The organism is Lelliottia jeotgali (assembly GCF_016771845.1).
Classification (GTDB): domain Bacteria; phylum Pseudomonadota; class Gammaproteobacteria; order Enterobacterales; family Enterobacteriaceae; genus Enterobacter; species Enterobacter jeotgali.
Genome location: NZ_JAENMQ010000012.1, coordinates 113,692 through 156,759, shown reverse-complemented (window position 1 = coordinate 156,759; position 43,068 = coordinate 113,692). Strand labels below are relative to the sequence as shown.

General features: G+C 55.3%; 37 protein-coding genes (1 of these 37 only partly in view). 26 read left to right on the top strand and 11 right to left on the bottom strand.

What is annotated here, in order from left to right; all coding sequences use genetic code 11:
• Positions 1 to 238: 238 nt before the first annotated feature.
• The 4 genes from metA to aceK all read left to right on the top strand — a co-directional run bounded on the left by metA (position 239) and on the right by aceK (position 6,217).
• Entirely contained in the window at positions 239 to 1,168 is a 930-nt protein-coding gene (gene metA, locus JBO43_RS19235) for a homoserine O-acetyltransferase MetA (protein WP_095280301.1), read from the top strand.
• A 271-nt stretch (positions 1,169 to 1,439) separates the two neighbouring features.
• On the top strand, positions 1,440 to 3,041 hold the full coding sequence (gene aceB / locus JBO43_RS19230) for a malate synthase A (RefSeq protein ID WP_103947518.1): 1,602 nt from the start codon (positions 1,440 to 1,442) through the stop codon (positions 3,039 to 3,041).
• Positions 3,042 to 3,073: 32 nt separating this feature from the next.
• Positions 3,074 to 4,378 (top strand): isocitrate lyase, encoded by a 1,305-nt coding sequence (gene aceA, locus JBO43_RS19225; protein WP_202674854.1) that lies wholly within the window; start codon positions 3,074 to 3,076, stop codon positions 4,376 to 4,378.
• A 105-nt stretch (positions 4,379 to 4,483) separates the two neighbouring features.
• A complete protein-coding gene (aceK, locus tag JBO43_RS19220; protein WP_202674853.1) occupies positions 4,484 to 6,217 on the top strand; it encodes a bifunctional isocitrate dehydrogenase kinase/phosphatase in 1,734 nt (577 codons plus the stop codon).
• A gap of 180 nt (positions 6,218 to 6,397) precedes the next feature.
• On the opposite strand, the gene iclR is transcribed toward aceK, so the two are convergent.
• A complete protein-coding gene (iclR, locus tag JBO43_RS19215; protein WP_133159658.1) occupies positions 6,398 to 7,222 on the bottom strand; it encodes a glyoxylate bypass operon transcriptional repressor IclR in 825 nt (274 codons plus the stop codon).
• Between the two features lie 193 nt (positions 7,223 to 7,415).
• Between iclR and metH the strand changes: the two genes are divergently transcribed.
• Positions 7,416 to 11,099, top strand: coding sequence for a methionine synthase (gene metH, locus JBO43_RS19210; protein WP_202674852.1), 3,684 nt, complete (start codon positions 7,416 to 7,418; stop codon positions 11,097 to 11,099).
• Positions 11,100 to 11,298: 199 nt separating this feature from the next.
• On the top strand, positions 11,299 to 12,930 hold the full coding sequence (locus JBO43_RS19205; RefSeq protein WP_095280307.1) for a Na/Pi cotransporter family protein: 1,632 nt from the start codon (positions 11,299 to 11,301) through the stop codon (positions 12,928 to 12,930).
• On the opposite strand, the gene JBO43_RS19200 is transcribed toward JBO43_RS19205, so the two are convergent.
• Together JBO43_RS19200 and JBO43_RS19195 are read right to left on the bottom strand one after the other, a co-directional pair.
• Positions 12,927 to 13,214, bottom strand: coding sequence for an addiction module antidote protein (locus JBO43_RS19200; protein WP_095280308.1), 288 nt, complete (start codon positions 13,212 to 13,214; stop codon positions 12,927 to 12,929). The two genes, JBO43_RS19205 and JBO43_RS19200, sit on opposite strands and share 4 nt — an antisense overlap.
• Positions 13,207 to 13,524 (bottom strand): type II toxin-antitoxin system RelE/ParE family toxin, encoded by a 318-nt coding sequence (locus JBO43_RS19195; RefSeq protein WP_095280309.1) that lies wholly within the window; start codon positions 13,522 to 13,524, stop codon positions 13,207 to 13,209. Before JBO43_RS19195 ends, JBO43_RS19200 begins: the two co-directional genes overlap by 8 nt.
• 198 nt (positions 13,525 to 13,722) lie before the next feature.
• Here JBO43_RS19195 and rluF point away from each other — a divergent pair, with 198 nt between their 5' ends.
• Positions 13,723 to 14,592, top strand: coding sequence for a 23S rRNA pseudouridine(2604) synthase RluF (gene rluF / locus JBO43_RS19190; protein WP_202674851.1), 870 nt, complete (start codon positions 13,723 to 13,725; stop codon positions 14,590 to 14,592).
• 1 nt (position 14,593) lies between these two features.
• Here rluF and JBO43_RS19185 read toward each other — a convergent pair whose 3' ends face one another.
• The 3 genes from JBO43_RS19185 to lysC form a co-directional block, all read right to left on the bottom strand.
• Positions 14,594 to 14,866, bottom strand: a complete 273-nt coding sequence (locus JBO43_RS19185; RefSeq protein WP_202674850.1) for a YjbD family protein — start codon at positions 14,864 to 14,866, stop codon at positions 14,594 to 14,596.
• Between the two features lie 63 nt (positions 14,867 to 14,929).
• The gene (gene panS / locus JBO43_RS19180; protein ID WP_103947512.1) at positions 14,930 to 15,874 is read right to left on the bottom strand and encodes a ketopantoate/pantoate/pantothenate transporter PanS; all 945 of its coding nucleotides are present in this window, start codon (positions 15,872 to 15,874) and stop codon (positions 14,930 to 14,932) included.
• Between the two features lie 95 nt (positions 15,875 to 15,969).
• Positions 15,970 to 17,319 (bottom strand): lysine-sensitive aspartokinase 3, encoded by a 1,350-nt coding sequence (gene lysC / locus JBO43_RS19175; protein WP_202674849.1) that lies wholly within the window; start codon positions 17,317 to 17,319, stop codon positions 15,970 to 15,972.
• Positions 17,320 to 17,691: 372 nt separating this feature from the next.
• Between lysC and pgi the strand changes: the two genes are divergently transcribed.
• The 6 genes from pgi to psiE all read left to right on the top strand — a co-directional run bounded on the left by pgi (position 17,692) and on the right by psiE (position 24,158).
• Entirely contained in the window at positions 17,692 to 19,341 is a 1,650-nt protein-coding gene (gene pgi, locus JBO43_RS19170; protein ID WP_202674848.1) for a glucose-6-phosphate isomerase, read from the top strand.
• Positions 19,342 to 19,707: 366 nt separating this feature from the next.
• Positions 19,708 to 19,950 carry an exopolysaccharide production protein YjbE gene (yjbE, locus tag JBO43_RS19165; RefSeq protein ID WP_095280315.1) on the top strand — a complete coding sequence of 81 codons (243 nt, stop codon included), beginning with the start codon at positions 19,708 to 19,710 and terminating at the stop codon, positions 19,948 to 19,950.
• 63 nt (positions 19,951 to 20,013) lie between these two features.
• Positions 20,014 to 20,652 carry a YjbF family lipoprotein gene (locus JBO43_RS19160; protein WP_103950030.1) on the top strand — a complete coding sequence of 213 codons (639 nt, stop codon included), beginning with the start codon at positions 20,014 to 20,016 and terminating at the stop codon, positions 20,650 to 20,652.
• Complete coding sequence (locus JBO43_RS19155; protein ID WP_202674847.1) at positions 20,649 to 21,386, top strand: capsule biosynthesis GfcC family protein; 738 nt, start codon at positions 20,649 to 20,651, stop codon at positions 21,384 to 21,386. Before JBO43_RS19160 ends, JBO43_RS19155 begins: the two co-directional genes overlap by 4 nt.
• On the top strand, positions 21,386 to 23,482 hold the full coding sequence (locus JBO43_RS19150; protein WP_103947508.1) for a YjbH domain-containing protein: 2,097 nt from the start codon (positions 21,386 to 21,388) through the stop codon (positions 23,480 to 23,482). The genes JBO43_RS19155 and JBO43_RS19150 overlap by 1 nt, the downstream gene beginning before the upstream one ends.
• Before the next feature lie 265 nt (positions 23,483 to 23,747).
• Positions 23,748 to 24,158: a phosphate-starvation-inducible protein PsiE gene (psiE, locus tag JBO43_RS19145; RefSeq protein WP_095280319.1), complete on the top strand. Its 411-nt coding sequence runs from the start codon at positions 23,748 to 23,750 to the stop codon at positions 24,156 to 24,158.
• A 97-nt stretch (positions 24,159 to 24,255) separates the two neighbouring features.
• On the opposite strand, the gene malG is transcribed toward psiE, so the two are convergent.
• The 3 genes from malG to malE form a co-directional block, all read right to left on the bottom strand.
• The gene (gene malG, locus JBO43_RS19140) at positions 24,256 to 25,146 is read right to left on the bottom strand and encodes a maltose ABC transporter permease MalG (RefSeq protein ID WP_095280320.1); all 891 of its coding nucleotides are present in this window, start codon (positions 25,144 to 25,146) and stop codon (positions 24,256 to 24,258) included.
• 14 nt (positions 25,147 to 25,160) lie between these two features.
• A complete protein-coding gene (gene malF / locus JBO43_RS19135) occupies positions 25,161 to 26,705 on the bottom strand; it encodes a maltose ABC transporter permease MalF (protein ID WP_202674846.1) in 1,545 nt (514 codons plus the stop codon).
• 121 nt (positions 26,706 to 26,826) lie between these two features.
• Positions 26,827 to 28,017, bottom strand: coding sequence for a maltose/maltodextrin ABC transporter substrate-binding protein MalE (gene malE / locus JBO43_RS19130; RefSeq protein ID WP_146052600.1), 1,191 nt, complete (start codon positions 28,015 to 28,017; stop codon positions 26,827 to 26,829).
• Positions 28,018 to 28,386: 369 nt separating this feature from the next.
• Here malE and malK point away from each other — a divergent pair, with 369 nt between their 5' ends.
• From malK to ubiA, 5 genes are all read left to right on the top strand, one after another.
• Positions 28,387 to 29,496, top strand: coding sequence for a maltose/maltodextrin ABC transporter ATP-binding protein MalK (gene malK / locus JBO43_RS19125; RefSeq protein ID WP_095280323.1), 1,110 nt, complete (start codon positions 28,387 to 28,389; stop codon positions 29,494 to 29,496).
• 97 nt (positions 29,497 to 29,593) lie between these two features.
• The gene (locus JBO43_RS19120; RefSeq protein ID WP_095284146.1) at positions 29,594 to 30,946 is read left to right on the top strand and encodes a maltoporin; all 1,353 of its coding nucleotides are present in this window, start codon (positions 29,594 to 29,596) and stop codon (positions 30,944 to 30,946) included.
• 114 nt (positions 30,947 to 31,060) lie between these two features.
• A complete protein-coding gene (gene malM / locus JBO43_RS19115) occupies positions 31,061 to 32,023 on the top strand; it encodes a maltose operon protein MalM (protein WP_095280324.1) in 963 nt (320 codons plus the stop codon).
• A gap of 181 nt (positions 32,024 to 32,204) precedes the next feature.
• The gene (gene ubiC, locus JBO43_RS19110) at positions 32,205 to 32,702 is read left to right on the top strand and encodes a chorismate lyase (RefSeq protein WP_095280325.1); all 498 of its coding nucleotides are present in this window, start codon (positions 32,205 to 32,207) and stop codon (positions 32,700 to 32,702) included.
• 12 nt (positions 32,703 to 32,714) lie between these two features.
• Positions 32,715 to 33,584 carry a 4-hydroxybenzoate octaprenyltransferase gene (ubiA, locus tag JBO43_RS19105; protein WP_103950034.1) on the top strand — a complete coding sequence of 290 codons (870 nt, stop codon included), beginning with the start codon at positions 32,715 to 32,717 and terminating at the stop codon, positions 33,582 to 33,584.
• A 113-nt stretch (positions 33,585 to 33,697) separates the two neighbouring features.
• On the opposite strand, the gene plsB is transcribed toward ubiA, so the two are convergent.
• The gene (gene plsB / locus JBO43_RS19100; RefSeq protein WP_103947505.1) at positions 33,698 to 36,118 is read right to left on the bottom strand and encodes a glycerol-3-phosphate 1-O-acyltransferase PlsB; all 2,421 of its coding nucleotides are present in this window, start codon (positions 36,116 to 36,118) and stop codon (positions 33,698 to 33,700) included.
• A gap of 154 nt (positions 36,119 to 36,272) precedes the next feature.
• On the opposite strand from plsB, the gene JBO43_RS19095 reads away from it, so the two are divergent.
• The 4 genes from JBO43_RS19095 (at position 36,273) to JBO43_RS19080 (ending at position 39,099) form a co-directional block, all read left to right on the top strand.
• Positions 36,273 to 36,641: a diacylglycerol kinase gene (locus JBO43_RS19095; protein WP_095280328.1), complete on the top strand. Its 369-nt coding sequence runs from the start codon at positions 36,273 to 36,275 to the stop codon at positions 36,639 to 36,641.
• Between the two features lie 109 nt (positions 36,642 to 36,750).
• Positions 36,751 to 37,359, top strand: a complete 609-nt coding sequence (gene lexA / locus JBO43_RS19090) for a transcriptional repressor LexA (protein WP_095280329.1) — start codon at positions 36,751 to 36,753, stop codon at positions 37,357 to 37,359.
• 66 nt (positions 37,360 to 37,425) lie between these two features.
• The gene (dinF, locus tag JBO43_RS19085) at positions 37,426 to 38,745 is read left to right on the top strand and encodes an MATE family efflux transporter DinF (protein WP_202674845.1); all 1,320 of its coding nucleotides are present in this window, start codon (positions 37,426 to 37,428) and stop codon (positions 38,743 to 38,745) included.
• 144 nt (positions 38,746 to 38,889) lie between these two features.
• Complete coding sequence (locus JBO43_RS19080; RefSeq protein ID WP_095280331.1) at positions 38,890 to 39,099, top strand: CsbD family protein; 210 nt, start codon at positions 38,890 to 38,892, stop codon at positions 39,097 to 39,099.
• A 66-nt stretch (positions 39,100 to 39,165) separates the two neighbouring features.
• Here the strand turns inward: JBO43_RS19080 and zur are convergent, their stop codons facing one another.
• Positions 39,166 to 39,681 carry a zinc uptake transcriptional repressor Zur gene (gene zur, locus JBO43_RS19075; RefSeq protein WP_095280332.1) on the bottom strand — a complete coding sequence of 172 codons (516 nt, stop codon included), beginning with the start codon at positions 39,679 to 39,681 and terminating at the stop codon, positions 39,166 to 39,168.
• A 115-nt stretch (positions 39,682 to 39,796) separates the two neighbouring features.
• Here zur and JBO43_RS19070 point away from each other — a divergent pair, with 115 nt between their 5' ends.
• The 4 genes from JBO43_RS19070 to pspG all read left to right on the top strand — a co-directional run.
• On the top strand, positions 39,797 to 40,285 hold the full coding sequence (locus JBO43_RS19070) for a cupin domain-containing protein (RefSeq protein WP_095280333.1): 489 nt from the start codon (positions 39,797 to 39,799) through the stop codon (positions 40,283 to 40,285).
• Positions 40,286 to 40,506: 221 nt separating this feature from the next.
• Positions 40,507 to 41,766, top strand: coding sequence for a conjugal transfer protein TraF (gene traF / locus JBO43_RS19065; protein ID WP_237730130.1), 1,260 nt, complete (start codon positions 40,507 to 40,509; stop codon positions 41,764 to 41,766).
• Between the two features lie 81 nt (positions 41,767 to 41,847).
• Positions 41,848 to 42,843, top strand: coding sequence for a tRNA dihydrouridine(20/20a) synthase DusA (gene dusA, locus JBO43_RS19060; protein ID WP_202674843.1), 996 nt, complete (start codon positions 41,848 to 41,850; stop codon positions 42,841 to 42,843).
• A 138-nt stretch (positions 42,844 to 42,981) separates the two neighbouring features.
• Positions 42,982 to 43,068 carry the 5' portion of an envelope stress response protein PspG gene (gene pspG, locus JBO43_RS19055; protein WP_095280336.1) on the top strand. Its footprint extends 156 nt past the window's final position, so only the first 87 of its 243 coding nucleotides appear in the window; its start codon is at positions 42,982 to 42,984; its stop codon lies off the right edge, out of view.

Genomic DNA, 43,068 nt, shown 5'->3' with positions numbered 1-43,068 from the left:
CCGTAGCGCCGATGGTAGTGTGGGGTCTCCCCATGTGAGAGTAGGGAACTGCCAGGCATCAATTAAGTGAAGAGGTCATCCGGAAGGATGGCCTTTTTGCGTTTTTGTCCTTTCTCAAAAATCCTCCGTGAAACTTTCTCACCTTCCTCTTCCAGACTCGACATTCGCGCGAATCCTGGTTATTGTCAGCTATCTGGATGTCTAAACGTTTATACGTATGCTGTGAGGATATAAGGTTATGCCGATTAGGGTGCAGGACGAGCTACCAGCCGTCAATTTCTTGCGTGAAGAAAACGTCTTCGTGATGAAGGCCTCGCGCGCGACAGGTCAGGAAATTCGCCCTCTGAAGGTTCTTATCCTCAATCTGATGCCTAAGAAGATCGAAACGGAAAATCAGTTTCTCCGTTTGCTCTCTAACTCGCCGCTACAAGTGGACATTCAGCTGCTGCGTATCGATGCCCGTGAATCGCGCAACACCCCGTCCGAACATTTGAATAATTTCTACTGTAACTTCGAAGATATCCGTAATGATAATTACGATGGCCTGATCGTCACAGGCGCGCCGCTTGGCCTGGTGGAATTCAACGATGTGGCCTATTGGCCGCAGATCAAACAGGTTCTCGAATGGGCCAAAGATCACGTCACCTCAACACTCTTTGTCTGTTGGGCGGTACAAGCGGCACTGAATATTCTCTACGGCATCCCTAAACAAACCCGCGCAGATAAGCTTTCTGGTGTCTATGAACATCATATTCTTCATCCCCATGCGCTGCTGACACGCGGTTTTGACGACTCTTTCCTCGCCCCTCACTCGCGCTATGCGGATTTCCCGGCAGCACTGATTCGTGATTACACCGATTTGGAGATCCTGGCCGAGACGGAGGATGGTGACGCCTATCTGTTCGCCAGCAAAGACAAACGTATCGCCTTTGTCACCGGTCATCCCGAGTACGACGCCCACACCCTCGCGAGCGAATTTTTCCGCGATTTAGACGCGGGATTAACCCCGGAAATTCCCTACAACTATTTCCCTAAAAACGATCCACAGAACACACCCAGAGCGTCCTGGCGCAGTCACGGGAATTTGCTCTTTACCAACTGGCTCAACTATTACGTCTACCAGATCACGCCATACGATCTGCGCCACATGAATCCAACGCTAGAGTAATGTTCTACTCTAAGCGATCCTAAAGCGTTTCAGCATTCCAGAACAGGCACCTTCGGGTGCCTTTTTTATTTCCGAAACCAAACTCATCAATTGATCTATTTTTAATCTCAATACAATCAATAACATATTTGTATTTTATAATTAAAATGGAAATTGTTTTTGATTTCGAAATGATAATGGTTAATCTTAATTCTGCTGAGCGAAAACTACGCAACGATCTTTCGCTCGCGATGGGGGACTCTTTTTTGGATCTTTGGTGAGGAGCAGAGAGATGAATCAACAGGCAACGACCGCCGATGAACTGGCGTTTAACCAACCTTATGGTGAGCAGGAACAGCAGGTTTTAACGCCAGATGCCGTCGAGTTTCTGACTGAGCTGGTGACGCGCTTCGCACCAAAGCGCAATAAATTGCTGGCCGCTCGTATCCAGCAACAGCAGGAAATCGACAACGGCAAGCTGCCAGGATTCATTTCGGAAACCGCTTCCATTCGTGAATCAGAGTGGAATATTCGTGGAATCCCGCAGGATTTACAAGATCGTCGCGTCGAAATCACCGGCCCGGTCGAGCGCAAAATGGTGATTAACGCCATGAATGCCAACGTAAAAGTCTTTATGGCCGACTTCGAAGATTCGCTGGCGCCGGACTGGCGTAAAGTGATCGAGGGGCAAATCAACCTGCGCGATGCGGTGAATGGAACTATCAGCTATACCAACGAAGCCGGAAAAATCTATCAACTCAAACCCAATCCGGCGGTCCTGATTTGCCGCGTGCGCGGCCTGCATCTGCCGGAAAAACACGTCACATGGCGCAACGAAGCCATTCCCGGCAGCCTGTTTGATTTCGCCCTCTACTTCTTCCATAACCACAAAAGCCTGCTGGCTAAAGGCAGCGGTCCTTATTTCTACCTGCCAAAAACGCAGTCATGGCAGGAAGCGGCGTGGTGGAGCGAAGTCTTTAGCTATACGGAAGATCGGTTCAATCTGCCGCGTGGCACCATCAAAGCCACCCTGCTGATCGAAACACTGCCGGCCGTGTTCCAGATGGACGAAATCCTGCACGCTCTGCGCGACCACATCGTCGGCCTGAACTGCGGACGCTGGGATTACATTTTCAGCTACATCAAAACCCTGAAAAATCACCCGGACCGCGTACTACCTGACCGTCAGGCGGTCACTATGGACAAACCGTTCCTCAGCGCCTATTCGCGGCTGCTGATCAAGACCTGCCACAAGCGCGGTGCGTTCGCGATGGGCGGTATGGCGGCGTTTATTCCGAGTAAAGATGCCGAGCGCAACAATCAGGTCCTGACCAAAGTGAAGGCGGATAAAGAGCTGGAAGCCCGCAATGGTCACGATGGCACCTGGGTTGCCCATCCTGGCCTGGCAGACACGGCGATGGAGGTCTTCAACAGCGTGCTGGGTGATAACAAAAATCAGCTGTTCGTTACCCGAGAAGACGATGCGCCGATTACGGCTGAACAGCTGCTGGCGCCCTGCGAGGGGGAACGCACCGAAGCCGGTATGCGCGCCAATATTCGCGTAGCGGTTCAGTACATCGAGGCCTGGATCTCGGGCAATGGCTGCGTCCCGATTTACGGCCTGATGGAAGACGCCGCCACGGCGGAGATCTCCCGCACCTCCATCTGGCAGTGGATCCACCACCAGAAAGCGCTCAACAACGGTAAACCAGTGACCAAATCTCTGTTCCGCCAGATGCTCGCCGAAGAGATGCTGGTGATTCAGGACGAGCTGGGCGAACACCGCTTCAGCAGCGGCCGTTTTGACGATGCCGCACGTCTGATGGAGCAAATCACCACTTCCGACGAACTGATTGATTTCTTAACTCTGCCCGGCTACCGCCTGCTGGCCTGAACCCACCACATAACAATATGGAGCATCTGCACATGAAAACCCGTACCCAACAAATCGAAGAATTACAAAAAGAGTGGACTCAACCGCGCTGGGAAGGCATCAACCGCCCGTACAGCGCAGAGGAAGTGGTGAAACTGCGTGGTTCGGTCAATCCGGAATGCACGCTGGCGCAGCTTGGTGCGGCGAAAATGTGGCGTCTGCTGCATGGTGAATCGAAAAAAGGATACATCAACAGCCTCGGTGCCTTGACCGGTGGTCAGGCGTTGCAGCAGGCGAAAGCAGGTATCGAAGCGGTTTATCTGTCCGGCTGGCAGGTGGCGGCTGACGCCAACCTGGCGTCCAGTATGTATCCGGACCAGTCGCTTTATCCGGCTAACTCGGTGCCGTCGGTGGTGGATCGGATCAACAACACCTTCCGCCGTGCGGATCAGATCCAGTGGGCGTCCGGAATCGAACCGAACGATCCGCGCTTCGTGGATTATTTCCTGCCGATCGTGGCCGATGCCGAAGCGGGCTTTGGCGGCGTGCTGAATGCCTTTGAGTTGATGAAATCCATGATTGAAGCCGGTGCAGCGGCAGTTCACTTTGAAGATCAGCTGGCGTCCGTGAAGAAATGCGGTCATATGGGCGGTAAAGTGCTGGTCCCGACGCAGGAAGCGATCCAGAAGCTGGTTGCCGCGCGTCTGGCGGCGGATGTGCTGGGTGTGCCGACGCTGGTTATCGCCCGTACTGATGCGGATGCGGCGGATCTGATTACCTCTGATTGCGATCCGTATGATAGCGAATTCATCACTGGCGAGCGCACCAGCGAAGGGTTCTATCGTACCCATGCGGGGATTGAGCAGGCCATCAGCCGTGGTCTGGCTTATGCGCCGTACGCCGACCTGGTGTGGTGTGAAACTTCCACGCCGGACCTGGCGCTGGCAAAACGCTTTGCCGATGCGATTCATGCCAAATATCCGGGCAAACTGCTGGCTTACAACTGCTCGCCGTCCTTCAACTGGCAGAAGAATCTGGACGATAAAACTATCGCCAGCTTCCAGCAGCAACTGTCAGAGATGGGCTACAAATACCAGTTCATCACCCTCGCGGGCATCCACAGCATGTGGTTCAACATGTTCGACCTGGCGCACGCCTATGCGCAGGGCGAGGGCATGAAGCACTATGTGGAAAAAGTACAGCAGCCGGAATTTGTGGCCAGCAAAGAGGGCTACACCTTCGCCTCTCACCAGCAGGAAGTGGGCACGGGCTACTTCGACAAAGTGACCACCATCATTCAGGGCGGTGCGTCCTCGGTGACTGCGCTGACCGGTTCGACGGAAGAGTCACAATTCTGAATCTGATTGCCCGGCGGCGCTCTGCTTGCCGGGCCTACAGGGGTCCGTAGGCCGGATAAGCGAATGCGCCATCCGGCGATACCCGCATGATGATGGGGGAAATGCATGTCGCGAGGCCTGGAGTTACTGATTGCACAAACCATCCTGCAGGGCTTTGACGCGCAGTATGGCCGTTTTCTGGAAGTGACCTCCGGCGCGCAGCAGCGCTTTGAACATGCCGACTGGCACGCCGTTCAGCAGGCGATGAAGCAGCGTATTCATCTTTACGACCATCACGTCGGTCTGGTGGTGGAACAGCTGCGCTGCATCACCGACGGTAAAAGCCCCGACGCCGATTTTCTGCTGCGCGTGAAAGAACACTACACCCATCTGTTGCCGGATTACCCGCGCTTCGAAATTGCGGAGAGCTTTTTCAACTCCGTCTATTGTCGGTTATTTGACCACCGCTCGCTGTCTCCTGAGCGGTTATTTATTTTCAGCTCTCAGCCCGAGCGCCGATTTCGCACAATTCCTCGTCCGTTGGCGAAGGATTTCTTTCCGGAGCACGGCTGGGAAAGCCTGTTAAGCAAAATGCTCTCAGATTTACCCCTGCGTCTGCCGTGGCAAAACAAGGTGCGCGATGTGGGTTACATCGTCGCTCATCTGACGGAAACCTTCGGCGCAGAAGTGCTCCAGCGCAGCCATTTGCAGGTGGCTAACGAGCTGTTTTTCCGTAATAAAGCGGCCTGGTTGGTCGGGAAACTGATCACGCCCACGCCCACGGCTACGATCCCCTTTCTGCTACCGATTCATCGCACGGATGACGGCGAGCTTTTCGTCGACGCCTGCCTGACGACCAGCGCTGAGGCGAGCATTGTTTTCGGCTTCGCCCGCTCCTATTTTATGGTCTATGCCCCGCATCCCGCCGCGCTGGTTGAGTGGCTGCGCGAGCTACTGCCCGTCAAAACCACTGCCGAACTGTATATGGCGATTGGCTGTCAGAAACACGCGAAAACGGAAAGCTATCGTGAATACCTACGCTACATCACCAGCACCGACGAGCAGTTCATCGAGGCTCCCGGTATTCGCGGGATGGTGATGCTGGTGTTTACGCTGCCGGGTTTTGATCGCGTTTTTAAGGTCATCAAAGATAAATTCGCCCCGCAGAAAGAGATGACGGCAGCCCACGTCCGCGCCTGCTATCAGCTGGTTAAAGAGCACGATCGCGTCGGACGTATGGCGGACACTCAGGAGTTTGAAAATTTTGTACTGGAGAAACGCCAGATCGCTCCGGCACTGATGGCATTACTGCTACAGGAGGCACCGGGCAAAATCACCGATATGGGCGATAAAATTGCCATCAGCCATTTATATATTGAACGACGGATGGTGCCGCTCAATATCTGGCTGGAGCAGGTGGACGGGCAGGCGTTGCGTGATGCAATTGAAGAGTACGGAAACGCTATACGTCAGCTCGCGGCGGCCAATATTTTCCCCGGCGATATGTTGTTTAAAAACTTCGGTGTAACCCGTCACGGGCGCGTGGTGTTCTACGATTACGATGAAATTTGCTACATGACCGAGGTGAATTTCCGCGATATCCCAGCCGCTCGTTATCCGGAGGATGAACTGGCCAGCGAGCCGTGGTACAGCGTTTCTCCGGGCGATGTTTTCCCCGAAGAGTTTCGCCACTGGCTGTGCGCCGACCCGCGCATCGGGCCGTTGTTTGAAGAGATGCATGACGACCTGTTCCGTGCCGACTACTGGCGCAGCCTACAAACCCGTATTAAAAATGGCTATGTTGAAGATGTATACGCTTACCGCAGGCGGCAGCGTTTTAGCATTCGATACGCGATGTAATGCCGGTTGGCGGCAACACCTAACCCGGCCTACGTTCAGGTTTTGTAGGCCCGGTAAGCGCAGCGCCACCGGGCAACTCCGGAACCGGTGCCGATAAAAAGCCGGGTGGCGGCTACGCCTTACCCGGCCTACTCGTCTTTTCCAGGCCCGTGCAAGCGAAGCGCCGCCGGGCAAAACATCTTAACGAATCCCACCATACGCCAGCGTCACTTCCTTCGCCGCTTTGATCACCAGCGCACCCAGCTCGGTCACACGGTCATCAGTGATGCGGGAAATAGGTCCGGAAATGGAGATCGCCGCGAACGGTTCGCGATGCTCATCAAAAATGCAGGCCGCAATGCAGCGCAGTCCCAGGGCGTGTTCTTCATCATCAAACGAATAGCCGCGCTTGCGTGTCTGCGCTAAATCTTCCTTCAGATGCAGGGGCGAAACCAGCGTCGCGTGGGTATAGGCGTGCAGCCCTTTGCGATGCAGCAGGCCAGTGACTTGCTCCTCGCTGAGCTGCGACAGAAACGCCTTTCCCGCGCCGGAGGCATGCATTGGCAGCTTCCCACCAATCGGCGCAGACATGCGCATTAGCTGTGTACACTGCACCTGGTCAATGATAATCGCCTGATGGTCGCTCTGGTCGAGCACCGCCATATTGACCGTCTCGCCAGAATCTTCCATCAGTTTGCGCAGAATAGGGTGAACAATCGCGAGCAGATTTCGGCTTTGCAAAAAGCTGCTGCCGACGATAAATGCATGTGCGCCAACCGACCAGTGGCCCAGGTCGCCCACCTGGCGGACAAAACCGAGCTGCTGCATGGTGCTCAACAGGCGATGCGTCGTGGAGTTCGGCAAACCAGCCTGCTGCGCCAGCTCGGTCAGAGCTACGCTGCTGTGGGATTCCGCAATCCATTCCAGCAGCTTTAATCCGCGCGTCAGCGACTGAACTTGTCCGCCTGGCGGCGCGGTGGTGGCAGCAGGTTTTCTGCCGCGTTTTGCGGGAACGGTGGCGACCATGACGGATTCCTTTTTCTGTATCGTGGAAATCATTTTCGTTTTATTTGGTGAATTTGCAACCGTTATCCTGACTGATCGGAGGAGTGATAGTGAACATGTCTCATGTTAACGCTGCGTGACTTCTCCCCCCTGCGAGATTATGCCAGTATGGACCGCAGCCTTTTGGCCTTGTTGAGTGTTGTCGGGAGCGAGTGTGAGCAGCAAAGTAGATCAACTGCGTGCGCAGTTAAATGAACGAATTCTGGTGCTGGACGGCGGCATGGGCACCATGATCCAGAGCTATCGTCTCAGTGAAGAGGATTTCCGCGGCGAGCGTTTCGCCGACTGGCCCTGCGACCTGAAAGGCAACAATGACCTGCTGGTGCTGAGTAAACCGGATGTCATCGCGGCGATTCATAACGCCTATTTCGAGGCGGGCGCGGACATCGTTGAAACCAACACCTTCAACTCGACCACCATCGCTATGGCGGATTACCTGATGGAATCCCTGTCGGCGGAAATCAACTTCGAGGCCGCCCGACTGGCGCGTGCTTGCGCCGATGCATGGACTGCCCGCACACCGGAAAAACCGCGCTACGTCGCCGGGGTGCTTGGCCCGACTAACCGTACCGCCTCAATTTCACCTGACGTCAACGACCCGGCCTACCGCAACGTCACCTTTGACCAGCTGGTTGCCGCCTATCGTGAATCGACCAAAGCGCTGGTGGAAGGCGGTTCCGATCTGATCATGATTGAAACAGTTTTCGATACCCTTAACGCTAAAGCAGCGATCTTTGCGGTGAAAGAAGAGATGGAAGCGCTGGGCGTCGATTTGCCGATCATGATCTCCGGCACCATCACTGACGCCTCCGGGCGTACCCTTTCGGGGCAGACGACGGAAGCGTTTTACAACTCCCTGCGTCACGCCGATGCGCTCACCTTCGGCCTGAACTGTGCGCTCGGCCCGGACGAACTGCGCCAGTATGTACAGGAACTTTCCCGCATCGCTGAGTGCTATGTGACCGCGCACCCGAACGCCGGATTGCCAAACGCCTTTGGCGAATACGATCTTGATGCGACGACTATGGCCGCGCAGATCCGCGAGTGGGCCGAGTCGGGCTTTCTGAACATCGTCGGGGGCTGCTGTGGCACCACGCCGGAACACATCGCTGCCATGAGCAACGCAGTGGCAGGTTTACCGCCGCGCCAGTTGCCCAAGCTTCCCGTTGCCTGCCGTCTGGCCGGTCTGGAGCCGCTCACGATTGCCGATGACAGCCTGTTTGTGAACGTCGGTGAACGTACTAACGTCACCGGTTCCGCGAAGTTCAAGCGTCTGATCAAAGAAGAGAAATACAGCGAAGCGCTGGACGTCGCCCGCCAGCAGGTGGAAAGCGGCGCGCAGATCATCGACATCAACATGGACGAAGGGATGCTCGACGCCGAAGCGGCGATGGTGCGATTCCTGAACCTGATTGCCGGTGAGCCGGACATCGCCCGCGTGCCGATCATGATTGACTCCTCCAAATGGGAGGTCATCGAAAAAGGGCTGAAGTGCATTCAGGGCAAGGGCATCGTCAACTCGATCTCAATGAAAGAGGGTGTCGAGCCATTCATCCACCACGCCAAACTGGTGCGCCGTTATGGTGCCGCTGTGGTGGTGATGGCCTTTGACGAAGTCGGCCAGGCCGACACCCGCGAACGCAAGATTGAAATTTGCCGTCGGGCGTACAAGATCCTGACCGAAGAGGTCGGTTTCCCGCCAGAAGACATCATTTTCGACCCCAATATCTTCGCCGTCGCGACCGGGATCGAAGAGCACAACAACTACGCGCAGGACTTTATCGGCGCGTGCGAAGACATTAAACGCGAACTGCCGCACGCCCTGATTTCCGGCGGCGTCTCCAACGTGTCGTTCTCGTTCCGTGGCAACGACCCGGTGCGTGAAGCGATCCACGCCGTATTCCTGTACTACGCCATTCGCAACGGCATGGACATGGGGATCGTCAACGCCGGACAGCTGGCGATTTACGACGACCTGCCCGCCGAACTGCGTGACGCGGTGGAAGATGTGATCCTCAACCGCCGCGACGACTCCACCGAGCGGATGCTGGATCTGGCGGAGAAATATCGCGGCAGTAAAAGCGATGAAAGCGTGAAAGTCCAGCAGGCTGAGTGGCGCGCCTGGGACGTGAAAAAGCGTCTGGAATATTCGCTGGTCAAAGGCATTACCGAGTTTATCGAGCTGGATACGGAAGAGGCGCGTCAGCTCTCCACACGCCCGATTGAGGTGATCGAAGGCCCGCTGATGGACGGTATGAACGTGGTCGGCGACCTGTTCGGCGAGGGCAAAATGTTCCTGCCGCAGGTGGTGAAATCCGCGCGCGTGATGAAGCAGGCGGTGGCCTATCTTGAGCCGTACATTGAGGCCAGCAAAGAGAAAGGTTCCACCAACGGCAAGATGGTGATCGCGACCGTCAAAGGCGACGTGCACGACATCGGCAAAAATATCGTCGGCGTGGTGCTGCAGTGTAATAACTACGAAATCATCGATTTGGGCGTGATGGTTCCGGCGGACAAAATCCTCAAAACCGCGCGCGAGGTGAACGCGGATCTGATCGGCCTCTCCGGGCTGATCACCCCGTCGCTGGACGAAATGGTCAACGTGGCGAAAGAGATGGAGCGCCAGGGCTTTACCATTCCGCTGCTGATTGGCGGCGCGACCACTTCGAAAGCGCATACGGCGGTAAAAATCGAGCAGAACTACAGTGGGCCGACGGTCTACGTGCAGAACGCTTCGCGTACCGTGGGCGTGGTGTCAGCTCTACTTTCTGCGACGCAGCGCGACGATTTTGTCGCCCGAACCCGCAAAGAGTACGACACCGTTCGTATCCAGCACGCCCGCAAAAAACCGCGCACCCCGCCGGTAACGTTGGCTGCTGCACGCGAAAACGATCTGGCGTTCGACTGGTCAAGCTACACGCCACCGGTGGCGCACCGTCTGGGCGTGCAGGAAGTCACCGCCAGTATTGAAACGCTGCGCAATTACATCGACTGGACGCCGTTCTTCATGACCTGGTCGCTGGCCGGAAAATACCCGCGCATTCTGGAAGATGAGGTGGTCGGTGAAGAGGCGCAGCGCCTGTTTAAAGACGCCAACGATTTGCTCGACCAGTTAAGTGCTGAAAAGAGCCTCAATCCACGCGGCGTTGTGGGCCTGTTCCCGGCGAACCGTATCGGGGATGACATCGAAATTTATCGCGATGAAACCCGCACCAACGTGCTGGCGGTGAGCCGTCATTTGCGTCAGCAAACCGAGAAAGTCGGTTTTGCCAACTACTGTCTGGCCGATTTCGTGGCGCCAAAACTCAGTGGCAAAGCGGACTACATCGGCGCGTTTGCTGTCACCGGTGGGCTGGAGGAGGACGCGCTCGCTGACGCGTACGAGGCGCAGCACGATGATTACAACAAAATCATGCTGAAAGCCCTCGCCGATCGCCTGGCAGAAGCGTTCGCGGAATACCTGCATGAGCGGGTACGTAAAGTGCACTGGGGTTATGCTGCGAATGAGAACCTCAGCAACGAAGAGCTGATCCGTGAAAACTACCAGGGCATTCGCCCGGCACCGGGTTATCCGGCGTGCCCGGAACACACGGAAAAGGGCACCATCTGGCAACTTCTGGATGTCGAAACTCACACCGGTATGAAACTGACCGAATCCTACGCCATGTGGCCGGGAGCGTCCGTTTCAGGCTGGTATTTCAGCCATCCTGACAGCAAATACTACGCGGTGGCGCAAATCCAGCGCGATCAGGTGGAAGACTATGCGCTGCGTAAGGGGATGAGCGTCTCCGAAGTGGAACGCTGGTTGGCCCCAAATCTGGGCTACGACGCCGACTGATTTCACTTTTCCTTACAACAAACAGGGCGCTCATCGGGCGCCCTGTCTCTTTCTGTCGCAATAACTCTTATACTTAAAAAACTCAGCCCGGTGGCGCTTCGCTTACTGGGCCTACAAAAGACCGTAGGCTGGGCAAACGCAGTACCGCCCGGCAAAGAAGCCAAAGGATAACCGACAACAATAAGGAGAACCCACTTCCGTGCTGACACTGTTACACCTGCTATCGGCCGTCGCTCTGCTGGTCTGGGGCACGCACATTGTCCGTACCGGCGTGATGCGCGTATTTGGCGCACGCTTACGCACCGTCCTCAGCCGCAGCGTTGAGAAAAAACCGCTCGCCTTCTGTGCGGGCATCGGCGTCACCGCCCTTGTGCAAAGCAGTAACGCCACCACCATGCTCGTCACCTCGTTTGTGGCGCAGGATCTGGTGGCGCTCACTCCGGCGTTAGTTATCGTGCTGGGCGCAGACGTCGGGACCGCGCTAATGGCGCGAATCCTGACCTTCGATCTCTCCTGGCTTTCGCCGCTGCTGATTTTCATCGGCGTGATCTTCTTCCTCGGACGCAAACAGACGCGTGAAGGGCAGTTGGGCCGCGTGGGAATTGGCCTCGGGCTGATCCTGCTGGCGCTGGAACTTATCGTTCAGGCGGTCACGCCGATCACCCAGGCCAACGGCGTGCAGGTGATTTTCGCCTCGCTGACGGGCGACATTATGCTCGATGCGCTGATTGGCGCGGTGTTCGCCATTATCAGCTACTCCAGCCTCGCGGCAGTGCTGCTCACCGCGACGCTAACCACCGCCGGGGCGATCTCCTTCCCGGTCGCGCTGTGCCTGGTGATCGGCGCGAACCTTGGCTCTGGTCTGCTGGCGATGCTCAACAACAGCGGTGCGAACGCCGCTGCCCGCCGCGTGGCGCTTGGGAGTTTGCTGTTCAAGCTGGTGGGCAGCCTGGTAATCCTGCCGTTTGTCCATCCGCTGGCGAATCTGATGGATAACCTGCCGCTGCCGAAGGCCGAGCTGGTTATCTACTTCCATGTCTTCTACAACCTGGTGCGCTGTCTGGCGATGGTGCCGTTCGCCGGGCCGATGGCGCGATTCTGTAAGCGCATGATTCGTGATGAACCCGAGCTGGACGCCCGTCTGAAACCGAAGCATCTCGACACCTCGGCGCTGGATACCCCGGCGCTGGCGCTGGCGAATGCCGCCCGTGAAACCCTGCGCATGGGCGATGCGATGGAGACCATGCTGGATGGCCTGAAAAAAGTCATGCACGGTGAACCGCGCGAAGAGAAAGAGCTGCGCAAGCTGGCTGACGACATCAACGTGCTTTACACCGCCATCAAACTCTATCTGGCCCGGATGCCGCAGGATGAACTGGCAGAAGAGGAGTCCCGCCGTTGGGCGGAGATTATCGAGATGTCGTTCAACCTTGAGCAGGCATCGGATATTGTCGAACGCATGGGCAGCGAAATTGCCGATAAATCACTGGCTGCCCGTCGGGCGTTCTCCCTGGAAGGCGTCGTGGAGCTGGACACGCTGCAGGATCAGCTGCTCAGCAACCTGCAGCTGGCAATGTCGGTCTTCTTCTCTGGTGATGTGCCAAGCGCTCGCCGTTTGCGCCGCAACAAGCATCGCTTCCGCATCCTCAACCGTCGTTACTCCCACGCGCACGTTGATCGCCTGCATCAGCAGAACGTGCAAAGTATCGAAACCAGCTCCCTTCACTTGGGGCTGCTTGGCGATATGAAACGTCTTAACTCATTGTTCTGCTCAGTAGCCTACAGCGTCATGGAACAGCCGGACGAAGATGACGAGAGGGATGAGTATTAGTTTTTTGCGCTTCTGAGCGTTAATCCGAGACCCAGCGCTTTCATGACCGCCAACGTGGTTTTGAGCGTTGGGTTTCCTTTTTCACTAAAAGAGCGGTAGAGCTGTTCCCGGGATAAACCCGTCTGTTCGGCGATTTGGCCCATACCTTTTGCCCGGGCAATAACGCCTAGAGCTTTTGCAATATAGGCAGCATCACCCGTTTCAAGTGCATCGGCCATAAACACAGCCACTTCATCATCATCGACCAGTGCATCGGCGGGATCGTAAGACGTCAATTTATTCATGGTCTATCAACTCCTTGAGGTCGAGTGTTTTGGCGAGCGTCTTCGCCAGATAGATATCTTGAGCCTGGCTGCTTTTGTCACCACCGCTTAGCAGGATGAGAAGAACATTCCCATGCTGTTTGAAATAGATTCGAAAGCCCGGGCCATAATGAACCCGCAACTCACAGATGCCTTCGCCGACAGATTTCACATCGCCTGGCAAGCCATTCGCTAATCGAAACAGCCGGGTCGCTATCAGCGTCTTCGCTCGTTTATCTTTTAGGTTCCGCTCCCATCGTTGGAAACTCTCAGTCTGGATAATTTCCTTCATACTACTCCATGTGGTTTTTAAACTACATTCAGAACGAACTATTGGCGAGAAAAATAGAAGAAGATTGCCATGTGATAAATGAGCAGAACGCAGATTCTGAAGCCGCCTCGCAAGCTGTAATAGCGAAAGTCAGTTTTTACTGGCTAATCTTTTTACCAGCCCAAACCTAAGGTATATTTCGCCCATTAAGGAGAAATTATGCTGCCCACCCAATCAACCCGATTAAACAAATACATTAGCGAGAGCGGAATTTGCTCGCGTCGTGAGGCTGACCGTTACATCGAGCAAGGCAACGTCTTCCTCAATGGCAAACGCGCCACCATTGGCGATCAGGTGGTGCCCGGCGACGTGGTGAAAGTGAATGGCCAGCTCATTGAGCCAAGAGACGAAGAAGATCTGGTGTTTATCGCGTTGAACAAGCCGGTCGGCATTGTCAGCACCACGGAAGATGGCGAGCGGGATAACATCGTCGATTTCGTCAACCACAGCAGTCGTATCTTCCCGATTGGGCGTCTGGACAAAGACTCGCAGGGGTTAATTTTCCTCACCAACCACGGCGATCTGGTGAACAAAATCCTGCGTGCCGGTAACGATCATGAGAAAGAGTATCTGGTGACGGTCAACAAGCCTGTCACGGATGATTTTATTCGCGGTATGGGCGCGGGCGTGCCGATTTTGGGCACCGTCACCAAGAAGTGCAAAGTTAAAAAAGAGGCGCCGTTCACCTTCCGCATTACCCTGGTGCAGGGCTTAAACCGTCAAATCCGCCGTATGTGCGAGCATTTTGGTTTTGAGGTCACGAAGCTTGAGCGTACGCGCATCATGAACGTCAGCGTTTCCGGTATCCCGCAGGGAGAATGGCGCGATCTGACCGGGGATGAGCTGATTGAGCTGTTTAAGCTGATTGAAGGGTCGTCTTCCGAGGCTAAGCCGAAAGCCAAATCGAAACCGAAAACCCAGGGGATAAAACGGCCTGTGGTCAGCGCGCCGAAATCTGCAGAAAAAGAGCGCAACAAACCTGCCGGGAAACGCTTCGTACAGCCAGGCCGTAAAAAGAAAGGGCGCTAAATTAGCGCCTTCCACGGGGTGAAGTATTGGCAGTCCACGAGAACGTGGATTCCTTATCCGGCTTATAAGCCTGCGCTTTTTTGAGTTTGCGGGCTTTCTTCGCTTCGACTTCACGCTCGGCCATCAGCTTGTCGATGTACTCTTTTTTCACCTGATTGGTTTCAGCGTTTGTCAGAGCACGACCATGTGCAATCCGTGCGCGATCGAGCAGGGTTTTCAGCTCGCGCTGCTCGCCTTCCGTCATGTCTTTCTGGGTCAATCTCGGTGTGGACATACCTGAAGCCTCTTGAGAGTAGAGGCTTCAGTGTAAAGCAAGCCGGGGTTTGCGCGAAGAGAATTAGTTTTCTTTGATCACTTCTTTTTTCGGCTGCGCTTCAATCGGTTTTCCTGACCAGTAACCCGCCAGCAGCGAGCCGGACAGGTTATGCCACACCGAGAACAGTGCGCCAGGCAGCGCCGCGAGAGGGGAGAAGTAGATCTTACCGAGCGCTGCCGCAAGGCCTGAGTTCTGCATCCCCACTTCAATCGCCAGCGTACGGCAGGTCGATTCATCAAAGCCAAACAGCTTCCCACCCCAGTAACCGCCCAGTAGCCCGATAGTGTTATGCAGAATCACCGCGATGATCACCACAAAACCAACGGACGCAATGTGCGAGGCAGAACCGGCCACCACGGCGCTGATGATCGCCAGAATGCAGACCATCGAAAAAGCAGGCAAATAGTGTTCCACGGCCTTCACGACGCGCGGGAACAGGTGATGGATAACCAGACCAAGCGCAATGGGAATCACCACGATTTGCAGGATCGACAGCAGCATCCCCATCACGTCCACCTGAATATGCGCATCCACGTACAGACGTGTCAGCAGCGGCGTGGCAATCACCCCCACCAGCGTTGAGACCGACGAGATGGTGACTGACAGCGCCACGTCGCCTTTGGCCAGGTAGATCATCACATTCGACGCCGTCCCGCTGGCAACGCTGCCCACCAGCACCATTCCGGCAGATAAATCCGGCGGCATTTTAAAGGCCATTGCCAGCAGCCAGGCGGCGAGGGGCATCACCAGATAGTGCAGGAAAATCCCCGCCGCGACCGGCGCCGGGCGCGACAGCACGCGTTTAAAATCGTCGATTTTCAGATGCACGCCCATGCCTAACATGATCAGCATCAGCAGCGTCGTGACCCACGGGCCAACTGGGGTAAAAGTCGAGGGCGTGTAATAAGCGAGAACAGAGAGCAGCAGCGCCCAGAGCGGGAACAGCCGCGTGATTGCGGATAACATAGTGAATTCCTTGCGATATTGTCGTTGTGTTATTTAGTTATAAAAAAGCCGGGTTCGAGCCCGGCTATAGGTATTGTTTATCGTGCTAAGGAATTTTATTCAAACAAATTATGGTGAAGTTTCTGCACGACCTGCTCGGCTTCGTGGCCCGGGACCAGGAAGCACAGGTTGTAGCTGGATGCACCGTAGCAAATCATGCGGATATTGAACGGGTCCAGCACGCCAAAGACCTCTTTGCCCACGCCGCAGGCGCGTGACAGCTGGTTGCCGATAATCGCCACCAGGGCCAGATTCTCTTCAACTTCCACGCGGCACAGAGCGGAAAGTTCCATCAGCAGGGATTGCGTCAGCAGGGTATCGCCCGTCGACGTAGAGCCAGTGGTGTCCAGCGTCAGCGCAATGCTTACCTCTGAGGTGGTGATCAAATCCACGGAGATATTATGGCGCGCCAGAATCCCGAACACTTCCGCCAGGAAACCGCGGGAGTGCAGCATATTCAGGCTGTGCAGCGTAACCAGCGTCTGCTTGCGACGCAGCGCCAGCGCGCGGAACAGCGGTGGATTTTCGGTGTTTTTACAGACCAGTGTTCCGCCCGCTTTAGGATCTTTGCTCGAGCCGACAAACACCGGAATATCGCTGCGAACCGCAGGCAGTAAAGTGGCTGGATGTAACACTTTCGCGCCAAATGTCGCCATTTCGGCGGCCTCTTCAAAGGCGATCACATCAATACGTTTTGCGGTAGGTACCACGCGCGGATCGGTGGTATAGATGCCAGGGACATCGGTCCAGATATCCACGCGGGTAGCGTACAGCGCTTCACCCAGCAGCGCAGCCGTGTAGTCACTGCCGCCACGGCCAAGCGTGGTGGTGCGGCCTTTAGCTTCGCTGCCGATAAAGCCCTGAGTAATGACAATTCCTTCGGCCAGGCGCGGCGCCAGCTGTTGTTTCGACAATTCGGAAAGGGTCGCCACGTCCGGTTCTGCGCGGCCAAAGCGGTCGCTGGTGCGCATGACTTTACGCACGTCAAACCACTGCGCCAGCACGTCGCGTTCACGCAGAATTTCAACGAACAGCAGCGTCGACATCAGCTCGCCGTGGCTCACCAGTTCGTCGGTCAGTGCGGTCGAGGTCGCCAGAGAAGCGGCTTCTGCCAGGGTGGTGATATTTTCCAGCAGGCGTTCGACTTCCTCACGAATCACCTGCGGGTTCTTCATACGCTCGAGGATATCGAACTGAATTTTGCGCAGCGCGTCGAGCTTCACAAAGCGCTCGGTCGCTTCCAGTCCTTCTGACAGGGCCACCAGCAGATTGGTCACGCCAGCCGAGGCAGAAAGCACTACCAGGCGGGTCGTCGGATCGGCCAGCACCACGTCGGCGCTGCGGTTCATGGCGTCGTAATCGGCCACACTGGTACCGCCAAATTTGGCGACAACAAAACTCGTCATAACATCCTCGTGTCAGGGAAAGAATAAAGCGACCTTGGCACAAGAACGAAACGATGACAGGTGCAGGCGCAAATACCGCCCTATAAATAAAATGCGGGGGGAGTCCTGTCAACGCTGGGATTATGCGGATTTTTCATGGGGGGGTACCCCTCAGTAACAGGACTAATAACAAGCCATTATTTTATCCCTCGTTTTACGGCGATCCGAAGGACATTCCACCGCGATGGGGCTGGCTGTAGCGGCTATACTTTTGGGACTTTTCACGCCCGTTTGATGCAGACCAGGGCAATGGCATAAAAACCATCACAATTTCTGTTTACAGGCGCTACAATCGACGGCAGTCACAATTCTCAAATCACAAGAGTATTGCTAATGAAAAACATCAATCCAACGCAGACCACTGCCTGGCAGGCACTACAAAAACACTTCGACGAAATGAAAGACGTCACCATCGCGGACCTGTTCGCGAAAGACGGCGACCGTTTCAGCAAATTCTCCGCTACCTTCGACGATCAGATGCTGGTGGACTTCTCCAAAAACCGCATCACCGAAGAGACGCTGGCAAAACTGCAGGATTTGGCGAAAGAGACCGATCTGGCCGGTGCCATCAAGTCCATGTTCTCCGGCGAGAAGATCAACCGCACCGAAGACCGCGCTGTGCTGCATGTCGCGCTGCGTAACCGTAGCAATACTCCGATTATCGTCGACGGCAAAGATGTGATGCCGGAAGTGAACGCCGTACTCGAGAAGATGAAAACCTTCTCCGAAGCCATTATCTCCGGTAGCTGGAAAGGCTACACCGGCAAAGCGATCACCGACGTGGTAAACATCGGTATCGGCGGCTCTGACCTCGGCCCGTTCATGGTGACCGAAGCGCTGCGTCCGTACAAAAATCATCTGAACATGCACTTCGTTTCCAACGTCGATGGCACTCACATCGCTGAAGTGCTGAAAAAAGTGAACCCGGAAACCACCCTGTTCCTGGTCGCCTCTAAAACCTTCACCACGCAAGAGACCATGACCAACGCTCACAGCGCGCGCGACTGGTTCCTGGCAACGGCGGACGATAACAAACACGTCGCCAAACACTTCGCAGCGCTCTCCACCAACGGCAAAGCCGTGGGCGAGTTCGGCATCGATACCGCGAACATGTTTGAGTTCTGGGACTGGGTCGGCGGTCGTTACTCCCTGTGGTCAGCGATTGGTCTGTCGATCATCCTGTCCGTAGGTTACGACAACTTCGTTGAGCTGCTCTCTGGCGCGCACGCGATGGACAAGCACTTCTCCACCACTCCGGCTGAGAAAAACCTGCCGGTGCTGCTGGCGCTGATCGGTATCTGGTACAACAACTTCTTCGGCGCAGAAACCGAAGCGATCCTGCCGTACGACCAGTACATGCACCGTTTCGCGGCGTACTTCCAGCAGGGCAACATGGAATCCAATGGCAAATACGTTGACCGTAACGGCAACGCCGTGGATTACCAGACCGGCCCAATCATCTGGGGCGAGCCGGGAACCAACGGTCAGCACGCGTTCTATCAGCTGATTCACCAGGGCACCAAAATGGTCCCATGTGATTTCATCGCGCCAGCGCAGACCCACAACGCGCTGTCCGACCATCACCAGAAACTGCTGTCTAACTTCTTCGCGCAGACCGAAGCGCTGGCGTTTGGTAAAGCCCGCGACGTGGTTGAGCAGGAATATCGTGACCAGGGTAAAGATCCGGCCACGCTGGACCACGTGGTGCCGTTCAAAGTCTTCGAAGGCAACCGCCCAACCAACTCCATCCTGCTGCGCGAAATCACGCCGTTCAGCCTGGGTGCGTTGATTGCCCTGTATGAGCACAAAATTTTCACTCAGGGCGCGATCCTGAATATCTTCACCTTCGATCAGTGGGGCGTAGAGCTGGGCAAACAGCTGGCGAACCGCATTCTGCCAGAGCTGGGTGACGATAAAGATATTAACAGCCATGACAGTTCAACGAATGGCCTGATTAATCGCTATAAATCCTGGCGTGGATAATTAATATTCCCTGAACAATGCCGGCGAAATGCCGGCATTTTTTTATCGGATAATTCCGGTTGTCCGTTACCTGGCGCAAATTTCTATTCTGAGTTTAATCCGAAAAGGCCGATTACCCGGTTAATGACTAAGGGTTATTTTAGGAAAATACGGAGACTTGCTGATATTTTATTATATTATAACTAGTTGAATTTATACGCCTTGATTAATGTTTTTTATCCGCTGACATTTCGTTTCATCCATTTATCCTAAAACCGTCTCGCTATTTCCCTGTACGGCAATCCGCCTGCTTTAGTTGTGTATACTCGAATCCGCCTGAATTTCTTTTTGGGCAAATCTCCATTCATTCATTGAAGGGAAATTGTTATGAAAAAAGTACTGTATGGCATTTTTGCCATATCTGCGCTTGCGGCGACGTCTGTCTATGCGGCTCCGGTTCAGGTCGGAGAAGCAGCAGGCTCGGCAGCAACGTCTGCGTCAGCGGGAAGTTCTACCGCGACCGCGACCAGCACCGTAGGCTCGGCCGTGGGTGTCGCTCTGGCGGCAACCGGTGGCGGTGATGGCTCCAATACCGGAACCACGACCACCACGACAACAAGCACTCAGTAATCACGGGTGTATTACCTTAACCACACTTCGGTGTGGTTATTTCACCCCCTTCGGAGAAGAGTCGTGAAGCGACCTGCAATCATTCTGATTTGCCTGCTGTTGCAGGCGTGCTCAGCCACCACCAAAGGGCTGGGAAACTCACTGTGGGACAGCGTATTCGGCACGCCCGGCGTGCATCTTACGGATGACGATATCCAGAATATGCCCTACGCCAGCCAGTACATGCAGTTAAACGATGGGCCGCAGCTGTTTGTGGTGCTCGCTTTCACCGAAAACGGGCAGCAGAAATGGGTGACGCAGGATCAGGCCACCATCGTGACGCAGCACGGGCGCATCGTGAAAACCCTGCTTGGCGGCGACAACCTACTTGAAGTGAACAACCTCGCTGCAGACCCGCTGATCAAACCGAATCAAATCGTCGACGGCACAAGCTGGACGCGCACGATGGGTTGGACGGAACACAAGCAGGTGCGCTACGCCACGGCGCGGTCCGTTTTCCGCTGGGATGGCACCGACATTGTCACCGTCGGCAGCGACGAAACGCAGGTGCGTATCCTCGACGAAGAAGTCACAACCGACCAGACGAGCTGGCATAACCGCTTCTGGGTCGATGACGAAGGGCAGATTCGTCAGTCCCTGCAATACCTTGGCGCGAACTTCTTCCCGGTGAAAGCCACCCTGATCAAGGCGGCGAAATCATGAAAATCATCATTTCTGCTGCGCTGTTCCTGACGCTTGTCACGCCGATGGCCTGGTCAGCGGGGACCGTGAAGGTCTACACCTCTGAGAGCAAGGAACCAAAAACCTTATCCAACGCCGAACACTTGATCGATCTGGTCGGGCAACCCCGACTGGCAAACAGCTGGTGGCCGGGGGCGGTGATTAGCGAGCGCCAGGCCAGCGTCGTGGCCGAACAGAAACACAAGGCGCTGCTGGCCCGGTTGACGGGGCTGGCAGGGCAAGAAACCGGCGACACGGCGGCGGCTATCAACGCCGTGCGCCAACAGCTTCAGGCGATAGACGTCACGGGCCGCCAGCTGGTGAATCTCGATCCGGATAAAGTGCGCGTGGTTGAGAACGGTAATCCGACCCTGGAAGGGGAATACAGCCTGTGGATCGCGCCGCAGCCGACCACCGTCACGGTGATAGGCCTCGTCAGCAATCCTGGCGAAAAGCCGTTTACGCCGGGGCGTGATTTGGCGAGTTATCTTGATGACCAAAGCCTGCTGGCGGGCGCTGAACGCAGCTATGCGTGGGTCGTGTATCCCGATGGTCGCACGCAAAAGGCTCCGGTGGCGTACTGGAATAAACGCCATATTGAGCCGATGCCGGGCAGCGTGATTTTTGTCGGCTTTGCCGATCATTTCTGGACGAAGGCATATGACGGGCTGAACACCGACATCCTTCATTCCTTGACGCATCGGATACCGGAATAATGAAAAGAACTTATCTCTACAGCATGCTGGCGCTTTGCGTCAGCGCCGCCTGCCACGCCGAAACTTTTCCTGCACCCGTTGGGCCGTCGCAATCAGATTTCGGCGGCGTCGGGCTGATGCAAACTCCCACTGCACGCATGGCGCGCGAGGGGGAAATCAGCCTCAACTACCGCGATAACGATCAGTATCGCTACTATTCTGCGTCGGTGCAGCTATTCCCGTGGCTCGAAACCACCCTGCGCTACACCGATGTGCGCACCAAACAGTACAGCAGCGTCGAGGCGTTTTCAGGTAATCAGACTTACAAAGACAAAGCTTTCGACGTCAAACTGCGCCTGTGGGAAGAGAGTTACTGGATGCCGCAAGTCTCCGTCGGGGCGCGCGACATCGGCGGTACCGGCCTGTTCGATGCGGAATACATCGTCGCCAACAAAGCCTGGGGACCGTTCGACTTTTCTCTCGGCATGGGCTGGGGCTATCTTGGCACCAGCGGCAACGTGAAAAACCCGTTCTGCTCGTACAGCGACAAATATTGCTATCGCGATAACAGCTATCAGAAAGCCGGTTCGGTGAATGGCGACCAGATGTTCCACGGTCCGGCCTCGCTGTTTGGCGGCGTTGAATACCAGACGCCGTGGCAGCCGCTGCGCCTGAAGCTGGAATACGAAGGTAATAACTACACCGAAGATTTTGCGGGCAAGATCGAACAGAAGAGCAAGTTTAACGTCGGCGCCATTTACCGCGTCACCGATTGGGCCGACGTTAACCTCAGCTACGAGCGCGGCAACACCTTTATGTTTGGCGTCACGCTGCGCACCAACTTCAACGATATGCGTCCGTCGTATAATGACAATTCACGCCCGGCGTATCGACCGCAGCCGCAGGACGCGATCATTCAACACTCGGTGGTGGCAAATCAGCTGACGTTGCTGAAATACAACGCGGGCCTGGCCGATCCGAAAATCCAGACCAAAGGTGACACGCTTTACGTCACGGGCGAGCAGGTGAAATACCGCGATTCCCATGAAGGGATCGAACGGGCAAACCGGATCGTGATGAACGATCTGCCGGACGGGATCCGCACGATCCGCGTGACGGAGAATCGTCTGAACATGCCGCAGGTCACGACCGAAACGGATGTCGCCAGCCTGAAACGTCATCTTGAAGGTGAACCGCTGGGGCACGAAACGGAGCTGGTGCAAAAACGCATCGAACCGGTGGTGCCGGAAACCACCGAGCAGGGCTGGTATATCGACAAATCACGCTTCGATTTCCATATCGATCCGATCCTTAACCAGTCGGTCGGCGGGCCAGAAAACTTTTACATGTATCAACTGGGCGTGATGGCGACGGCGGATCTGTGGATGACGGATCACCTCCTGACCACCGGCAGCGTGTTTGGCAACATCGCCAATAACTACGACAAATTCAACTACACCAACCCGCCGAGCGACTCGAAGCTGCCGCGTGTGCGTACCCGCGTGCGTGAATATGTGCAGAACGATGTGTACGTGAACAATATGCAGGCCAACTACTTCCAGTACCTCGGCAACGGCTTCTACGGCCAGGTTTACGGCGGTTATCTGGAAACCATGTACGGCGGCGCAGGGGCGGAAGTGCTTTATCGCCCGGTTGATAGCAACTGGGCGTTCGGCCTGGATGCCAACTACGTGAAACAGCGCGACTGGCGCAGCGCGCAGGACATGATGAAGTTCACCGATTACAGCGTGAAAACCGGCCACCTGACCGCTTACTGGACGCCGTCATTTGCCCAGGACGTGCTGGTGAAAGCCAGCGTCGGGCAGTATCTGGCGGGCGATAAAGGCGGTACGCTGGAGGTAGCTAAACGCTTTGACAGCGGCGTGGTGGTGGGCGGTTACGCGACCATTACCAACGTCTCGCCGGACGAGTACGGGGAAGGGGATTTCACCAAAGGGGTGTACGTCTCGATTCCGCTGGATCTGTTCTCGTCAGGCCCGACCCGCAGCCGCGCGGCGATCGGCTGGACGCCGCTGACGCGCGACGGCGGGCAGCAGCTTGGACGTAAATTCCAGCTGTATGATATGACCAGCGATCGGTCGGTTAACTTCCGCTAAGGCTGTTTTGCCGGATGGCACTGCGCTTATCCGGCCTACAAAACCGGCATGTTCCCCTCACCCCGACCCTCTCCCCAAAGGGGGCGAGGGAGAAAGACCGCATCGTGCGACCTATAGCCTGCACCGAACGGTCCCCTCTCCCTTTGGGAGAAGGTTAGGGTGAGGGGAGATTCCTCTGGTTTGCATAAAACATAAACAAAAAATATAGATCTCCGTCACATTTTTGCGTTATACAGGAACTTCGCTCCAGAGAATGAGGTGCTGTATGACATCCCTGACTCGCCCGCGCGTTGAGTTTATCTCAATGGTTCTCCAGACCGTGCTAAGCCTCGGCCTGTTGAGCCTTGGCCTGATACTGGTCGTCTTTCTCGGCAAAGAGACGGTGCATCTGGCGGATGTGCTGTTCGCCCCTGAACAAACCAGCAAATATGAGCTGGTTGAAGGACTGGTGGTCTACTTTCTCTACTTCGAATTTATCGCCCTGATTGTGAAATACTTTCAATCCGGCTTTCATTTCCCGCTGCGTTACTTTGTCTATATTGGCATCACCGCGATTGTGCGGCTGATCATCGTCGATCATAAGTCTCCTCTCGACGTACTGATCTACTCGGCGGCGATCCTGCTGTTGGTCATTACCCTCTGGCTGTGCAACTCTAAACGGCTGAAACGCGAATAAAAAAATGGCGCTCCGGGGAGCGCCAAACAACAGTCACAAGTTAGGGTCAATACATTACGTCAAAGTTGAGGGTTGCAGTGGCATAACACGATGAAACTTAACCTTTCACACCGCCCGCCGTGAGGCCGTTGACCAGCCAGCGCTGAGCCAGCAGGAACACCACGGTGATCGGGATAGCAGAGAGTACAGCGGCTGCAGCAAAGTCGCCCCACAGGTAGTTTTGCGGGTTGAGATATTGCTGCATACCCACGGCCAGCGTGTAGCTATTCACATCACGCAACAGCAGCGACGCGACCGGGACTTCGGTAATAGCCGCGATGAACGACAGAATAAACACCACCGCCAGAATTGGCACCGACAGCGGCAATAGCACCAGGCGGAAGGCCTGCCACGGCGTTGCCCCATCCAGCGCCGCCGCTTCTTCAAGCGACCCGTCGATGGTTTCGAAATAGCCCTTAATCGTCCAGACGTGCAGCGCGATCCCGCCCATGTAGGCAAAAATCACCCCGCCGTGGGTGTTGAGACCGATAAACGGCACGTACTGGCCGAGACGGTCAAACAACGCGTACAACGCCACAAGCGACAGCACCGCCGGGAACATTTGGAAAATCAGCATGCTTTTCAGCAGTGTGGCTTTGCCAGGGAAGCGCATACGGGCAAAGGCGTACGCGCAGGTGGTGGAGAGCGCCACAATCCCGATAGCGGTAATTCCGGCCACTTTGATGGAGTTCCACAGCCACAACAGCACCGGGAACGGCGGCGGCGTCACGCGACCATCGGCGTGCTCGACGCTAAAGCCAAGCGCCAGCTTCCAGTGCTCCCAGGAGATTTGCTCCGGGATCAGGCTGCCGGTCGCAAAGTTACCTTCACGCAGGGAAATCGCGATCACCATCAGCAGCGGGAACATGATGGCGGCGATAAAAATCAGCAGCCCTAAGTGCGTCACCAGGAGGCGCAGTTTCTGAGATTTGGGTTGTACCATAGCCATAATGAGTGCCCTCCTTAGTCAAATTTCATTCGTGTGGCTTTCAGGTTCACAATCGCCAGCGCGCCGACCAGCAGGAAGATCAGGGTGGCAATTGCGGCCGCCAGCCCGAAGTCCTGCCCGCCGCCGCCTTCGAAGGCGATGCGGTAGGTGTAGCTCACTAACAGGTCGGTATAGCCGGCTGGCGTGGTAGTGCCGAGCCGGTCCGGGCTACCGTTGGTCAGCAGCTGAATCAGCACGAAGTTATTAAAGTTAAAGGCAAAGCTAGCGATCATCAGCGGCGTCAGCGGCTTGATCAGCAGCGGGAGCGTAATCTTAAAGAAGTTCTGCATCGGGCCTGCACCGTCCATCGCCGACGCTTCGTACAGATCGTCCGGAATCGCTTTCAGCAGGCCCATGCACAGGATCATCATGTACGGATACCCGAGCCAGGTATTGACGATGATAATCATACTGCGGGCGGTCGTTGGGTCGCTGAACCAGGCCGGTTTGATGCCAAACAGCGCGCCCAGCATCATGTTGATTTCACCGAAGCTCTGGTTGAACAGCCCTTTGAAAATCAGAATCGAGATAAACGACGGCACGGCGTACGGCAGAATCAGCAGCACGCGGTAAATGGCTTTGCCCTTCAGCGATTCCCACTGCACTACGCAGGCCAGAATCATGCCGACTGCCACGGTTAAAATCACCGTCAGCACCGAGAACACCACCGTCCAGACGAAGATCGCGAAGAACGGTTTCTGAATGCCTTCGTCGGTGAAGACGCGAGTAAAGTTGTCCCAGCCGATGGTGACCGTATAGCCTGGGCTGAGTTTGTCATCGCCCCATTTGCCGTCCGCGTTCACGGACTGGTAGAAACCGATCTCGTTGTTTGGACGGTATTTCACGCCGCTCTGATTGTTGGTGAGCGTGCCGTCATCGGCTTTGGTATAAAGCGGCTGCGTACCGGAGAACTGGCGCAGGGAGCTCATGATCACTTTGCTTTCGTCCGGCAGAACCGCGGTCAGCTGGGTCAGCGCCTGGCGGTTCTGGGTGATGATGCGCAGATTCGCGCGCTCGCCTTCCGGCAGGGCGCTTGCTTCTTTCAGGGTCAGCTTCTGCTCGCCGCCAAATTTAAAGGCGTCGGAGACATAATTTTTACCGGTCCCTTCGTCCGTCAGGGCCAGTTTCCACTCGTTGCCCGCCGGGTATAAGCCAAAGTTAAAGGTCTTTCCGGCCTGATAAGAACGGTCCATCAATACCTGTTCGGCGCGTTCCTGCGCGAGCTGATTGGTGCTGCTGTAGTTGGTGAAAGCGATAGCGATGGTACAAATTAGCGGGAACAGGACGAACAGCCCCATCCCGGCCACGCCCGGATAGACATAGCGCCAGGCATAGGCTTTACGATTAGCGAAAATATACAGGCCAACAGAGCTTAAAATCAGCGTCATGATGGCGAACAGGTACTCCCCCTGCACATACATTAAAACAACAAGGTATCCCACCAGTAAGCCCAGCAGACCAATCACTGACCATTTCAGCGTGTCGCTTTGCCACCAGTGTTTCTTTTTAATGATATCCATGGGGAATCTTCCTCAACAGCAATTAAACAACCCTCACCCCAACCCTCTCCCTGAGGGAGAGGGGGCGGTTTCTCCTTCTCCCTCAAGGGAGAAGGCCGGGATGAGGGGGTTACAACACGTCTTACTTAGTAATACGACCTTGCGCGTCTTTCAGCGCCGCATCGACAGTCTGACGACCGCTAGCCGCGTTGATCACCGCTGTACGAGTGGCATACCAGAACGCCGCCATTTGCGGGATGTTTGGCATGATTTCGCCTTTCTGGGCGTTATCCATAGTGGCGGCAATGCGTGGGTCTTTCGCCAGCGTATCCTGGAAGGATTTCAGCGCGACGGCACCCAGCGGTTTGTCCTTGTTCACTTCATCCAGACCCTGATCGGTCAGGAGGTAGTTTTCGAGGAACTCTTTCGCCAGCTCTTTGTTCGGGCTGGCGGCGTTGATGCCTGCGCTCAGCACGCCAACGAACGGTTTAGACGGCTTGCCTTTGAAGGTTGGCAGCAGCGTCACGCCGTAGTTGATTTTGCTCTTATCGATGTTAGACCAAGCCCACGGACCGTTGATGGTCATCGCGGTTTCGCCTTTGTTGAACGCCGCTTCCGCGATGGAGTAATCGGTATCCGCGTTCATGTGTTTGTTCTTGATGAGATCAACCAGGAAGCCCAGGCCGGCTTTCGCGCCCGCGCTGTCCACGCCCACGTCTTTCACGTCGTATTTGCCGTTTTCAAACTTGAAGGCATATCCGCCGTCAGCAGCAATCAGCGGCCAGGTGAAGTACGGTTCTTGCAGGTTGAACATCAGCGCGCTCTTACCTTTCGCCTTCAGCTCTTTATCCAGAGCCGGGATCTCTTCCCAGGATTTCGGCGGGTTCGGTACGAGGTCTTTGTTATAAATCAGGGACAGGGCTTCAACCGCGACCGGATACGCGATCAGCTTGCCGTTGTAACGCACCGCGTCCCAGGTGAACGGGAACAGTTTGTCCTGGAAAGCTTTATCAGGAGAGACTTCCGCCAGCAGGCCAGATTGTGCGTAGCCACCGAAACGGTCATGCGCCCAGAAGATGATGTCCGGGCCATCGCCCGTTGCCGCGACCTGAGGGAATTTCTCTTCCAGTTTGTCCGGGTGTTCAACGGTGACTTTGATGCCGGTGTCTTTTTCGAATTTCTTACCCACTTCGGCCAGGCCGTTATAGCCTTTATCGCCGTTAATCCAGATAACCAGCTTACCTTCTTCAATTTTGGCGAGAGCCGGTGCGGAAATCATCATTGCTGCCAGGGCGGACAATGCGAAAACGCGTGCGCCAGTCTTGATCTTCATATCTGCCATCCTTTTTGGTGATGTGCTCATGTATGACTTCGGTGGTTCAACGTGACTCAGTTTCCTTATATGACATCCTCTTTCCATCCTCCTTGGGTCTACGCCCCACCCCCGCGTTGTGTGATCTGCGTTACATAAATTTAAGTTATGAGTCATGGCGCACATAAAAACACGCTGAATATTGCAGCCTGCATCACGAATTTACCCAGACCCCGTCCGGCGCGGTGGCAGAACCGGTTCTCTCATCCTCCCGCCTCCTCCCCCATGAAAAAGGCAGGGGGTGGAGGATTTGCAGAAGTTATCGATACCCCATAGTGAACTTATGTTGAATGTTTCTGTCGGTGACAGGTTGTAACGAGGGAGAAGGGCATGGCGAGCGTACAGCTGCGGAATGTAACGAAAGCCTGGGGCGACGTAGTGGTGTCTAAAGACATCAATCTCGACATCCACGAAGGTGAATTCGTGGTGTTTGTGGGCCCATCAGGCTGCGGTAAATCAACACTGCTGCGTATGATTGCTGGACTTGAAACTATCACCAGTGGCGATCTGTTTATTGGTGAAACCCGCATGAACGATATCCCGCCCGCCGAACGCGGTGTCGGTATGGTCTTCCAGTCCTATGCGCTCTATCCCCATCTTAATGTTGCTGAAAACATGTCCTTTGGCCTGAAGCTGGCCGGAGCGAAAAAAGAGGTGATCAATCAGCGCGTCACTCAGGTGGCGGAAGTACTGCAGCTGGCACACCTGCTGGAACGTAAACCGAAAGCACTCTCCGGTGGACAGCGTCAGCGCGTGGCGATTGGCCGTACGCTGGTGGCGGAACCGCGCGTGTTCCTGCTCGATGAACCCCTTTCTAACCTGGATGCCGCCCTGCGCGTTCAGATGCGTATTGAAATCTCCCGTCTGCACAAACGCCTTGGCCGCACGATGGTCTACGTCACCCACGATCAGGTCGAAGCGATGACGCTGGCCGACAAAATCGTGGTGCTGGATGCCGGTCGCGTCGCGCAGGTGGGGAAACCGCTGGAGCTGTATCACTACCCGGCAGACCGTTTCGTTGCGGGCTTTATTGGCTCGCCGAAGATGAACTTCCTGCCGGTCAAAGTGACCGCAACGGCTATCGAACAGGTACAGGTGGAACTGCCGAACCGTCAGCAGATTTGGCTGCCAGTGGACAGCGCTAACGTACAGGTCGGGGCAAACATGTCCCTGGGTATTCGCCCTGAACATTTACTGCCAAGTCAGATCGCCGATGTGACGCTGGAAGGTGAAGTGCAGGTCGTCGAGCAACTTGGTCACGAAACACAGATTCATATCCAGATCCCCGCCATCCGTCAGAACCTGGTTTACCGCCAGAACGACGTGGTGTTGGTAGAAGAGGGTGCCACATTCGCTATCGGTTTGCCGCCAGAGCGTTGCCATCTGTTCCGAGAGGATGGCACTGCATGTCGTCGGCTGCATAAAGAGCCAGGCGTTTAAGCATTCCAACAAAACTACACAAACCATTCGAGCTGCATCGAAGAGGCAGTCCGAATGGTGAAGTGTAATAAGAAAAGCAATGATCTCAGGAGATAGAATAATGATTACTCTGCGCAAACTTCCACTGGCAATCGCCGTGACAGCAGGCATTTTGTCTGCTCACGCGGGTGCCGTCGACTTTAAAGGTTACGCCCGTTCGGGTATCGGCTGGACCGGTAGCGGCGGCGCGCAACAGTGCTTCCAGGCAACGGGTGCACAAAGTAAATATCGTCTTGGTAACGAATGTGAAACTTACGCTGAGCTGAAACTGGGCCAGGAAGTGTGGAAAGAAGGCGATAAGAGCTTCTACTTCGACACCAACGTCGCGTACTCCGTTGCACAGCAGAACGACTGGGAAGCCACTGACCCAGCCTTCCGTGAAGCCAACGTGCAGGGTAAAAACCTGATTGAATGGCTGCCAGGTTCCACCATGTGGGCCGGTAAGCGCTTCTATCAGCGTCATGACGTTCACATGATCGACTTCTACTACTGGGATATTTCCGGCCCGGGTGCAGGTCTGGAAAACGTGGATCTCGGCTTTGGTAAACTCTCCATGGCGGTGACCCGTTCGACTGAAGCGGGCGGTTCTTCTACCTTCGCCAGCAACAACGTTCGTGATTACACCACTGCGACTGCGAACGACGTCTTCGACGTGCGTTTAGCGCAGATGGAAATCAACCCAGGCGGCACGCTGGAACTGGGCGTTGATTACGGTCACACCAACGTGAACGACGATTACTACCTGCAGCCAAATGCTTCTAAAGATGGCTGGATGTTCACTGCAGAACACACCCAGAGCATGCTGAAAGGCTTTAACAAATTTGTGGTTCAGTACGCAACTGACTCCATGACCTCTCAGGGTAAAGGCCTGTCTCAGGGCGCGGGCATTGGTCTGGGTAATGACGACACCGATGGCAAACTGTATGCCTACGGCATCAACAACAACGGCCACCTGCTGCGCGTTCTCGACCACGGTGCAATTTCCCTGGGCGACAGCTGGGACCTGATGTACGTCGGTATGTACCAGGACATCGACTGGGATAACGGCAACGGCACCAAATGGTACACCGTGGGTGTGCGCCCAATGTACAAATGGACGCCAATCATGAGTACCTTGCTGGAAGTGGGCTACGACAACGTCAAATCCCAGAACACCGGCGACAAAAACAACCAGTACAAAATTACCCTGGCGCAACAATGGCAGGCGGGCGACAGCATCTGGTCCCGTCCGGCAATCCGCGTCTTCGCAACTTACGCGAAGTGGGATGAGAAATGGGGTTATGACACTTCTGGTAGCCCAATCTCTACCAGCGGTAACTACAACTCCAACTTCGGTATGCAGACTGCTGGCCTGGGTCGCGGCGATACCGACGAGTGGAGCTTCGGTGCCCAGATGGAAATCTGGTGGTAATCCGCAGTTAATCTCACGTAATGGCTAAACAAAGGAGGGGCGCAAGCCCCTCTGATTTAAGCGTTGCGCGCTATTGCCTGGCCACCGCACCGCTCGATATCTGAGGTGATAAAAATGAAAATGAACAAAAGTCTCGTCGCCCTCTGCCTTTCCGCTGGCCTGCTGGCAAGCGTACCGGCAGTCAGTTTTGCCGATGTCAATTTCGTACCGCAGAACACCACGGCGGCTCCCGCCATCCCGGCTTCTGCGCTGCAACAGCTGGTCTGGACCCCTGTCGACCAGTCTAAAACTCAAAGCACCGATCTTTCTGCCAGCGGCCAGCAGCTGAATGTCCCGGGTATTTCCGGCCCGGTCGCGGCCTGGAGCATTCCGGCGAACATTGGTGAGCTGAACCTGACGCTGACCAGTATCGTCGACAAACAAACGAACGTCTTCGCGCCGAACGTGCTGATTCTGGATCAGAACATGACGCCATCGGCGTTCTTCCCGAGCAGCTATTTCACCTATCAGGAACCGGGCGTGATGAGTGCCGACCGTCTTGAAGGGGTGATGCGCCTGACGCCTGCGCTAGGTCAGCAGAAAATTTATGTGCTGGTCTTCACCACGCCACAGGATCTCGCCCAGACCACCACACTGGTTGATCCGGCTAAAGCCTACGCCAAAGGCACGGGCAATGCGGTTCCGGACATTCCAGATCCAAAAGCACGTCACACCACCGACGGTACGCTGAAACTGAAAGTGAGCACATCTTCAGCGTCCAGCGTGCTGGTTGGCCCACTTTTTGGCTCGTCCGGCCCTGGCCCTGTGACCGTGGGTAACACCGCTGCACCGGCTCCGGTTTATGCAGCCCCTGTCGCCGCTGCACCAGCCGCTGCCGCTCCGGCACCAGCCCCAGCTCCGGCGAAGAAAGCAGAGCCGATGCTGAATGACACCGAAAGTTACTTCAATCGCGCCATCAAAGAGGCAGTTGATCGCGGCGATGTGGATAAAGCGCTGAAGCTACTTGATGAAGCTGAGCGTTTAGGTTCGACCACTGCCCGTTCCACCTTTATCAGCAGTGTAAAAGGCAAGGGGTGACCGTCTCCCCACAGTGCTGATTTTGTCTGTAGTTTAGTGCGCCTGAGTGGGCGCACTTTTTTTTGTGCTCTCTGGGCTGTTGCGCCCCTGTTGCGATAATGTTCGCTAAACCTCGTTTGAGCGCCCCCAATCTGCTTTTCTGCGATACAATAGCCAGACGTTATGTATCGGAGAGTCTGGCATGTCACACCCTGCGCTAACGCAACTGCGTGCGCTGCGTTATTTTGAACACATACCCGCGCTTGACCCGGAGCAACTGGACTGGTTGCTGCTGGAAGATTCCATGACGAAACGCTTTGAGCAGCAGGGTAAAAAAGTCACGGTAACGCTGATTCAGGAAGGATTTGTCTCGCCTGATGCAGTGGCCAGTGAGCTGTCGTTGCTGCCGAAAGAAGCGCGCTACTGGCTACGTGAAATTTTACTCTGCGCAGACGGTGAGCCCTGGCTTGCTGGTCGTACCGTGGTCCCTGAATCCACACTGTGTGGCCCGGAACTGGCGCTGCAAGAGCTGGGCACTGTCCCACTGGGACGTTATCTTTTTACGTCGTCAGAGCTGACCCGAGATTTTATTGAAATTGGTCGCGATGCAGACCTGTGGGGACGCCGTTCCCGCCTGCGCTTAAGCGGCAAGCCGCTCATGCTGACAGAACTCTTTTTGCCTGCATCGCCGTTGTACTAAGAGGATTTGAAAATGGAGTGGAGTCTGACGCAGGATAAGCTGCTGGCTTTTCACCGCTTGATGCGCACGGATAAACCCATCGGCACCTTTTTGTTGCTGTGGCCGACGCTGTGGGCGCTGTGGGTCGCCACGCCTGGATTACCGCCTTTATGGATACTGGCGGTATTCGTAGCCGGTGTTTGGTTGATGCGCGCGGCGGGGTGCGTGGTCAATGACTATGCCGACCGTAAGTTTGACGGCCATGTCAAACGCACCGCCAATCGCCCAATGCCAAGCGGTCAGGTATCGGAAAAAGAGGCCCGTACCCTGTTTGTGGTGCTGGTATTACTCGCTTTCCTGCTGGTCTTAACGCTTAACACCATGACGATTTTGCTCTCGGTGGCGGCACTGGCGCTGGCGTGGGTTTATCCGTTTATGAAACGCTACACCCATCTGCCGCAGGTGGTGCTGGGCGCGGCTTTTGGCTGGTCGATCCCGATGGCGTTCGCTGCCGTCAGTGAATCTGTGCCGTTAAGCTGCTGGCTGATGTTCCTCGCCAACATCCTGTGGGCTGTGGCATATGACACGCAGTATGCGATGGTTGACCGCGATGACGATCTGAAAATCGGCATCAAATCGACAGCAATCCTGTTTGGTCGTAACGACAAGCTGATCATCGGGATTTTGCAGGTCGCCGTGCTGGCGCTGATGGTGTTGATTGGCTATCTGAACGCGTTGAACTGGGAGTTTTACTGGTCAGTGCTGGTGGCGGGACTGTTGTTTGCGTATCAGCAAAAGCTAATTGCGAACCGCGATCGCGATGCCTGTTTCAAAGCGTTTTTGAATAATAACTACGTCGGCCTGGTGCTGTTTTTGGGGCTGGCGATGAGTTACTGGTCTTAATGACGGCGTAAAAAAAAGTCGGGTGGCGGCCTCGCCTTACCCGACCTACAATTTTTTATCCCTCTCCCTGTGGGAGAGGGCCGGGGTGAGGGCATCAGACCGCACCCGCATCGTCACTCGTCCTGCGTCGCACTCTCAATCGTCAAACGCACATCGGATGTAATCAACTCCGCCAGCATCTGGTAAACCTTCATCGTCTCTTCAGGTTCCGCATCGCCGGTATCGCTGATATAACCCTCATCACGTAGCGTCAGCACCAGTGAGCTAAACACCGCTTTATCGAAGAATTCTGGCGCGTTAATACCGTGCAGGACGGATAAACGCTGAGCCAGCGTGCGGCTCTCTTTTTCCAGGGTTCCACGGTTGATGGACGGGTTATTGCTCAACAGCCAGAAGGTGATCGCGTAGCGTTGCAACGTCTCGCGCGCCCCGGCTGCCAGCAGCTGCAGCGTACGGGAACGGGATGGATTGATATGCAGCTCATCGTCTTTCACCGCAATCAGACCCTGACGCAACAGCTCGGCGGTCAGTTTATCCAGCTCGACGGCCAGCTCCTCGTTGCTCCAGCTGAGGAACAGCTCGGCTTTCAGCATCGGATAGAGCGTCTCAACATGGCGCAGCAGTTCCTGACGGGAAATGCGGCGGTGCTGAGTAATAATCGCCGCCATCAGGGATGGCAGCATCAGCATATGGGCGATGTTGTTGCGATAGTAGGTCATCAGCACCGCCTGCTCGCGCGGCAGAATGATGATGTCGCCGATGGTGTCCTTCTCGACTTCGAACTTGTTCATCTGCAACGCGTGGTCAATCAGCTGACCGGCGGTCGCAGCCGGAACGGTGGAATCCGCCGAGTACGGGACATTACGCATAATATCCAGATAGCAATCAAGCTGTTCGGTCAGCTGTTCGCGCGTCAGTGAACGCTGACGTGAGGCCAGCAGCGCCGTGACGCACAGGTTCATGGCGTTAGCCGCACCGGCGTTGTTAATACGCACCATCAGGTCGGCGGCGATGTTATTGACCGTCGGCGTCAGCCAGGCTGGGCGAATCGCTTCAATCGGATCGATAGACTCGCGCCACTCGGGAACGTGCTGATTCAGGTAGGTCATTAACGGCAGCGGTTCGCCGAAGTTCACGTAGCCCTGACCGAGATTGCGCAGCTTGCTCAGGCCTTTCAGCATCTGAGGCAGACTCTCTTTCTCTTTGGTCGCACCACGCAATTCTTTCGCGTAAGTGCCTACTTCCATCACGTGCTCGTAACCGATGTAGATTGGTACCAGCGTAATCGGACGCGTACCGCCGCGCAGCATAGCCTGAATGGTCATCGAGAGGGTGCCGGTTTTCGGGTCAAGCAGACGACCCGTACGAGAACGACCACCCTCTACGAAATACTCAACGGAATAGCCACGGCTGAACAGCTCGCCCAGATACTCGCGGAATACTGTGGAATAGAGCTTATTGCCCTTGAAGGTACGACGAATAAAGAACGCACCCAGACGGCGGAAAATCGGGCCTGCTGGCCAGAAATTCAGGTTAATACCGGCCGCGATGTGCGGCGGCACCAGGCCCTGGTGATACAGGACGTATGACAGCAGCAGATAGTCCATGTGGCTGCGATGGCAGGGCACATAGACAATTTCGTGGCCGTCATGGGCTAGCTGACGTACGCGCTCGGCGTTGTTGACGTTAATCCCCTGATACAGACGGTTCCAGGTAAAACTCAGGATACGGTCAGAGAGGCGGATCATCTCGTAAGAGAAGTTCGCCGCAATCTCTTCCATCAGGGCGATAGCGTTCTGCTGGGCTTTCTCGTGAGAGATTTTCTTGCTGCGCGCTTCATCTTCGACGGCACGGGCAATGGCTTTGGAGGCCAGCAGTTTATTGAACAGATCCTGACGGGCAGGCAGACGTGGCCCAACGGCAGCCAGGCGCTGACGCGCGAAATGCATACGTGCGACGCGAGCCAGTTTCTGGGCGATAATTTTATCCGTGCCGTGCTCATCCGCCATGCGGCGCAGAGAGACGGAAGGGGAGAAACGCACAAAGCTGTCGCGCCCCAGCCATGACACGGCAAAGAATTTTTGAATGCCGTTCAGCATACGCAGCGGCGGGTTTTCTTCACCTTTCTGGCGGCCTGGACGACGACCAAACATCACCGACACTGGCACCATCTGGACATCCAGGTTGGGGTTGCTGCGGTGCAGATCGAGATAATCGTGGAACAGCTTGATGGACTCTTCTTTTGGCGTGTAATAGGTAAACACGCGCGGCCCGCCGTGAATAAACACGTAGCGCGGCAGCAGAGTACCGTCGACCTCAAGCGGTTCGAGCGGATCGGGTAAATCATGCGCCAGACATTGGGCGCGCAGCGTCAGTAAGTCTGCCTTCGAGTTATAAGGCAAAACGTACATAATAGGACGCGAGGTATCGAGCCCTAATTCCAGCGCAGGTTCCGCCGGGATAGACTTACTTTTTACCAGGACGCTTAATGGTAAATTAAGTATTTTGTAGTAAATTCGTGGCCAGCCGGACATAAACGATGTAAAGCCTCTGGTTAATAATGCAAATGCGGCGCAAGGATAACAGAAAGCGCGCAAAATTTCTGTTGTTACCGGTCATACTTCAGGCTGTATTGCTACGTGCGACAACCCTAGTTACTGACGCTAAATCTAAGAAAAGGTTCTTTTAATGGCCAATAATACCACCGGGTTCACCCGAATCATCAAAGCTGCCGGATATTCATGGAAAGGTTTCCGCGCGGCGTGGATCAATGAAGCCGCCTTCCGTCAGGAAGGGGTCGCTGCTGTCATCGCGGTCATCATCGCCTGTTTCCTCGACGTTGATCCTATCACTCGCGTTCTGCTCATTGGTTCGGTTCTTCTGGTGATGATAGTGGAAATTCTCAACAGCGCTATTGAAGCGGTGGTGGATCGTATCGGCTCTGATTTCCATGAGCTCTCGGGCCGCGCGAAAGACATGGGATCTGCCGCTGTGCTGCTTGCGATTATCATAGCGGCCATCACCTGGGTCACGCTTCTTTGGTCACATTTTCGATAAGCCTTCAGGAATGCAATAAGTCTCTGGTTTTTTGTGCAGTTTTTGGTTCCAAATTCACCTTTGACTGTATATACTCACAGCATAACTGTATATACACCCAGGGGGCGGAATGAAAGCGTTAACGGCCAGACAGCAAGAGGTGTTTGATCTTATTCGAGATCACATCAGCCAGACGGGAATGCCACCTACGCGTGCGGAAATCGCGCAGCGTCTGGGCTTCCGTTCTCCAAATGCCGCTGAAGAGCACCTCAAAGCACTGGCCCGTAAAGGCGTCCTTGAGATTGTCTCCGGTGCTTCACGCGGTATTCGCCTGCTGGTAGAGGAAGAAACAGGTCTGCCACTGGTGGGTCGCGTTGCGGCGGGTGAACCTCTGCTGGCTCAGCAACACATTGAAGGCCACTATCAGGTCGATCCGGGGATGTTTAAACCGAGTGCTGACTTCCTGCTGCGCGTTAGCGGGATGTCCATGAAAGATATCGGAATCCTGGACGGCGATCTGCTGGCGGTGCACAAAACGCAGGATGTGCGTAATGGACAAGTTGTTGTCGCGCGCATTGATGACGAAGTCACCGTTAAGCGACTGAAAAAACAGGGCAACACGGTTCAGCTGTTGCCGGAAAACAGCGAGTTCTCCCCAATTGTGGTGGATCTCCGCGAGCAGGCTTTCTCTATTGAAGGTCTGGCTGTGGGTGTCATCCGCAACGGTGAATGGCTGTAATATCTTTCTGACAGGCTGCGGTGCATCCGCAGTCTGACTGTCTCACTTCTTTCCCGGTAATTTCTCATGTCTCTGCTGACTCCCTCAGACAAGGCATTGTGGCGTCTTGCGCTGCCGATGATTTTCTCCAATATCACCGTTCCTTTGCTTGGGCTGGTCGATACGGCGGTGATTGGTCATCTGGATTCCCCTGTTTATCTTGGCGGTGTGGCGATTGGCGCGACGGCGACCAGTTTCCTCTTCATGCTGCTGCTCTTTTTACGCATGAGCACTACAGGTCTAACCGCGCAGGCGTTTGGCGCGAAAGATCCGTTTCGTCTGGCCCGCGCGCTGGTGCAGCCGCTGATTCTTGCGCTGGGCGCGGGGCTGCTGATTGTTTTGCTGCGTACACCGCTTATTGATTTGGCTTTGCACGTCGTTGGCGGCAGTGAAGCGGTGCTCGAACAGGCGCGGCGTTTCCTTGAAATCCGCTGGCTCAGCGCTCCGGCATCGCTGGCAAACCTTGTTCTGCTCGGCTGGCTACTGGGTGTGCAATATGCGCGTGCGCCAGTGATCCTGCTGGTGGTGGGGAATGTGCTCAATATCATCCTCGACCTCTGGCTGGTGATGGGTCTGCATATGAATGTTCAGGGCGCGGCGCTGGCAACCGTGGTCGCGGAATACGGCACGTTCTTCATCGGTCTATGGATGGTGAAGCGTGTGCTGGCGATGCGGGGAATATCACTCGCGATGCTGAAAACCGCGTGGCGCGGCAACATCCGCAAACTGCTGGCATTGAATCGCGACATCATGCTGCGTTCGCTGCTATTGCAACTCTGCTTTGGCGCATTAACGGTATTCGGCGCGCGGCTGGGGCCGGAGATTGTTGCGGTCAACGCCGTGCTCATGACACTGCTGACGTTCACTGCCTATGCGCTTGACGGGTTTGCCTATGCCGTGGAAGCCCACTCCGGGCAAGCCTACGGTGCGCGCCAAACGGGGCAGTTGCAGGAGGTGTGGCGTGCGGCCTGCCGCCAGTCTGGCCTGGTGGCGCTGGTCTTTGCGCTTATTTATGCCCTGTTCGGCAGCCAAATCGTCGCGCTATTAACCTCTTTGCCTGAGCTGCGCGAGCTGGCGAATCATTACATCCTGTGGCAGGTCGTTCTACCGGTGGTGGGCGTGTGGTGTTATTTGCTGGATGGTATGTTTATCGGTGCAACGCGAGGGGCAGAAATGCGTAACAGCATGGCGGTCGCGGCGGCTGGGTTTGCGTTAACTCTCTTCACTTTGCCGTGGTTGGGTAATCATGGATTGTGGCTGGCGCTGGCAGTGTTTCTCGCCCTGCGCGGCCTTTCTCTGGCGGTTATCTGGCGGCGTCACTGGCGAAATAACACCTGGTTCGCCTAGTGGCTTCGTTTGACGAAACGGTTAAAGATTCTGAATCTCTCAACGCCTGCCGAATCCTTATCTACAATTATTATCACGTCCAGCAGATACGAACGAAACGGACGATTCAAATTTACGTGATAACCGAACGATGAGGATATGATTATGAATAAAGACGAAATCGGCGGTAACTGGAAACAGTTCAAAGGTAAAGCGAAAGAACAATGGGGTAAACTGACCGACGATGATGTAACCGTCATTGAAGGTAAACGCGAACAGCTGGTCGGTAAGATTCAGGAACGCTACGGCTACGCGAAAGATCAGGCGGAAAAAGAGGTTGTTGACTGGGAAAAACGCAACGACTACCGCTGGTAACAGAGTTCTACCCGTTGTACACGGAAGTACAATCCCTGAGGGCGGCTTATGGCCGCCCGCTTTGTTTTAGCGCGGTTTTTTCTTAACCATGACCGAGTGATCATGCTGGCATTCACCTTGATGACGGCAAGCTTCCACTTCGACACATGCCGAGCACAACCCGTGTGCTTCAATCACGTTATGGCGCAGGGCAAAGCCCATTTTAGCCGCCAGAGAATGCAGAATATCCTCCACGCCTTCAGCCCCTTCTTCTTTGACCGCGCCACAGCGATCGCAGATAAACATGGCCGAGGTATGCGTCGGTTGATCGAACAGGTGGCACAGCACGTAGCTGTTAGTCGATTCAACCTTATGCACAAACCCTTGTTCCAGCAGGAAATCCAGCGCGCGATAGACGGTCGGAGGTTTCGCCTGCGGCTCGCTTTCGCGCAGCAGATCGAGCAGATCATACGCGCTGATAGCACCGCGTTGCAGGCTCATCAGACGTAACACTTCAAGGCGCTGCGGAGTCAGGCGCACATTGCGTTGAGCACAGAGCTTTTCAGCTTGCGCTAACAGATCTTGCATCGTGGTCTTATCCATATCGCACCTCGAATTATGGAGTCTGGAAAACCCTCACTTTACCATGTTCTACTGAAAACGCCGAGAACCGCCACGGTGTGCTATACCTGACGCATCGCAACATGGGAAAAACACAATGAAAAGACCTGAATGCATCCGACACTGGCGCGACGTCGAAGGCGCTGACGATTCCACTTACCCGGACAGTGACGAGCTTTTTGCCATCGGTGCGCCGCTGGCGCGCAAACTGGGTTTGGGGCGTATCGGTATCCATCATGAACGGCTGCCGCCAGGGCGTCGCACCTCTTATCCGCACGCTGAAAGCGACGAAGAAGAGTTTATCTTTGTCATTGAAGGGCATCCGCAGGCGTGGATTAACGGCTATTTATGGAAACTGGAGCCGGGCGACAGCGTCGGTTTTCCGGCCGGAACCGGGGTCTGCCACACCTTTATTAACAATACCGACGAAGAGGTGCGCTTGCTGGTGGTTGGCGAGGCGAACAAAAAACAAAACCGGATTTATTACCCGCTGAATCCAGTTTATGCCGCCACGCGTGAAGACCGCTGGGTCGATCATCCGCCGCAGTTTTTTGGCCCTCACGACGGAAAACCTGGGCGAAAATAATATCCTCTTCTATAAATATTGAGGGCCGTCACAAATTACAACAGGCCGAGCGGAAGATTTAACTTAGGGAAATAGCAGGTCTTTTTGATGTTATTCACAGCAATAGTTCGTCCCTGTTTGGGAGATAACAGACGGGGTTGTTTAATAACAGACTATAAAACGAGCATACTGTGAAAAAACATTTTAAATTTTCGGTGGTTAGCATCACTGTCTCCTTATTGATGGCAAATCAGGCGGGAGCAGCCAATACCTGGACAGAAGCGCGTAGCGACGCGATGGGTGGAACCGGAGTTGCATCAGGCCATTACGGTAGTGGCGCCTTCATCAACCCGGCGCTGCTGGCAAAGGCCAAACCGGATGACGACATTACCGTTATCTTGCCTTCGGTCGGCGCGCAGATTACCGACAAAGACAATCTGCAGGATCAGATCGACGATATCAGCGATAAAGTCGATCACTACGATAATGTGATCAACAGCCTCACACCGGCGGAGATCATCGCCAATCCCTTAGGATCCGTGAACCAGTTCCAGAGCGCCGCGAAAGATCTCGCTGACGAGCTGGACGATCTGAAAGGCAAAACCGCACGCGCTACCGCCGGTGCCGGGATTGCGGTCAGCATTCCAAACAACGTACTGGCCGTCGCCTTTGTCGCAAAAGGCAATGCCCACGCGCGCGTGAGTTCCTCCATCGACCAGCAGGATATTGACTACCTGCGCAGCATCCAGAACAGCAAATTGGTCGCGGGCAGCGTCGCGCTGGATGCGGCCCTGAACGGCTCGGATCAAATCACCAAGAACCTCAACTCCACGGCCTCAGGCCGGGCGGCGATTGTCTCTGACTACGGCGTGGCGGTGGCGCGTCAGTTTGATATTGCTGATGTGCCGGTCTCCGTCGGTATCACGCCAAAACTGCAAAAAACCTGGCTCTACAACTACACCACCTCTATTTACACCTACGACAGCAACGACTGGAACAGCAGCCGCTACCGCACGGACGATACCGGTTTCAACGTCGATGCCGGTGTGACCGCCGATTTTGGCGAGAACTGGACGGTGGGCCTGAGCGGGCAGAACCTGATGTCGCGTGATATCGATACCAAGGATATCCGCATCCGCAATGGTCGTACGGGTGAGGTGGTGAGCTACAAAGATACCTACCAGATCCGCCCGCTGGTTACGGCTGGCGTGGCCTGGCATAACGATCTGGTGACGCTCACCGCCGATGGCGATCTGACCGAAACCAAAGGCTTCAAGAGTGAAGAAAACTCCCAGTACGTGGGTGTCGGTGCGGAAGTCACGCCGCTCAGCTGGCTGGCGGTGCGCGCCGGTTATCGCGCGGACGTGAAAGACAATGACAGCAACGTCTTCACCGGCGGTGTCGGCTTTGCGCCGTTCAACGCGGTCCATGTGGATCTGATGGGCCTGTACGGGGAAGACAAAACCTGGGGGGCAGGCGCACAGCTGAGCGTCAGCTTCTAAGACCACCGGAGGCCATGCGCCTCCGGCTTTTCTTTGTGCTATAGTAGCGCCCCATTTCCACCAGGTGCTTAAAACTTCGCCATGTCGTCAGAATTACAGTCACACTTCCCTGCACACCGTTTTTCCATCGCGCCGATGCTCGACTGGACCGACAGACACTGCCGCTATTTCCTGCGTCAGCTCTCTCGCCACACGCTGCTGTACACCGAAATGGTCACCACCGGAGCGATCATTCACGGGAAGGGCGACTATCTGGCCTATAGCGAAGAAGAGCATCCGGTTGCCTTACAGCTCGGCGGCAGCGACCCGGCTGCGCTGGCGCACTGCGCGAAACTGGCGCAAGAGCGCGGTTATGACGAAATTAACCTTAACGTCGGCTGCCCGTCCGATCGCGTGCAGAACGGGATGTTTGGTGCGTGCCTGATGGGCAACGCCCAGCTGGTGGCGGATTGCATCAAAGCGATGCGCGACGTGGTGTCGATTCCAGTCACGGTCAAAACGCGTATCGGGATTGACGACCAGGACAGCTACGAATTTCTCTGTGATTTCATCAATACCGTAGCCGGGAAAGGCGAGTGCGAGATGTTTATTATCCACGCCCGTAAAGCCTGGTTATCCGGTCTCAGCCCGAAAGAGAACCGTGAAATTCCGCCGCTGGATTACCCGCGCGTGTATCAGCTCAAGCGTGATTTCCCGCATCTGACCATGTCGATTAACGGCGGCATCAAATCCCTCGACGAAGCCAAAGCGCATTTAGACCACATGGACGGCGTGATGGTGGGCCGCGAGGCGTATCAAAATCCAGGTATTCTGGCCACGGTCGATCGTGAAATCTTTGGCGTAGACGGTACTGATACCGATCCGGTCGCCGTAGTGCGCGCAATGTATCCGTACATCGAACGCGAGCTGAGCAACGGCACTTATTTGGGCCATGTGACGCGCCATATGCTCGGGTTGTTCCAGGGTATTCCGGGGGCGCGTCAGTGGCGTCGCTACCTGAGTGAAAATGCCCATAAAGCCGGGGCGGATATCGAAGTCCTGGAGCAGGCGCTGCGTCTGGTCGCTGACAAGCGATAATTTTCACCAAAAGTTCGTCAAATTCACCACGCCCTGCGAATGTTCGCGGGGCGTTTTGTTTTAGATTCAATAAGTTAAATTTGGCACGTTTCTTGTAATACCCACTGCATATCTGAGGTATTCATGTGGGAGAGAGCCATGCTGGAACTGCTGTTTGTGATTGGATTTTTTGTCATGCTGATGGCGACCGGAATTTCGCTGCTTGGCATTCTGGCTGCACTGGTG

Excerpts from the sequence above, each read along its gene's own strand:
- metA (WP_095280301.1), top strand. The coding sequence starts at position 239 with ATGCCGATTAGGGTGCAGGACGAGCTACCAGCCGTCAATTTCTTGCGT.
- aceB (WP_103947518.1), top strand. The coding sequence starts at position 1,440 with ATGAATCAACAGGCAACGACCGCCGATGAACTGGCGTTTAACCAACCT.
- aceA (WP_202674854.1), top strand. The coding sequence starts at position 3,074 with ATGAAAACCCGTACCCAACAAATCGAAGAATTACAAAAAGAGTGGACT.
- aceK (WP_202674853.1), top strand. The coding sequence starts at position 4,484 with ATGTCGCGAGGCCTGGAGTTACTGATTGCACAAACCATCCTGCAGGGC.
- iclR (WP_133159658.1), bottom strand. The coding sequence starts at position 7,222 with ATGGTCGCCACCGTTCCCGCAAAACGCGGCAGAAAACCTGCTGCCACC.
- JBO43_RS19200 (WP_095280308.1), bottom strand. The coding sequence starts at position 13,214 with ATGAATAAATTGACGTCTTACGATCCCGCCGATGCACTGGTCGATGAT.
- JBO43_RS19195 (WP_095280309.1), bottom strand. The coding sequence starts at position 13,524 with ATGAAGGAAATTATCCAGACTGAGAGTTTCCAACGATGGGAGCGGAAC.
- rluF (WP_202674851.1), top strand. The coding sequence starts at position 13,723 with ATGCTGCCCACCCAATCAACCCGATTAAACAAATACATTAGCGAGAGC.
- JBO43_RS19185 (WP_202674850.1), bottom strand. The coding sequence starts at position 14,866 with ATGTCCACACCGAGATTGACCCAGAAAGACATGACGGAAGGCGAGCAG.
- panS (WP_103947512.1), bottom strand. The coding sequence starts at position 15,874 with ATGTTATCCGCAATCACGCGGCTGTTCCCGCTCTGGGCGCTGCTGCTC.
- lysC (WP_202674849.1), bottom strand. The coding sequence starts at position 17,319 with ATGACGAGTTTTGTTGTCGCCAAATTTGGCGGTACCAGTGTGGCCGAT.
- pgi (WP_202674848.1), top strand. The coding sequence starts at position 17,692 with ATGAAAAACATCAATCCAACGCAGACCACTGCCTGGCAGGCACTACAA.
- yjbE (WP_095280315.1), top strand. The coding sequence starts at position 19,708 with ATGAAAAAAGTACTGTATGGCATTTTTGCCATATCTGCGCTTGCGGCG.
- JBO43_RS19155 (WP_202674847.1), top strand. The coding sequence starts at position 20,649 with ATGAAAATCATCATTTCTGCTGCGCTGTTCCTGACGCTTGTCACGCCG.
- JBO43_RS19150 (WP_103947508.1), top strand. The coding sequence starts at position 21,386 with ATGAAAAGAACTTATCTCTACAGCATGCTGGCGCTTTGCGTCAGCGCC.
- psiE (WP_095280319.1), top strand. The coding sequence starts at position 23,748 with ATGACATCCCTGACTCGCCCGCGCGTTGAGTTTATCTCAATGGTTCTC.
- malG (WP_095280320.1), bottom strand. The coding sequence starts at position 25,146 with ATGGCTATGGTACAACCCAAATCTCAGAAACTGCGCCTCCTGGTGACG.
- malF (WP_202674846.1), bottom strand. The coding sequence starts at position 26,705 with ATGGATATCATTAAAAAGAAACACTGGTGGCAAAGCGACACGCTGAAA.
- malE (WP_146052600.1), bottom strand. The coding sequence starts at position 28,017 with ATGAAGATCAAGACTGGCGCACGCGTTTTCGCATTGTCCGCCCTGGCA.
- malK (WP_095280323.1), top strand. The coding sequence starts at position 28,387 with ATGGCGAGCGTACAGCTGCGGAATGTAACGAAAGCCTGGGGCGACGTA.
- malM (WP_095280324.1), top strand. The coding sequence starts at position 31,061 with ATGAAAATGAACAAAAGTCTCGTCGCCCTCTGCCTTTCCGCTGGCCTG.
- ubiC (WP_095280325.1), top strand. The coding sequence starts at position 32,205 with ATGTCACACCCTGCGCTAACGCAACTGCGTGCGCTGCGTTATTTTGAA.
- ubiA (WP_103950034.1), top strand. The coding sequence starts at position 32,715 with ATGGAGTGGAGTCTGACGCAGGATAAGCTGCTGGCTTTTCACCGCTTG.
- plsB (WP_103947505.1), bottom strand. The coding sequence starts at position 36,118 with ATGTCCGGCTGGCCACGAATTTACTACAAAATACTTAATTTACCATTA.
- JBO43_RS19095 (WP_095280328.1), top strand. The coding sequence starts at position 36,273 with ATGGCCAATAATACCACCGGGTTCACCCGAATCATCAAAGCTGCCGGA.
- lexA (WP_095280329.1), top strand. The coding sequence starts at position 36,751 with ATGAAAGCGTTAACGGCCAGACAGCAAGAGGTGTTTGATCTTATTCGA.
- dinF (WP_202674845.1), top strand. The coding sequence starts at position 37,426 with ATGTCTCTGCTGACTCCCTCAGACAAGGCATTGTGGCGTCTTGCGCTG.
- JBO43_RS19080 (WP_095280331.1), top strand. The coding sequence starts at position 38,890 with ATGAATAAAGACGAAATCGGCGGTAACTGGAAACAGTTCAAAGGTAAA.
- zur (WP_095280332.1), bottom strand. The coding sequence starts at position 39,681 with ATGGATAAGACCACGATGCAAGATCTGTTAGCGCAAGCTGAAAAGCTC.
- JBO43_RS19070 (WP_095280333.1), top strand. The coding sequence starts at position 39,797 with ATGAAAAGACCTGAATGCATCCGACACTGGCGCGACGTCGAAGGCGCT.
- traF (WP_237730130.1), top strand. The coding sequence starts at position 40,507 with ATGGCAAATCAGGCGGGAGCAGCCAATACCTGGACAGAAGCGCGTAGC.
- dusA (WP_202674843.1), top strand. The coding sequence starts at position 41,848 with ATGTCGTCAGAATTACAGTCACACTTCCCTGCACACCGTTTTTCCATC.